This window comes from Streptomyces griseicoloratus, assembly GCF_014534645.1.
GTDB classification, from domain to species: Bacteria; Actinomycetota; Actinomycetes; order Streptomycetales; family Streptomycetaceae; genus Streptomyces; species Streptomyces griseicoloratus.
On record NZ_JACVQF010000055.1, the window covers coordinates 1 to 49,846 of the forward strand.

Here is a 49,846-nt window from a genome sequence, read left to right on the forward strand (position 1 = left end):
CCGCGCCGGGCCGGACACGGCGCTGCCCGCTCGACGGGGCGGGTGCCGTGCCGGGTGCCCTGGAAGCCCGGGCGGGGTTGGCCGTGGGTGTGCGTTGTGCGCCATGTCCGGCGATGAAGTCCCGTGCCTGCCGTTGCTCGACGGTGCCGCAAGGTGCCGTGAGCGGGCGGCGGCACGGCGGCTCCCGACCCTGCCCGCCCGGCCTGCCTGCGCCGCCCGCCGCCCGCGTGGCGCTCTTGGGCCACCGCCACCGCCACCGCCGATGCCGGCGGCCGTGGACTTGCGTTGCGGCCCCGCGTCGGCCCGCCGGCCGGGCGTCGGCGGCCGCGTGCCGGGTTCGTTCGGCGGCCGGGTCAGGTGCTGTCCGCCGGGGCGGGGCCGGGGTGCCGGTCGCTCGGCCGGTGGGGCGGCCACGCCTCGTGCCAGCGCAGTTCCGCCTCCATCTGGGCGGCCAGCCCGATCAGCAGCGGCTCGCTGCCCGCCGGCCCCAGCAGCTGGGCCCCGACCGGCAGTCCGCCGCTCACGAAGCCGGCCGGGACGTTGACGCCGGGCCAGCCCAGCACGTTCCACGGCCAGGCGTAGGGGCAGGCGGCGATCATCGCCCGGTCGGTGGCCAGGCTGCTCAGCTCCAGCATCGCCCCGACGCGCGGCGGGGGAGCGGCGGTGGTGGGCGCGAGGATCACGTCGTACGTCGTGAAGAACGCGCCGATACGGCGGTGCAGGGCGGCCTCGGCCCGGCGCGCCGCCCGCAGCGGCGCCCCGGCGAGCAGCCGGCCCAGCCGGGCGGCCTCCCGGGTGCGCCGGTCGAGCAGTTCGGGGAACGGTGCCTCACGGACCTGCTCGGCGACACCGGCCGTCGCCCGGGGGACGAAGGCCAGCCCGATCTGCCCGTAGGGGGGATCGGCCTCCTCGACGTCGTGCCCCAGCGCGGCGACGCGGTCGGCGAGTTCGACGACCCGGGCGCGGACCTCTGGTGACAGCCGGGCGGGCAGGGCGGTGAACGGCGGCTTCAGGGAGAGCGCCACGCGCAGCCGGCCCGGGTCCCGGCCCACCGCGGCCAGCGCCTCGACGGCCGGCGGCCGGTGCGGGTCCAGCGCGTGGTTGCCGGCCGCCGAGTCCAGCAGCAGCGCCGCGTCGGCGACCGTGCGGGCCAGGGTGCCGTTGACCGTGATGCCGTTGAAGGACTCGGCTCGCGGCCAGGTGGATATGCGGCCCCGCTGCGGTTTGATGCCGATCAGGTGGGTCCAGGCGGCCGGGATCCGCACCGACCCGGCACCGTCCGAGCCGAGCGCGGCGGGCACGAGACCGGCCGCGACCGCGGCGGCCGAGCCGCCGGACGAGCCACCCGGCGTGTGCTCCGGGTTCCACGGATTGCGCGTCGCCCCGAACGCGGGCCCTTCGGTGAACGGCCACTGCCCCAGCTCGCAGGTGTTGGTCTTGCCGACGATCACGGCCCCGGCCGCGCGCAGCCGCCGTACCGCCTCCCCGTCCTCGGCGACCGGCGGATGCTCCCCGGCACAGCCGAAGGCGGTCGGTTCGCCCGCCACGTCCATGTCGTCCTTCACCGCCACGGGCACCCCGAGCAGCGGCTTCCGTACGCCCGCCGCCAGTTCGAGGTCAGCGGCCTCGGCCTCGGCGAGGGCGGCCTCGGCCCGCACGATCCGGAAAGCGTTGAGCGAGGACGCCGTCGACCCCTGCGTCGCCCCGATCCGGGCCAGGGCCTCCTCCACCAGCGCCCGGGACGTCACCTCACCGGCGGCCAGCGCCCGGGCGGACTCCGCCAGACCTGCGGCACGGTCGAACGACATGCGGGCACCTCCGTCGAGTGCGATGTCTACCGAACAGTAACTCCGAGCGGGCGGAGGCGGAACCGGCGACCAACAGCGGGAGTCACCCCCTGCGGCCCGCGGTGCGCAGACAGTCACGTACACGGACGACGTCGAGGTGGCTGCCGGCCCCCGGGCGCCGGGCGGGGAACAGCGTGGTGAGCGACGGCTCGACAGCCGCCCGCTGCCGCCACCTGCCTCGTCGGCGTCCGGCGGCCAGTTCTCCAAGCCCCCGGACCGGGCGCCCGGGGTATCGGAGTTCCGATCGCAGGGATCGGACGTCCTCTTGGTGTGCCGATGGCAGCCGGTTGGTGTGCCGATGGCAGCCGGGCCTGCCGTCGAGGGCGTCGCCGAGTGGCAACAGCCGACCCGAGCGGCAAGCATGCAGTCAGGAGCACCGAAGGGACGCCCCGCATGACCACGCAGAACGCCGCCGCCCGCCCGAGAAGCGGCTCGACGTGCTGCACGCCTGGCTGGTGGAGGACCTGCCCGGCGGCCGGGTCCGCGTCCTCACCCAGGAGTCCCGGCTCGGGCAGCCGGCGGCCGAGCCGGCGCGGCAGACGCCGAACCGCATGCCGGGCGGCCACCAGGGGTGGCTGGACGGGCTGGTCCGGGGCCGCCCGCGGTGAAGTGGCAGGCTGATACACCGTCACCCGCCCCACGAGCGCAGAAAGCCGACGTCATGACCGACAAGCTCACCGTGAGCGTCCTGGGCACCGGCATCATGGGTGCCGCGATGGCCCGCAACCTCGCCCGCGCCGGGCACACCGTCCGCGCCTGGAACCGCAGCCGGGACAAGGCGGAGCCGCTGGCCGCCGACGGAGCGCACATCGCAGGCACCCACGAGGAGGCGGTGCGCGGCGCCGACGTCATCCTCACCATGCTCTACGACGGCCCGGCCGCCCTCGACGTCATGCGGCAGGCCGCCCCCGGCCTGCGCCCCGGTGCCGCCTGGGTGCAGTCGACCACCGCGGGCATCGACGCCGTCGGCGAGCTGGCCGCCTTCGCCCACCGGCACGACCTCGTCTTCTTCGACGCCCCCGTCCTCGGCACCCGCCAGCCCGCCGAGGCCGGCCAGCTGCTGGTCCTGGCCGCCGGTCCGGCAAAGGCGCGGGACGCCGTGACGCCCGTGTTCGACGCCGTCGGCTCCCGCACGGTGTGGACCGGCGAGGACGGCGCGGCCGGCACCGCCACCCGGCTGAAGCTGGTGGCCAACAGCTGGGTCATCGCCGCGACCAACGCGGCCGGCGAGGTGCTGGCACTGGCCGAGGCGCTGGGCGTGGACCCCGACGGCTTCTTCGACGCCATCGCCGGCGGCCCCCTCGACATGGGGTACCTCCGGACCAAGACCGGCCTGATCCGCGACGGCGGCCTGACCCCGCCCCAGTTCGCCGTCACCACCGCCGCCAAGGACGCCCGGCTGATCGTCGAGGCCGGCGAGCGCAGCGGCGTCCGCCTCGACGTCGCCGCCGCGGGCGCCGAACGCCTGGAACGTGCCGCGGCGCAAGGGCACGGCGACGAGGACATGGCCGCGGCCTACTACGCCAGCTTCGACGGGAAGCCGTCCGACTGAGCACGGCCGGGGTACCGGATGGCCGGAGAAACGTGGCCGGACAAGCCACGAACGCCGAACCGGCTTCGGCAACACCGAGATCAGAGGAGTCCGCATGTCCAAGCCACCGCTGCCGGCCGAGGCCGTCGACCTGCTGCGCCGACCCAACCCGTGCGTCATGGCCACCCTCCGCTCCGACGACGCCCCCGTCTCCACGCCCACCTGGTACCTGTGGGAGGACGACGGCCGGGTCCTGATCAGCCTCGACGAGGGCCGGGTCCGCCTGAAGCACCTGCGCCGCGACCCGCGCGTCACCCTCACCGTCCTCGACGGCGACGACTGGTACACGCACGTGACCCTCATCGGCCGGGTCGTCGAGACCCGCGACGACGAGGGCCTGGCCGACATCGACCGCCTCTCCGCGCAGTACACGGGCAAGCCCTATCCCGACCGGGTCCGCGCCCGCGTCAGCGCCTGGATCGAAGTCGAGCGCTGGCACGGCTGGGGCGCGCTGAAGGACAGCGACCAGGCGTCCACCTGAGGAACCCGCAACCCCTGTCCGCCGACGGGTTCGCTCAGTCCTTGCGCCCGGTCACGGCCACGGTGACACCGAGGCCGATCATGGCCAGACCGCCCGCCCCGCCGACCGCGGACAGCCGCCGCGGCGAGCTCGCGAACCAGTCACGAGCGGTGGCCGCGACCAGCCCCCACACGCTGTCGCAGGCCACCGCGATGACGTTGAACACCAGACCGAGCAGCAGCATCTGGACGACGGCATGGCCGTGGCCGCGATCGACGAACTGCGGCAGCACGGCGGCGAAGAAGACGATCGTCTTGGGGTTGGTCACACCGACCGCGAACCCCTCCCAGAAGGTCCGCCGGCCGCCCTGCCGCTCCGCGTCACCGGTGAACGCGGCCCGCAGCGAACCGCGTTCGCGCCACGCCCTGACCCCGAGATGCACCAGGTAGGCGGCGCCCGCCAGTTTCAGCACGGTGAAGACGACCACCGAGCGTTCCACCACGGAGCCGACCCCCAGGGCGACGCCGACGACGAGGACGTACGCGCCGAGCGTGTTCCCCACGACCGTGGTGAGCGCGGCGCGGCGCCCCTGGGCCAGCGCCCGGCCGACCACGAACAGCACACTGGGGCCGGGTACGACGATCAGCAGGAACGACAGCGCCGCGAAGGCGAGCAGACGGTCGGTGGACACCATGCCGCCATGCAAGCACGCGGCGGGTGCCGCGCTCCACGGCATTTCCGCGGCCGTGTCCCGCCGTCGATCGACACGGCCCTTCGGTTCGCCTAGGATCCCCGGCGCGGCATCGCGTGCCGGTCACCGACCGGGTGAGGCATGGAGGCGCCGCGGAGATGCCCGTGGAGGCATTGACCGTGTCAGTCGAGTTCAACCACACCATCGTTCTCTCCCGCGACCGGGAGAAGTCCGCCCGTTTCCTCGCCGGGATCCTGGGACTGGAGGTCGGAGAGCCGGCCGGGATGTTCCTGCCCGTGACGACCGCCAACGGCGTCACCCTGGATTTCGCCACCGTCGACACCGACATCCCCGTGCAGCACTACGCGTTCCTCGTCTCCGAGGACGAGTTCGACGGCATCCTCGCCCGGCTCGTCGAGGCCCGGGTTCCCATCCAGGCCGACCCGCACGGCCGGCACCCGCGCCGGATCAACCGCAACGACGGCGGACGCGGCGTGTACTTCAGCGACCCCTCCGGCCACGGCCTGGAGGCGTTCACCCGCCCGTACGGCAGCGACCCGTCCTCACCTCTGAACGGCGTCACCGAGGACGTACCCGGCGCCCGCTGAGCCGGGCCCGCGGCGCGCCGCGCGGAACCGCCGTTGTCAGTGCCCCTCCGCATACTGGGTGGCGCCAGGGCCCGGACACGAGGGAGGGACGGCCGTGCGTACGGTGTACAGCGGTGAACTGCACGTCCATTACGGGCAGTTCTACGTGGACAGTCGCCGAGACGACGGATGCGACCCGGCAGGGTGGGACGTCCGCGCCGGGCAGGCCAACGGTCTGTGCGGCGCGGCCGTCCCCGGCCACCTCTTCCTGACGACCGGCCTGCACACCGGCAGAGTCGGCCTGACCGTCGAGGTGCACGGGACGCGCCCGCCGCTCGACGACGCATGGGAGGAGGTCGTGGAGGTGTCCTTCCGGCCGGCCTCCCCGTCCACGGTCGTCCTGCCCTGGGGTGACGGCCCCCTGTGCACGCTGGAGCTGCCGCCGGCCGACCACCGGGTGCGCTACTGCGGACGCGGAATGGACCGGGGCCGGGAGGAGGAGCGTGCCGTTCTGGAAGGCGGCGCGCCGGTCGACCACTACCTGCTGCAGTTCTGGCCGGCCCCACCGGGCCCCGACCTGGTGGTCCGGCAGACCTCCCGGAGCGCCGCCTACTGGCACCGGCACGCCCGCAGCCTGCCACCGCCTCCTTCGCCGCGGGAGCGGGCCGAGGCCGAGCGCCGCCGGCGGGCGGAGCAGCGCGAGGCCGAGCGGACCGCGCGGGAGCGCGCCGAGACCCTCGCCTGGGGCGGACGGCTCCCCAGCCGCCGCCTGCGCGAAGTCGGAGGCAACGCACGGGGACTCGTACCGCTGGACCGCGACCTGCTCGACGCCGTCGACGCGGCGGACCCGGCGGTCCAGCGGACCATCGCCCGCTGGGCCGCCCGCCGTGCCTTCGACGTGGCGGGACTGACCGACGTCGACTGGATCGCTCCCGCCCTGGCCGCGCTGGAGGGCGGGGACGGGCTGCCGGCACCGTTCGACGATCCGCAGCGGGTCTGGGACCGCTTCTTCGCCGACGACCGCATCACCCACACCTCGGTCGACTCGCTCGACGGCCGTCACGACAACCTGCTGCAGCAGGCCATGGCCGTGCCCGCGCTGCTCGCCGCGGCCGAACCGGACCCGCTGCGCGCCGCCCTCGACGCCCTCTTCGCCGCGGCGGTCACCCACGGCACCGACTACCCGGACCTGTTCGCCCGGGCACGCCGGGAGTTCCCCGCCCTCCGCCGGGCGCACCCGCGCCCGCGCCCCGCCGAAGCGACCGGTCACCTCGGGGCCGGGGGAGCGGAGCCGGCGTGACGAGCACGCCGGCGGCAACCGCCCGTTGCCCCCTTACCGGGCCAGCAGGTCCCGCAGGGCCCCGGAGACCTCTTCGGGCGCCTCCTCCGCCATGAAGTGGCCGCAGCCGACCGTGACGTGCCGCAGATCCGGGGCCCAGGCCCGCCACAGCGCGGTCGCGTCGTAGCCGAGGGCCGCGCCCCAGTCCTGCTGGAGCACGGTCACCGGCATCCCGAGCCGGTTGCCGCGCTCCCGGTCCGCCCGGTCGTGCTCGACGTCGATGCCGGCCGAGGCCCGGTAGTCGGCCACGATGGACGGCACCGCCTCACGGGACGCCTTCAGGTAGGCCGCGCGGACATCGGCGGGCAGCGCCTGCGGGTTCCGGGTCCAGATGTCGAGGAAGTGCCCGAAGAACGCGTCCGGCGCCGCCCCGATCAGCTGCTCCGGCAGCCCCGGCTCCTGGGCCATCAGGTACAGGTGGAAGCCCACGGCCGCCGTGGTGCCGTGCAGGACGTCCCACATGTCCAGGGTCGGCAGGACGTCCAGCGCGGCCAGGTGCGTCACCGTCTCCGGGTGGTCGAGCCCGGCCCGGATCGCGACCAGGGCGCCCCGGTCGTGCCCGGCCAGGGCGAACCGCTCGTGCCCCAGCTCCCGGGCCAGGGCGACGACGTCGGCGGCCATGGTCCGCTTCGCGTACGCGGTACCGTCGGCGTCGGCGGGCTTGTCACTGTCGCCGTAACCGCGCAGGTCGGGGCAGATGACCGTGTGGTCGGCCGCGAGGTCGGCGGCGACGTGCCGCCACATCAGGTGGGTCTGCGGGAAGCCGTGCAGCAGCACGACGGGGCTGCCGGAGCCGCCGACGGCCACGTTCAGCGCGACGCCGTCGGCGACGGTGACGCGGTCGTAGGTGAAGTCGGGAATGGTCGGTGCCATGACTGATCGGTGCCTCTCGGTTCTTGTGCCGTGCCCAGGTCCTGGACACCTTCGAGACTGCCGGGCGCGAATCAGCAACCGATCAGCGCGCGTACCGTGTGATCAAGGAACACGGGCGGAACCCCACGGAACAGCACGGACAACACGGACAGCACGGCACAGAACAGAGCGGAACAGAGCGGACGGAACATGGAAGCGGTCACCTTCGGGGTGCTCGGGCCCGTCACGGCCGAGCGCGACGGCGACGCGCTCGACCTGAAGGGGCCGCGACACCGGGCCCTGCTGGCCCGGCTGGTCCTGGCCCGGCGGCGGGTCGTCCCGGTCGCCCGGCTGGTCGAGGACCTGTGGGACGTGCCGCCCGCGCGGGCCGTCGGAACGGTGCGCACCTTCGTCGGCGATCTGCGCCGGGCCCTGGAACCGGAACGTCCGCGCCGCGCCCCCGCCCGGCTGCTGATCACCGAAGGCCCCGGGTACGCCCTGCGCGCGGCGCCGGACGCGGTGGACGCGTGGCGTTTCGAGGAGGCCGTCGCACAGGCCGGCCGCCTGCCCGCCGCGCAGGCCCCGGCCCGGCTCGCGGCGGCACTGGGGGAGTGGCGCGGGTCCGCGTACGCCGAGTTCGCCGCCGAGGAGTGGGCCCGCGGCGAGCGCTCCCGGCTGACGGAACTGCGGCTGCGCGCGGTCGAGCGGCGGGCGGAACTCCTCGTGGACCTCGGCCGGGCGGCCGAGGCCGTCCCCGACCTCGACGCCCACCTGGCCGAACACCCCTGGCGCGAGGACGCCTGGCGGCTGCTCGCCCTGGCCCTGTACCGGACGGGACGGCAGGCGGACGCCCTCGCGGTGCTGCGCCGGGCCCGCGCCCTGCTCGCCGCCGAGCTGGGCATCGACCCCGGCCCCCGGCTGCGCCGGCTGGAGGCCGGCATCCTCGCCCAGGACCCCTCCCTCGATCCGCCCGCCGAACCCGCGGAGGCGGCGGCCCGCCTGTGGTCCCGGGCGACCGAGGCGTACGACCGCACGGTCGCCGCCGGTGCCCGCGCCCGCCTGGAGTCGGCCGTCGGTCTGCTGCGCAACCTCGCGGTCACCGGCGGCGGCGGTCTGGCGGAGGCCCGGGAGCACCGCACGGCCGCGGTCGCGGCGGCGGAGGAGACCGGCGACGCGGAGCTGACGGCCCGGGTGATCGGCGCCTACGACGTCCCCGCCGTCTGGACCCGCAGCGACGATCCCGAGGCGGCCCGGCGGATCGTCGCGGCGGCCGAACGCACCCTCGCCGCCCTGCCGGACGACGCCTCGGCCGCCCCGGCGCGCTGCCGGCTCCTCGCCACCGTCGCCCTGGAGTCCCGCGGCGTACGCTCCCCGCGCGGCCCCCGGGCGGCGGAGGAGGCCGAGCGGATCGCCCGCGGCCTGGACGACCCCGCGCTGCTGGCGTTCGCCCTCAACGGCGCCTTCATGCAGTCCTGCACCGCGGCCGGCCTGGCCCGGCGCCGCGACGCGATCGGCGCCGAACTCGTCACGCTCGCCGCCCGCCACGGCCTGGCCACCCACGAAGTGCTCGGCCACCTGATCCGCCTCCAGGCCCGCTGCGCCCTCGCCGACTTCCCCACCGCCGACGAGCACGCCGACGCCGCGGACCGCCTGGCCGAACGGCACGAACGGCCGCTGGTGGCCGTCTTCACCACCTGGTACCGGGCCCTGCGCCGGGCCGCCACCGGCAGCCCGTACGACCGCGCCGAGGCCGCCTACCGGACCGCCGCCGGGACTCTCGACGGCGCGGGAATGCCGGGCATGGAACGGGGTCTGCTGCCCCTCGCCCTGCTCGGCCTGCGCCTGGCGCGCGGCCTGCCGGCCCAGATGGACCGTCGAGCGGACTGGGGCCCCTACCGCCCCTGGGCCGAGCCGTTCGCCCTCCTGGCGGAGGGCCGGGACGCCGAGGCCCGCGCGGCCCTGCGGGCCCTGCCGGAACCGCCGCCCGACCTTCTGTACGAGGCCCTGTGCTGTGCCGAGGCCGCGATCGCGCTGGCACTCGGCGACCGGACGGCGATGCGGCGGACGTACGACCGACTCCTGCCCGCCGCCGGTGAACTCGCGGGCGCGGGCAGCGGGGCGGTCACGTTCGGGCCCGTCGACGACTGGCTCACCGCCCTCACCCGGGCCCTGTGACCGGCACCCGGCGCGCCGGTTGCCCCGGAACCCGCCGGGTTACCCGTCCGCGCATGAAGTGGCGACAGGTGCAGGACGGTCCGCTAGGTGATGTCCATGATCAGGGACATCGCCGTCGCCGACGGCACCACCCGCGGCGGCAATCGACCTCGACCGGCCCGGGGCCGGGTGACCAGGGCGGCGGACGGCGGTTTACCCGCCGGGGTGCGGGCTACGCGGCCCTCACGAACCCCGCCCCACGCAGCGTCGGGAGGCGCCCATGACCCAGCGGATACGAGACGTGATGTCACCCGCCGCGGTGTCCGTCGAGCCCATGACCACGGTGACCCGCGCGGCCCGGCTCATGCGCGAGCAGGACATCGGCGACGTCCTGGTGGCCTACGACTGCGACCTGTTCGGTGTGCTCACCGACCGCGACATCGTGCTGCGGACCGTCGCCGACGGCCGCGACCCCGACGACACCACGGTCGGCTCGGTGTGCACGCCCCCGCCCGTGGTGACCCTGGCACCCGAGGACACCACCGAGCGGGCGGTGGAGCTGATGCGGCAGTACGCCGTCCGGCGCCTCCCGGTCGTCGAGCACGGCGGCTGCCCGGTCGGTGTCGTCAGCCTCGGCGACCTGGCCGCCCTGGAGGACTGCCGCTCCGCCCTGGCGGACATCAGCGCCGCCGCGCCCGACCACTGAAGGAGGGACCGCATGAGCGACCGACGCCCACGCGGAGCGACGGATCCGGTTCCTCGCGAGCGGTCCGGCGCGATCGGCCGCCGCTACCCGCGTACCGGCACCGAACCGGCCACCGCCCAGAGTCCGCTGCGGCTGCGCCTGCTGCTGTCGGCCGTCTTCCTGCCGCTCTTCGCCGCCGGGGCGGCCTTCTTCGGCGTGTGGGCCGCGGACACCGGGCCCGGCGACAGCCCCGGCCGCGACACCCTGGTCGCGCTCGCCGCCGTCTGCGCCGCACTCGCCCTGCTGGCGGCGGCGGACCTCATCGCCGTGAGACGCCGACTCCGGCGGGAACGGGGCAGCACACCGCCCGGCCGGTGACCCGGGCCGACGGAGCGTTCCGACGTTCGGGCCCGGGCATCCCGGGGTACCCGACTCGTCCGGCACGAGCAGGGGACGGAGGAACGCACCATGTCTCCCCCGGCAGAAACGTCCGCGGCAGACACCCGGCGGGAGGACCGCCGAGCCTCCGCCCGCACCGCGCGGCTGCGCACCCGGATCCCCGAACCCGACGAGGAGCCGGATCTGCTCGGCCAGTACCTGGCCCAGATCGGCGCCACCCCGCTGCTGACCGCCGAGGACGAGGTACGGCTGGCCCAGCGCATCGAGTCCGGCGTACGGGCCATGGAGGAACTGGAGGAGGCCGACACCGGCGAGCCCGCACCGACGCCCGGCCGGCGCAGGCAACTGGAGGACGCCGTCCGCGACGGACAGGCCGCCAAGGACCACATGGTGCGGGCCAACCTCCGGCTGGTGGTGTCGATGGCCAAGCGCCACGCCCACCGCGGGCTGCCCATGCTGGACGTCATCCAGGAGGGCAACCTGGGGCTGATCCGGGCCGTGGAGAAGTTCGACCACACCAAGGGCTTCAAGTTCTCCACCTACGCCACCTGGTGGATCCGCCAGGCCATAGAACGGGGCCTGGCCACCCACGCCCGGACGGTGCGGCTGCCCATGCACGTCGTGGAACAGCTGCAGAAACTCGCCAAGGTCGAGCGCAAACTCCGGCTGAACCTCGACCGGGAGCCGACCGTCGAGGAGGTCGCCGCCGAGAGCGGCCTCGACGCCGGCAAGGTCGCCTGGCTGCGCCGCGTCGGAAGGGACGCGGTCAGCCTCGACACGCCCGTGGACGAGACCGGCGAGACCGTCGTCGGCGACCTCATCGCCGACACCGAGGTGCTCCAGGCCCCCGAGGTCGCCGAGTACCAGGCGCTCGCGGAGGAACTGCGCGAGGCCATCGGCACGCTGGCACCCCGCGAGGCGCTGATCCTGAGCCTGCGCTACGGACTGCACGACGGCCATGCCCGCACCCTGCAGCAGGTGGCGGAGCACGTGGGCCTGACCCGGGAGCGCGTCCGCCAGCTGGAGAAGGCGTCCCTCGCGCACCTGAGGGCGCCCGAGACCCGGGACCGTCTGCTGGAGTGGGCGAGCTGACATCACAGCCGCCCGGCCTCACAGTCCCCCGACCTCACGGCCGCCCGAGGCCGGCCGCCTCCGGTCTCAGCCGTGCCTGACCTCCGCCGCCCCGACCCGCAGCCGCGCGCCCTGCCGCAGCAGCTCGCGCTGGACCAGCCGGTAGGGCAGGCCGCGCGGTCCCCTCCCGTGCCGGACGGTCAGGGCCGCGCACACGCCGGCCGCCTGGCCGGTCGCCATGGCGATGGGCATGACCCGGTACGACGAGTGCGCCACGTGCGTCCCGGAGATGCAGCGTCCGGCCACCAGCAGCCGATCGGTGCCCCGGGGCACCAGACAGCGCAGCGGGATGTCGTAGAAGCTGCCCCGCGGCACCCGTTTGAGGATGGTGCCGGAACCGCGCGGGTTGTGGATGTCGACCGGATAGGCGCCGTGCGCGACGACGTCCGCGAACGTGCGCGCGGCCAGGATGTCGTGGCCCGTCAGCTGGTAGTCGCCGAGGACCCGCCGGGACTCCCGTACGCCGATGTGCGTGCCGCTCTGCACGACGTACGACTCCTCGAAACCCGGCACCCGGGTGCGCAGGAAGCGGTCGATCTGGGCGAGCTGGCGCCGGGCGGTGTACTCCGCGCGGGTGAGGTCCCACACGCTGGTGCCGAGCACGCGGTTCACCCGGGTGCTGTTGATGGCGACCTCGCGCGGATGCGGGGTGGCGAAGAAGAGGATGTCCTCGCGCGGCAGCCGCAGCTCACCGGCCGCCCTGGCCTCCTCGATCAGGTCCCACAGTCCGTGCACACCGCGCCACTGGTCCGGGTGCGCGCGCACGTAGTCGGCGAAGTCCGGGCGCGAGAAGTCCGCGACGCGGAACATCAGCGTCATCGGCTGCACCAGCCCGTCCTCCGGCCGGCCGATCTCGTACGGGGCCCCGCAGGCGGTCGCGACGTCACCGTCGCCCGTGGCGTCCACGACCACCCCGGCGTCGATCACCACCGGCCCCGACTTCGTCTCGAACACCACCCGCCAGCCGGAGCCGTCCTCGAGGGGCAGCGCGCCCGACGCGAAGGCGTGGAACAGCATCCGCACCCCCGAGGCGTCCATCATCTCGAGCAGGACCAGCTTGAACAGCTCCGGGTCGAAGGGGACCGTGTACCCGGTCTTCGGCGACGGCGGAAGGCAGCCGCCCCGCCCCATCAGCTGGTCGAGCAGTTGCCACAACACGCCCGCGACCACCGGCTCGCCCTCGCCGTGGTCGGTGGGCAGCAGCCGGGAGGCGTCCCCGGACTCGGTGAACGCGGCCTGCTTGTGCTCGTTGTGGAACGACATCAGCGGCATCACCAGCGCCACGGTCGCGTTGCCGCCGAGGAACCCGTAGCGCTCGGCCAGCACGACATCGGCCCCGGTGTCGGCCGCGCCGACCGCGGCGGCGAACCCGGCGGGGCCGCCCCCCACCACCAGGACGTCACAGCTGCCACCGTGCCGGGCGGGCCGCGGCGGCAGCGTGACCGTGCGGGAATCGCGGGGCTCTTCGACGATCGGCATCGGCTTCCTCCGGCGCGGGCGCGGGCGGGCGGCGGTGTCAGGCGTGCAGCGGGCGCGGCTCGGCCGGGTACGGCCGGTGCTGCTCCTCCTGCGGCCGGGCCGCGCCCGAGATCTCGTCGAGCAGCGAGCCGCAGCGCACACAGGTCTCCCGGGCCGCCGTGGACAGCTCCCGGATACGGGACCGCAGGTCGTCGTGGCGCTGCGGATACTCGTCCCAGAGCCGGTCCACCTCCGCCAGCAGCAGCCCGGCCTGCTCCCGGGCCACGCCCACCAGGGCCGGGGCGCCGAGCCGGCGGGCGAAGTCGAAGACCTTGCCCGAGTAGGGCAGCGGCAGCACCGGCACACCGGAGAGCGCCGCGAAGATCACGAAGTGCAGGCGCATGCCGACGGCCATGTCCAGATGGCGCATGAAGCCGAGGACCTGCCCCGGACTGTAGGCGCCGTGCAGGATCCGCCCCTTGTCCGGCGCGGTCATGTGGGACAGCACGGCGTGCGCGTGCCGTACGTCGTGCCGCTCCATCGGCAGGAACACCACGTGCGCGTCCAGGCGCTGCACGAGGAAGTCCGCGACGTCGGCGAGCAGCGCGTGGTAGTCGCCCTCGTCGAGCTTCTCGGCCGCCCGGCCCGGCTCCCGTACGGACATCCCCACGAGACGGGACTCGGTGGGCACGCCCTCGTCGCGCATCATGGCGTCGGTGAACGGCTCCGGCCGCAGCAGCAGGGCGGGGTCGGCGGTGACGGTGACCTCGCGTTCCAGCCCGACCTCCTCCAGGACGAGCCGGGACTCCTCGTCCCGCACCACGACGTCGTCCATGTCCTGGAGGACGGTGCGCACCGCTTCCCGGTCCTCGCCGTCCCGCAGCGGGCCCGCGCCGACGGCGTACGCGAAGGTGGGCACGTCCCGGTCCTGCGCGGCCCGCACCAGCCGCAGATAGCGGCGCGCCTCCCCGTCGTAGAGGACACCTCCGCCGCCCAGCACCAGCAGGTCGAGGCCGGGCAGCACGTCCAGGACGTTGTTCCGGCTGACGCCCTCCCAGGCCACCACGGCGTCGGCGTCGGGATGGTGGGTGCGGGTGTGCTCCGCGTTCCGGCTGAACACGACGAGGTGCGCGTCGGGCCGCTGGGCCCGCAGACAGCCGAGGACGCAGGTCAGGATCGCCTCGTCACCGGTGTTGAAGCCGCCGTACGAACCGAGCACGCCGATGCGCGGGCCCGACCGGGCGGGGTGCGGATGCGAGGGGGCAGTGGTCATCCGGGGCTCCTGTCGTGTCGGAGTCGGCCGGCCCGCCGGCCCTGGCACGCGGGCGGTGGCGGCCCGCGCACGGTCCCGGGTTGCCTCCGCCGCCCCCTGGAAACCCCCCACCTCTTCCCCGGCCGGCGCACAGGGACGGTTCACCCGCCTACGGTGCGTGACCGGCCGGCGCCCGGCGGGGACCGTGCCGGCCGGGCGGGTGGCGCTACCCCACGGGTGTCCGGGTGCCGCACGCCGTCAGGAGTGCGAGCCGTTCGGCGTCGGGGTGGCCGACTCGACCGTGCAGACCATGATCCGCAGGTCGCCGCCCGCCACGCCGAGTATGGCGCAGTCCGGGGTGACGGGACCGACCTGCGGATGGTCGCTGGTCTTGCGGGCCTCCGCGTGCCCGCCCGCCTGTCCAGCAGCCGGTGGACGCTCGGTGGGATGTACGCATGCCCGGTGGGATGTCCCGCCGGTGCCCGGGCTCCCCGGTACCCGCGGTCCCAGGACGACGGGACGGCCCTCAGAGGGCGGCGGGCCCCGAGCGGGCCGGCGAGGGGCCGCTGCGGGAGACGACGCGCGAGCCCCGGTCGTCGACGACGCGGACCTGGAGCGAACCGCAGGCGCACCGGGTCCACACCGTGCCGCCCGCCGCGGTGGTGTGCGTGGACATCACCTGGAAGGGCTCGGCACCGTCCGGCCACCCGCAGTGCGGGCAGACGGTACCGGTCGTGCTGGTCATGGCGACTCCTCGTGCGTCGGGTGTACGTCGGCTCGGCGCCGGGTGATCCACCGTCGCGCCACAGACAGGGTGCGTCGCCGGGTCCGTACACGTCCAGGTTGACTTTGCGGACCTCACCGTGAAGCGTGGACTGCATGATTGACCTGCGCCGGCTGCACGTCCTGAGGGCGGTCGCCCACTACGGCACGGTCACCGCGGCGGCCCGTGCCCTGCACTTCACGCCGTCCGCCGCCTCGCAGCAGATCCGGCAGCTCGCCCGGGACCTGGGCGTCGACCTCCTGGAGCCGCAGGGCCGCGGGGTACGGCTCACCCCGGCCGCCGAGAGCCTGCTCGCGCACGCCGACGCCATCCAGGCCCGGTGGGAAGAGGCGGAGCTCGATCTGCGCGCGGCGGAGGACATGCCGGCCGGGCCGCTGCGGGTGACCGGGTTCCCGGTGGCCGTGTCGGTGCTGCTGGCCCCGATGGCGGCCCGCCTGCGCGAGCGGCATCCGCGGTTGTCCGTCCGGATCCGGGAGACGGGCGTGGCGGAGAGCTTCGACCTGCTCTTCGAGGGCGAGTCCGATCTGGCAGTGGTGGAGGCGACCCCGCGCAACCCGCCGCCGTCCGACGCCCGCTTCGACCAACGGCCGCTGCTGGACGACCCGTTCGACCTGGTCGTCCCCGACGGGCACCCCCTGGCGGGGCGGGAGCGGGTCGACCTCGCGGACGCGGCGCACGAGCCCTGGATCGCCCCCGTGCCCGACAGTCCCTGCCGTCCCCACGTCATGTCGGCGTGCGGAGCGGCCGGGTTCACCCCCGACGTGGTCCATCACGCCCTGGACTGGAACGCCACCGCCCACCTCGTCGCCCACGGACTCGGCGTCGCGCTGATCCCGCGGCTCGCCGGGCTGACCCCGCAGCTGCCGGTCACCCGGGTGGCGTGCACGGGCCGGCCCCACCGCAAGCTGCTGACCTGCACGCGCCGTGGGGGCCACCGGCGCGCGGCGGTCGCGGCGGCGCTGGAGGAGCTGCGGGCGCTGGTCCCGACGGCGGTGGCCTGACAGGCCGAGGGGCCGGAACCCGTCCGGGCTCCGGCCCCTGGTGCGCGCGGCCCCGTCCGCACAGGGCTTGGCGTACCGGTCAGGCGGCGGCGGCCTCGCCGGCGTGGCCGTGCAGGCGGGCGACGACCTCGGTCAGCTGGGCGGCGACCTCGGCGTCGTCCACCGGGTGGGTCTCCGCGAAGCGGGTCACCGAGCCGGGGATGGACAGCTTGAGGTCCTCGATCACCTTGCCGCCGGCGATGCCCACGGCCTTGCGGGTGTCGTCCTGCGCCCACACGCCGCCGTACTGGCCGAAGGCGGTGCCGACCACGGCGACGGGCTTGCCGCCGAAGGCGCCGGCGCCGAACGGGCGGGACAGCCAGTCGATGGCGTTCTTCAGAACGGCGGGGATGGTGCCGTTGTACTCGGGCGAGAAGAGCAGGAAGGCGTCGGAGGCCTGGGCGGCCTCGCGCAGGCGGGCCGCGGCGGCCGGGACGCTGCCCTCGACGTCGATGTCCTCGTTGTAGAACGGGATCTGGGCCAGCTCCTCGAACAGCACCACCTCGGCGCCCTCGGGGGCGAGCTTGACGGCCGCCTCGGCGAGCTGGCGGTTGTGCGAACCGGCGCGAAGGCTGCCGACGAGCGCAAGGATGCGGACAGACATGAGAACTCCCAGATGGTGCTGAAACAGATGTGCTGAAACAGGCGGTGCCGCAGCGGAGGGTGCGGCGACGCTGCCGCAACGATCCGGACCGAGGTCCGTTTAAACTTGTACCACCTTAAACGGACCGCGGTCCAGTTTTCTTCCCGGTGCTTTACGCTGTGTTCATGTCCGCCGCCTTGCCGCCCGTCCCCCGGCCCCAGGAGACCGTCGATCCGCCCGAGTTGCTGCAGCTCGGCACGGGAACCGACGCGGACGAACCCTGCCTGCGCGCCGACGCGGCCCGCAACCGCGCCCGGCTGCTGGAGGCGGCCGCGCGGCTGGTGGCCGAGCACGGCGCGGCCGGCCTCACGATGGAGGCGGTGGCCGCGGCGGCCTCGGTGGGCAAGGGCACCGTCTTCCGCCGCTTCGGCGACCGCACCGGGCTGCTCACGGCACTGCTGGACCACTCCGAGAAGAAGTTCCAGGCCGCGCTGCTCCGCGGCCCGGCACCGCTGGGACCCGGAGCGCCGCCCGTGGAGCGGCTGCGCGCCTTCGGCTGCGCGATGCTGCGCCGCTGCGTCGACGAGATGGAACTCCAGCTGGCCGCCGAGCCGAGCCCGGACCGCCGCTACACCGTCCCGCCGCGCCGGTTCCTGCGTGGCCACGTCGCCCTGCTGTTGCGGCAGACGCTCCCGGACGCGGACGCCGAACTCCTCTCGCACACGCTCATGGCGTACCTGGACCCCGCCCTGATCCACCACCTCACCGAGCAGTGCGGGGTGCCCCTGTCGCGGCTGGAGACCGGCTGGCTGGACCTGGTCGCGCGCGTGACCCGTACCGATCCGCCCCGGTGAGCTCAGCCTCCCGGCCCCGGTGAGCCCCGGTCCGCGCGGGTCCCTCCCCCGGTTCATACCGGTCCACAGGGGCCGCCCTCCGGTCCGCACGGGTGCGCCAATCGTCCGGTCCGGACGACCTTCCCCCGCCCCCTGACCGGCCGCGGGCTTCTGCCAAGATGCCGTACGTCATGGTGCAGATACCGAAAACGCCCGCCCCCGCGTCCTCCGCACCGCGCTCCGTCCCCACGAGCGCCGATGTGGCCCGCCTGGCCGGCGTCTCGCGCGCGACCGTCTCCTACGTGCTGAACAACACCGGCGCCGTCCGGATCAGCGAACCCACCCGCCGCCGTGTCCACGAGGCCGCCAGGGAACTCGGATACGTCCCGCACGCCGCAGCCCGCAGCCTGCGTGCCGGACACAGCCGCACCGTCCTGATGCCCGCGCCCGCCTTCCCCGTCGGGCCGCTCTACAGCCGGTTCATCGGCGAACTCCAGTGGGCCCTCGGCCGCCTCGACTACACCGTCGTGCAGTACGGCACCACCGGCCCGCACGGTGACGAGGCCGCCCGTGCCTGGGCAGAACTCCGGCCCGTCGCCGTCCTGGTCCCGGGATCCCTCGGACCCCGGGGAGTGGAGATCCTCAGACGTTCCGGCGCCCGGGCGGTCGTCACCTTCGGGCCCGAGCCCGTCGAGGGCGCGCACGCCCTGCTCATGGACCACGAGACCGTCGGCCACCGCGCGGCCCGCCACCTCCACGACCGGGGGCGCCGCCGCATCGGCGTCGTCATGCCCGAGGAGGACGGGCTGGAGGTCTTCTCCGCACCCCGGCTCGAAGGCGCCCGCCGCGCCGTCGACGGCACGGACGCCACCGTCACCGGACTGCCCCTCGCCTACGAGGAGCGGTCCGCCGCACGGCTCGCCGCCCGCTGGCGCTCACTCGGCCTGGACGCGGTGTTCGCCTACAACGACGAGTACGCGATGCTGCTGATGCGCGCCCTGCAGGACGAGGGCGTGGCCGTACCCGCCGAGACCGCCCTGATCGGCGCCGACGACCTCATGCTGGGCCGGCTGCTCCGCCCGCGGCTGAGCACCGTCCGCCTGGAGCTGCCCTCCGGCCGCGACCTGGCCGCCCTGGTCGACCGGGCGGTGCACGACCCCGGCGCCACGCCCGAACGGCACGAGGTACTGGGCGCGACGGTGGTGCACCGCGAGTCCAGCTGACCCGCGGCGCGCCCCGCCCGCTTCGCCGGTTACTGCCCGCCCTGCTTCTGCTGCTCGGCGATCGCCTTGCGGACCTCGTCCATGTCCAGCTTGCGGGCCTGTCCGATGACGTCGGCCAGGGCGGCCTCGGGCAGCGCACCCGGCTGCGCGAACACGGCGACCTGGTCCCGGACGATCATCAGCGTCGGGATCGACTGGATCCCGAAGGCCGCGGCCAGCTCCGGCTGCGCCTCCGTGTCCACCTTGCCGAACACCAGGTCGGGGTTGTCCTCCGCCGCCTTCTCGTAGACGGGGGCGAACTGACGGCACGGACCGCACCAGGAGGCCCAGAAGTCGATCAGGACGAACTCGTTGTCGGTGACCGTCTGGTCGAAGTTCTCCTTGGTGAGCTCCACGGTGCTGCTCATGCGCGATCCCTCTTCCTGGTGTCGGGGCGAAAGCCGTCGGCACAACAAGGCCGACCGGGCGGGTATTCCGCGCGCTTACCCGTGTGGCCACGCCGCACACCACCCACCAGACTGACCCCATGACGGAAACGGAAACCATCGCGTACGACGTCGTGGTGCTCGGCGCGGGCCCCGTGGGGGAGAACGTCGCCGACCGCACCCGCGCGGCCGGACTGTCCACCGCGATCGTGGAGAGCGAGCTGGTCGGCGGCGAGTGCTCCTACTGGGCCTGCATGCCCAGCAAGGCCCTGCTGCGCCCGGTGATCGCCCGCGCCGACGCACGCCGCCTGCCCGGAGTGAGCGAGGCGGTGCGGGCACCCCTGGACGCACCGGCGGTCCTCGGCCGCCGCGACGAGTACACCTCCCACTGGAAGGACGACGGCCAGGTCCAGTGGGTCGAGGGCATCGGGGCCGACCTGTACCGGGGCCAGGGGCGCCTGGCCGGTCCGCGGGCGGTCGAGGTCACCGGCCCCGACGGCGGCCGGCGCCTGCTGACCGCACGCCACGCCGTGGCGATCGCCACCGGCAGCGACGCCGCCCTGCCCGACCTGCCGGGGCTCGCCGACGTGCGCCCCTGGACCAGCCGTGAGGCCACCAGCGCCAAGGACGTACCCGGCCGGCTGATCGTGGTCGGCGGCGGCGTGGTCGCCGTCGAGATGGCCACGGCCTGGCAGGCCCTCGGCGCGCAGGTCACCGTCCTGGTCCGCGGCAAGGGTCTGCTCGCCCGGATGGAGCCCTTCGCCGGCGAACTGGTCGCCGAGGCCCTCACCGAGGCCGGCGCCGACGTCCGCACCGGCACCTCCGTCGAGTCCGTCACCCGGGAGAACGGCACCGTCGTCGCCGTCACCGACACCGGCGACCGCTTCGAGGCCGACGAGATCCTCTTCGCCACCGGCCGGGTCCCGCGCACCGGCGACATCGGGCTGGAGACCGTCGGCCTGGAGCCGGGCTCCTGGCTGCCGGTCGACGACAGCCTGCGCGTCACCGGTCACGACTGGCTCTACGCCGTCGGCGACGTCAACCACCGGGCCCTGCTCACCCACCAGGGCAAGTACCAGGCGCGGATCGCGGGCGCCGCCATCGCCGCCCGCGCCTCCGGGGTACCGGTCCCCGAGTCCGACCCGTGGGGCGCGCACGCCGCGACCGCCGACCACGCCGCCGTCCCCCAGGTCGTCTTCACCGACCCGGAGGCGGCGTCCGTGGGGCTGTCCCTGGCCGAGGCGGAACAGGCCGGCCACCGCGTCCGCGCCGTCGACGTCGACCTGTCGACGGTGGCCGGCGCGAGCCTGTACGGCGACGGCTACAAGGGGCGTGCCCGTATGGTCGTCGACCTGGAGGACGAGATCGTCCGCGGCGTGACCTTCGTCGGTCCCGGCGTCGGCGAGCTGATCCACTCCGCGACGATCGCCGTCGCCGGGCAGGTCCCGGTCAGCCGCCTGTGGCACGCGGTGCCGTCGTACCCGACGATCAGTGAGGCGTGGCTGCGGCTGCTGGAGGCGTACCGGGACAGCTGACGGCTGCCTGCAGCAGCGCACTGCCCCGACGCCGGGCACACGGGACCGCCGCGGCGGCACCGAGGCAGGGAAAGCCGGCCGGGTCCGGGCTGTTGCCGGCGTGCGGCCCGTCCGGGAGCCGCACGCCGGCACCGCGGCGGACGAGTCCCGCCGTGCGGCGAGAGCGGGCGGGGCGGCACACCAACCGTCCACCCGTTTCCGCCAGTTCCTTCATCTGCTGCCGGTTGCTGCCGGTTTCCGTCAGGGCAGGTCGAAGCCCAGCTCCGCCGCGGCCTCGGCCGGCGTGGGCTGGGTCCAGCGCTCCGCCATGGCCCGGCCCGACGCCAGCGAGCGCAGCTCGGCCCGGTCCAGATACAGCGTGCCGTCGAGATGATCGGTCTCGTGCTGCACGATCCGGGCGGGCCAGCCGGTGAAGACCTCGTCCAGGGGACGGCCGTGCTCGTCCAGGCCGGTCAGCCGTACCGTCTCGGGCCGCGCCACGACCGCCTGCCAGCCCGGCACGCTCAGGCACCCCTCGAAGAAGGCGGCCCGGGCGGCCCCGACCGGCTCGTACGACGGGTTGACCAGCACCCGGAACGGCTGCGGCACCCGTCCGCGCGCCACCCGCACCTCGTCCGGCACCGTCGCCGGGTCCTCGATCACCGCGATCCTCAGTCCCACGCCGACCTGCGGCGCGGCCAGGCCGACACCCGGCGCCGCGTGCATGGTGACGCGCAGCGCCTCGACGAACCGCGCCAGCAGCGCGGGTTCCAGCTGTCCGTCGAAGGGCTCGGCGCGGCGCCGCAGGACCGGTTCGCCGGCCGCGACGATCGGCAGAGGCCCGCCACCGGCGAGCAGTTCCTCGACGCGGTCGGCAAGCGGCGTGCGCTCACTCGGAGTTCCCATCGCGCCAGCATGCCACGGCCCCGCGACCGCCCACCGGCGGGGGACGCACGAGTGCCCGGCTCCCACCGGGAACCGGGCACTGGCCGACGGACGGACCGCTCAGATCTCCGCTCAGATCTCCGCGAAGTCGCCCGCGAGCGCGGAGGCGATGCGCAGGTGCGACTCGGCCTCCTCGCCGCGCCCCTGCCGTTCCAGGGTGCGGCCCAGCATCAGCCGGGCGTAGTGCTCCACCGGGTCACGCTCCACGATGACGCGCAGCTCGGCCTCCGCCCGCCGCAACTGGGCCGAGTGGTAGTAGGCGCGAGCCAGCAGCAGCCGCGGTCCGGTCTGCTCGGGCACCTCCTCGACCAGCCCGCCCAGGACGCGCGCCGCGGCGGCGTAGTCCTTGGCGTCGAAGAACATCCGGGCCCGCTCCCAGCGCTCCGCCGGAGTTCCGTGGTCGTAGTACGTCGTCTCCACTTCCGACCTCCTTCACCGCACTGCAACCACGACAGCTGGTTGAACATTCCACGACCTGGCCGGGCGGTCCTCAGCCCTTGAGCATCGCCAGCTCGGCGTCGGCCCGCTCGGTCACCCGGGCCAGCACGCGGCCGGCCGCTTCCAGGTCCGCCGCGGGGATGCCGGCGTAGATGCGGGCGGATATCTCGCCCGTCTCGGCCGTGACCCGGGAGTAGAGCTCACGCCCGGCGTCGGTGATGCGCAGGCGGGAACCGTCGCCGGCGACCAGGCCGTCCGCGATCAGTTCGCCGATGGTGCGCCGTGCGTCGGCCTCGTCGTTCTTGAGGGCGCCGACGACCTGCTCGACGACCTGGTCACGCTCGACGGGCCCGTCCGCGAGGGCGACGACCCTGAGGGCGACGGACTGCTGGAACGTGGCGCCGTGGCGGCTCAGCACGGTCTCCAGGACGGCGCGCCCGGCGTAGTGGGCGAGGGCGATGGCGCGGCCGCCGACGGTGGGTGCGGTGGTGGTCATGACTGCTCCTTCACGTGCGTGGCTGCTGCGTGGACGGATCGAGGGGCGCGTCGAGCAGGGACATCAGGTCGCGGGTGAACTCGCGGGTCCGCGGGCCGTCGAGCCCGCCGAGCGGTTCCAGCAGCTGTTCCAGCAGCCCGTGGATGACCTCGATCGCCCGCCGGGTGACGTCCTCGCCCTGCTCGGTGAGCGCCAGCTGCACGGCGCGCGGGTCGCGGGGATCCCGTGTGCGCTGCAGGAGACCCGCGGCCTCCAGGGCCCGGGCCAGCTTCGAGACGTAGAGCGGTTCGAGTCCGGTGTGGTCGGCGAGGCGGCGCTGGCTGGGCCGCTCGCCGGAGCGCCGCATCCCGTACAGGGAGGCGACCAGCGAGTACTGGGCATGGGTCAGCCCCAGCGGGGCGACCGCGCGGTCGACGGCCACACGCCACTTCATCGACAGACGCCAGACCAGGAAACCGGGGGTGGGACCGAGGTGTGCCGGACTCATGCAAATAGAGTACATGGCTACTATATCCATGGCTACTATTCCGGACGCGAGGTGAACGCCGGGCCGACGGACTGACGGAAGGGTCCGTCCGGGGCTAGGTTGGGCCGCATGAGCAATCTCGATCGCGAGGCCGTCCCCGCCGTGTGCGGCGGCCGCGGCTTCGTGGTGGCCGAGCCCGTACGCGAACTCCTCAGCCCCCGCCAGGTCAGGCTCGGCGAGTCCACCGAGGTGCGCCGGCTCCTGCCCAACCTGGGCCGGCGCATGGTGGGCGCCTGGTGCTTCGTCGATCACTACGGCCCCGACGACATCGCCGACGAGCCCGGCATGCAGGTGCCTCCGCACCCGCACATGGGCCTGCAGACGGTGAGCTGGCTGCACGAGGGGGAGGTGCTGCACCGCGACTCGACCGGCAGCCTGCAGACCATCCGGCCGCGCCAGCTGGGCCTGATGACCTCCGGCCACGCGATCAGCCACTCCGAGGAGAGCCCGAGACCGCACGCCCGCTTCCTGCACGGTGCCCAGCTGTGGGTCGCCCTCCCGGACTCCCACCGGCACACCAGCCCGCACTTCGAGTTCCACGCCGAGCTGCCGACGGTCACGGCCCCGGGCCTGACCGCCACCCTGCTCCTCGGTGCCCTCGACGGCACGGCCTCGCCCGGCACGACGTACACCCCGATCGTCGGCGCCGACCTGTCCCTCGCCGACGGCACGGACGTACGCCTGCCCCTGGAGCGGGACTTCGAGTACGCCGTGCTGTCCATGTCCGGCGAGGCCCACGTGGACGGCGTGCCCCTGGTGCCGGGCTCGATGCTCTACCTCGGCTGCGGCCGCGACGAACTCCCCCTGCGCGCCGACTCGGACGCGGGCCTGATGCTCCTGGGCGGCGAGCCGTTCGAGGAGGAGCTGATCATGTTCTGGAACTGGATCGGACGGTCGCAGGAGGAGATCGAGCAGGCTCGCCGGGACTGGATGGAAGGGTCGAGATTCGGCGAGGTGAAGGGGTACGACGGCGCCCCGCTGCCGGCCCCCGAACTGCCGGTGACGCCGCTGAAGCCGCGTGGGAGACTCCGTTGACCTGCGCGGATGCCTGAGACCTGGCGGTCGGTGAGCGGGAGGCGGCCAGGTGCCGGCTCCCGATGGCGATCGCTGGCGGGAGGGCGGCTCAGCGGATTGCGGGGCTGAATCCGCGTGGCGGACGATTCCAAAGTGTGGCCGTCTGTGGCCGTCTGTGGCAGGACTCTTGCTGACCTCATGCTGACTTCGCTGACAGCTAGTCAGCTACTGCGAAGGGGCTCTTGCCGCTCTGTCGGCTGCCGTGGTCTCTGCAAGGTTACGGTGGGTAGGTGGAGTTACGTCGCGATGACCAACCTCATGGCCCGCAGACGCAACGCCGGATCCACACCGACACGGCGTTGCTGATCGAGGTGACCGCCCTGACCGCCATCGAGGCGATCGGCCGCTCCGGGACGTTCTTCGTCTATGCGCTGATGAACGTCGCCTGCATCGTGTTCGTGGCGGCGAAGGTGCCCGAGACCAGGGGGCGATCCCTGGAGAGCATCGAACACGCGCTGAAGCGCGGGGGCTCCTTCCGGAAGACGCTGGAACACTCCTGACCGGACAGCTCCACCCGTCCGAAGGGCCGGCCCCGTCCGCCGTGATCCGTTTCACGGCGGACGGGGCCGGTGCGCGTTCACGAGCCGGCCGTTGCTGATGGCATGTCAATCATGAGACAACCAGGACGATCAACTGCAGCCGTCAGCCAGTGGCATCAGGTCCCCGGCTCTCGCAGCCGGGACCGGACCAGAGGAGTTCCGAGCGGAGCGCGCAACAGACGGATCGTCACCCGCATGGGGACTGCGACACTGGCCGGAGCCGTCGGGCTCGTGCCCCTGTCACCCGCCCAAGCCAACCGGATCCCCCACCGGTCTGCGGCCACCGTGGCGTGTCCCGCAGCCGTGGCGGGGGCCTGACTTCCGACCTGTGTGACCTCGGGCAGGACACCGGCCGGTGGTGCCAGGGTCGAGCCGCCGGCAACGTCGACGAAGAGGTCGGCGGGCTGTACCTCGGGACATCGAAGTCACCTACCGCCCTGGCCCCGCCTTGCCGACAGGCCGTACCGTCGACCGCACTCTGGCCAACGCGCGTAGACCCCGGGCATCATCTCAGTGCACGCCATGCACCACCTGCACAGTCACCTCACAGAGACGCGACGTTCCGCAGGAGGTACCACGTGAAACTTCTCAAAACGCTCATCGGTGTTCGGATCAGATCGATCGTGACCGCGCTCGCGCTCGTCATCGCTCCCGGCGCCGTCGTGATCGGCACTGCCGGCGACGCCTTCGCCGTCACCAAGATCAGTCATGCCACCGCCACCTCGATGTTCCGCGAGGTCGGCATCACCTGGTCGTCCTCGGGTGGCTGCTCCGACCGCAACAACCCGACGTGTACGTCCTTCGACCAGCTCAACCTGGCCACCGCTCAGGGCGCCCAGACCCTGAAACGGGCCAGCGGATGCGCCCTGAACATCACCGGTGGCACGGAGACCGGCCACGCTTCCGGCACGTACTCGCACTGGAACGGTTACAAGCTGGACTTCAGCAAGTACACCTGTGTCGGGAACTACATCAAGAGCGCGTTCACCTACATCGGTGTGCGCGGTGACGGCGCTCCGCAGTGGCGGTCGGGCTCCGGCAACATCTATGCCGATGAGGGCAACCACTGGGACGTCCTGTACTACAACTGCGGCGGCTGCTGAGCACGAACGGCCGTCGAGCGTGCGTGGACCCCGGCTGCAGAAAGCCGGGGTCCACGCAGGCGCGCGTTACGGCGAGACCGCCGCCCCCGTCCCGACATGGCGAGCCCGGACCGCCTGCTGCGTGAAGCCGCCGCTGTGGCGCCGGCGTCACCCGGAGGACCAGCCGGCATGGAGTGGCTCATCGACCTGCAGGACGCCGCCTGGGAGCGTGGGCCGCTGATGGCCCAGCCGACGAGCGGTTGTGGATCGGCTGAAGGCCGGTCGCGGCCGTTCGTTCGGGCATGGTGCCGCAGTGGTGGGCTCGGTGGGCCGTCGTCCAGGGGCTCCGTCCGGGCCGTCAGGCTCGGGCGGCGACCGGCCCGGCGGTTCCGGCGTGCCGGAAGATCTTGCGGAGATTGTGCAGGCCGCCAGGAACTTCGCGCCGTAGAGCTGAGCGAACGTCTTGATCGCCGGTGCCGCGTGGTCGCGGTTCTCGGCGTTGTATAGGCCACGTGGTACCTCCAGCCCAGTCGTCGGCCGACGTCGCACACCTTCACAGGCCGGCACACCGGACCGCCCCAGCCCCACCGCAGCGGCAACGCCCCGGAGCGCCGGGTAATTGGCCACGAATCCAACGGCGACCGGTGCGGTGCCTGGGCGGCATCTTGATCCACGCACTGCCCTCGCGACTGAAAAGCCCCGGCCGGCCCGGCCTCGTGGCGGCCGGATGGGCCGCGGAGGGGGCAGTTCGACGGCGTGCTCCGGACGCGCTCTTCCTGTCCGAGGCGCCGCCGGTCACCCCAGCAGTAGGAGGGGTAATGCGAGGGCTGCCGGCGCGGCCGTCCTGCCCGGCAGCGCCTTCAGGCCACCACGCCTCCCGGCCCCATCGGAGGATCGTTACTCCGTCTGCGGCAGGGGGCGCCGGGCCCGGGGACCGTTCGGTGTGAGAGTGGGTGAAGGGAGTGGAGGTGATGTTCATGGCCGACGGAGACGACCGTATGACCGCCCTGGGGCTGGACGAGCAACTGCTGGAAGCACTGCTCGCCGATGTCCACGCGATCATCCCCTACCAGCTGCCCGGCCTGCTGGACCGCTGTGCCCGGGCGATGGGACTGGGGGGCGCCACCATCTACCTGGTCGACCTGCAGCAACGCGTCCTGGTCCCCCTCGAGGACCAGGACGCCTGGCTGCCGGTGGACGGCAGTACGGCCGGATGGGCCTACCGCACCACGTCGGTGCGCATCGAGGACGCCCAGGACGAGCTGGTGGTGTGGGTCCCCCTGGTCGACGGCGCCGAACGCCTGGGCGTGCTGGGCGTACGAGCCGCCACGATGGACGCCGTGCGGCTGCGCCGATGCCGGCTGCTGGCTCACACACTCGCGATGGTGGTCACCTCCAAGCGCACCTACAGCGACTGGTTCGTGGCCCGTATCCGCACCCAGACCATGCACGCGCACACCGAGATGCTGCGGGCCTTCCTGCCACCACGCAGCGTCGGCTCCACTTCGGTGATCTCGACCGGGGTGCTGGAACCGGCCTACGACCTCGGGGGTGACGCCTTCGACCACTCACTCACCCGCAACATCCTGCACGCGGCCATCTTCGACTCCATGGGTCACAATCTCGCTTCCGGGCTGACCACCGCGGTGGCCATGGCCTGCTGCCGCAACGCCCGTCGTTCCAGCGCCGACCTGCCCCACATGATCGACACGGTTGACCAGGCGCTCAGCCAGTGGCTGCCCGACCAGTTCTGCACCGGCGTGGTGTGCCAGCTGGACGTCGACACGGGCGTGCTGCGCTGGTGCAACTGCGGCCACCCCGCACCCCTGCTGATCCGGAACCAGCGCGTTCTCGACAGGGCACTGGAAGGCCCTGTGCAGCCGCCCATGGGGCTGCCGTCCCTGCTCGGCCCGGGCACCGAACGGGAAGTGCACGAGACGACCCTGGAACCCGGCGACCGGGTCCTGCTCTACACAGACGGCGTCACGGAGGCCCGGCGGGGCGGTGACGAGTTCGGCCTCGACCGATTCACCGACTTCATCATCCGCTCCGCCGCGGCCGGACAGCAGCCCGCCGAGATCCTCCGGCTGCTCATCCACGACATCCTCGACCACCACGGCAACAAGCTGAACGACGACGCCACCATTCTCCTGTTCGAATGGCGCCCCCAGGGCCGGACGCCGGCCTGAGGCTGACGCCTGCAGCGCGGCCGGAGGCAGCCCGGCAACGCATCTCCCGGGGGTTCCGACCGATGTGGATAGTGCCGTCGACGAGCCGACGGCAGTTGCTCTTGCCGAGGGTCCGAATCTGGCCGCTGTCGTCTCCGACTTGCAAGCCCATTCCCTACGGGGAATTGTCGGTCTCCACCGCGCCCCGCAGGATCTGGTCCGAATGGACCTGCCCGGGCAAGGAGAAGAAGATGATCGAGATCGACCCGCAGCAGCTGGCCGACCGCTACATGGCTCAATGGAATGTGCGCGACGCCGCAGAGCGCCGCGCGGTCATCGAGCGACTGTGGGCCGAGGACGGCACCCACATCCTTCACCCGCCTGCGGAGATACGGGAGACGGCCGCGCAACTCGGCTTCGACCATCCGACCCTGGAGGCTCAGGGATACGACGCCATCGAGACCCGAGTGGCGCGAAGCTACGAGCGGTTCGTCGAGAAACAGGGATTCGTCTTCCGGGCGCGCCCCGGTGCGATACGTCTCAATGGCGTGGTCAGGATCGGCTGGGAGGCGGTGTCCACCGCAACCGGCGACGTGGTGGGTGGTGGTTCGGACATCCTCGTACTCGACGACAACGGCCGCATCAAGACCGATTACATGTTCCCGGGCTCCTGAGCGGCGGCAGCACGCGCCATTGCCCCGGCGGCTGCTGAGAGAGCCTCGGCCGTCGCCGGGTCGGCCGGCAGGAACGCCTCCAGCTTCAGCTCGGCAAGCGTCACGTCGACGGCGGTGGCGAAGGTCGTCACAGTCGTCATCAGGCGGAGCTCACCGTACGAGGAGCGAAGGCGCAGCGGCACCGCGAAACCGAGTTGCCCGGCGGACGGCTCCAGCTCGGGGACGTACCCGGTGAGCTCGGCGCGCAACTCCTCCAGATGGCCAAGGCGCACCAGGATGTGGCGCGCCCACTCGGCGAGGTTGAGAATACGGGGAGCCAGTCCGTCGGGATGCAGCGCCAGGCGGTAAAGGTTCGTGCCCGGACCCACCAGCTCGTCAGCCGCCCCCTCGGTGATCAAGTCGAATGCGGTATTCGCGGCGACCAGGTCACCGCCCCGGTCCACAACCAGCGCCGGATACGGCAGATGCCCGCGGAGGATGTGGTCGATCGCCGTGCGCACGGGGGCCAGCACCGGATCGTCCAGTGAGCTCTCCGAGTAGGCGGGCGCGTACCCGGCGGCCAGCAGCAACTCGTTGCGCTCCCGCAGCGGCAGCTCCAGCGACTCGGCCAGGCGCACGACCATGTTCCGACCCGGGACTGACCTGCCGGATTCAATGAAGCTGAGGTAGCGCTGGGTCGTGCCCGCTCGCAGCGCCAGATCGAGCTGGCTGACACGACGGCGGGTACGGCGTTCACGAAGCGCACGAGGGAAGTCCACGAGCCTGTTGTAACGGCGGCGGAGGGTCCCAGGCCATTCCCCGCAGGGAATTGTCGCCACTCGTACCGGTCGTGAACATTGCCGCCATGGACATCGGTGTACTGCTTCCGACCGGAACCGCCCAGTGGGGCCCTGCCGACGACCCTCGCGAGCTGGTTGCCTTCGGCCGCTACGCCGAACGCTCGGGCTTCTCCTCGCTCTTCGTCAACGATTCTCTGATCAGCCCGCGCGTCGAGGCGCTCACGATGCTGGCCGCACTCGCTCCGGTGACCGAGGCCGTGACGCTGGGCACAGCTGCACTGATGCCGTTCCTGCGTCGGCCGGTCCAGGCCGCGCAGGCACTCGCGTCGGTCGACCTGCTGTCCGGTGGCAGGCTCACCGTGACCGTCGGCGCCGGCTTCCCCGGCCGCTTCGGGCGGCCCCTCTACACACTGTCCGAGCTGCCGTGGGAAAGGCGCTTCGCCCGCCTGGACGAGACTGTCGCGCTGTGGCGGGCCCTGTGGGACGGCGCCGACGCCTTCCACGGCGAGATCCTCCGGTTCGACGACATCCCGCCCACGACCAGGCCGTCCCGAGCCGGCGGCCCGCCCATCTGGCTCGGCGGTGCGACCCCCGCAGCGCTGGCCCGCACTGGCCGACTGTACGACGGATGGCTGCCCTACCCGCCCGACCCCGCCGACTACGCGTCCGGCCTCCGCAACGTCCACAAAGCGGCAGCCGACGCAGGACGCGAGACCGAGGACATCACCCCCGCACTATTCGTCTCGGTACGGATCGACAACGACATCGAGAGCGGCCGTCGGGCACTGGACGACTACGCGCGGGCCACATACGGCATGCCACTGGAGGAGCTGGAAAAGATCCAGGCAGTTGTCACCGGCTCCGCGGACCAGGTGCTGGAACACCTGGGACGGTACGTCGCCGCCGGTGCTCGGCACATCGTCGCCCGCCTCGGTGCCCCGGACCTGCACTCCCAGCGCGACCAACTCGAACGGATCGCAGACCTGATCCCCGCCGTCCAAGTGGCAGCGGATCACGCCTCCACCTCGGAAAGCTTCTGAGTCCGGCCCAGCCGACACGAAGCGACGATTACTTGCATGCCCATGTCTGGCCGCGGTGCGCCCGACCGCGCCACCGCCCCTGCGCAGCGACGCAGAGCGCCCGCCGATCAGTCCCAAGGAACCTGCGACCACCAAGATCTGCCGGGGCAGCGGCACCCGGCCCTGTGCTCACGGTGGATCGGGCCCGGCCTGGTTCGGCGGCGTCTGCCATGCGCTCGTTGGTGGGTTTGGCTGACCCCGGGTACGGAGAGCCGTCACGCGTGTTCGCCATCTCTGTGCAGAGCTGACGTTTCCGACGGAGGAGCACCCATGCGCGGAACGACTGGCCAAGCCCGGCTCGTGGCGTGACGGCTTACAGTTGGTCGCCCCTGCCGGCTGGTTCCGGAGGGTGCGGCCCGCCGCCGTCCTTGATGTCCTGCTCGCAGGTTCGTCCGTCGTAGGACTGGTCGTTGGGGATCAACAGCACTGCGGCAACCTGCTCAGGGTGCTCGACGGCGAGCCAGTCGTCGCCCGTGAGGTCACCGTCCGGCCCGAACGCCTGGGACGAATGGACCGTCTCACACCCCAACGCCACGCGCTCCTTGTCGACCGCGCAGGCGTCCACCGCAGGGCGGGAGCTCTCGCCGGCGCCGTCGAAGCGGTAGTGGAAGTGGACCTGGTCACCTTCGTGGGGCACCTGCGGGTGGGGCCCAAGGCGCCAGTCGACGACCTCGGCGGTGACGCCGAGAGGCTGCCCAGCCGCGTCCTCGACCTGAACCCTGACACCGGCCTCACCGCGCTCCGCAGTCGTGTCGGTGCAGCCCCAGTGGGAGGAGCAGCCGGTCAGGGCGAGAACCACCAGAGCCGACGGAGCACCGGCACGTAGCCGTGCGGGGAACACTCGGGTGACCTCCAGTCAGGGTGGAGCGGAGCAGCGTAGCCCGGGGCACGGGAGCCGCGGGTGACGGCGACGAGCGTCTGCTGCGTCTCCTGCAGAAACTACTCGGTTCCCGCCTGTTCAAGAACCCGTGCCCCGGCCGCCCCCGGCCGCGAGCGCGCCGGAGCACCGGCCGGTGGTTCCGCGGCGGCACGTCCGGTCCGGCGCGAACACCGCGGACACGTTCCGAACAGGAGCTCCCACCAGCCCGGCGTTCGGAACGCGTTCGGAACGCGTCCGGAACGCCGTCCCGGCGTTGAACCGGTGCTCACCCCACCCCAGACTCGTCACCGTTCACCCCGCCCGGCTCACCGGGTCGGGTCCGGACCCCCCTCGCCTCCCCACCGGACGTCTCCCTTCGGGGCGCGAGGGGCTGTCGAAATGAGGACTGGTCATGCTGAACAAGCTCGGAAACCTCGGCTCTTCCCTGCTGGAACGGTTCCTCCCCACCGCCGACGCGGACGCGCTCAGGTGCATCACGCGTTGCAACGCGGAGGGCTTCTGGCAGGACTGGTGCTGCGACGACAACGGCAGGAACTGCCGCTGGTACGGCGAGCCGTCGATCAGCCCCTGCTGACGGCGGAGCACCGGTGACCGGGGAGGGCGTACCGCTCGGTGTGCCCTCCCTCCTGTGCACGACGGGGCTCCGGCCGGCCGGCGGGCCCCGAAGCCCCGGGAGAGGCGGCAATGAACTACTTCACGTACGGCGTGCGCGGGCTGCTGACCGTCATGTTCCTCATCGCCGTGGTCGGCAAGGCCGGCAGGGCCGGGGCGTTCTCCGCCTTCGCCGACTCGCTGCGGCCGCTCGCCGTGGTGCCGGGGCCGGCCGTGCGGGCCGTGGCCCTCGCCGTGGTCGCGGGGGAAGGCGCCGTCTGCCTCGCTCTGGTCCTGCCGTACACCCCGGTGACCCTGGTGGGTCTGCTGGCGGCCACGCTGCTCCTCGCGGTGTTCGCCGTGGTCATCGCCAGGTCGGTGGGCAGGGGGACGACCGTGCACTGCCGGTGTTTCGGCCGGTCGGCCGATCCGCTGGGCCGGGTGCACGTCGTACGGAACGGGCTGCTGGCGTCCGTCGCCGGGGTGGGCGCGGCGGTGGTGGCGGCCGGCCCGGCCGGTGGATCGAACCCCGCCATGGCCGCGGTGGCGTGGTGCGCGGGCGCGGTTGCCGGCGGCCTGGTCACCGTACTGGAGGACCTGGTGAGTCTGTTCCGGCCCGTCGCCCCTTCCGTGACTGAGTGACTGAGAGGTACTGAATGGCTGCTCTGACCGCGGCAGTGGTGCTCGTCGGCATCCTGTGCGTACTGGACCTGCTGCTCACCATCGGAGTGATCAAGAAGCTGCGCGAGTACGGCCCGGGCGGGCCCATGGGCGCGCCGGGCAAGGGGATGACACCGCTGCGCCCCGGAGAGGAACTGCCCGCCTTCACCGCCGTGGCGGAGGACGGCGCACGGGTCAGCCCGTCCTCGCTGCCGGACGGGTGGTCATTGATCGCCTTCCTCTCCCCGAACTGCGCGCCGTGCCGCACGAAGCTGCCCGAACTCGTCGCGTACGCGGCCGCCGAGCCCGGTGGCCGGGACCGGACGCTCGCCGTCGTGGTCGGCGAACCGGGGGAGTGCGAGCGCTTCGTCCGGGAGCTGAGCCCGGTGGCCCGGGTCGTCGTGGAGCCGAAGGGCGGGCCGGTGTGCGCCGCCCTGCGCGTGGACGCGTTCCCCACGACGCTGCGCGTCCACTCGGACCAGGGCCGCACAGTCGTCACCGGTCATGTGGTGGACCTGGCGCGGGAGGCGTCCCCGCGATGAGTCCGTCCGCGCCCGCCCGCCGGGGCGGGCTGCTGCTGGCCGCCACCCTGGCGGCCGGGGCCGCTCCGGTCGCGTGCGTGCTGTACGGCGTGCTGAGTCTGGCCGCGGGCCTGCTCACGGTCGCCGCGGCGTGGCTGACCAAGTCGGTGCTGGACAACCTGGGATCGGACGCGGGGATGAGCGCGCTGCTCGTTCCGGCGCTCGGTCTCACGCTCGTCGGCGTCGTCGCCGCCCTGCTGCCGCACGTGTGCCGCTACCTGTCCGCGGAGGTGGACCGGCGTACCGCACTGCGCGCCGACGCCCGGCTCTTCACGAAGGCGGCGGCCTTCCCCGGTCTCAGCCGCTTCGAGGACCCGGACTTCCTCGACCGGCTGCAACTGGCCCGGCAGGGCGGCGGCCGCGTCCCCGCGCAGGTGATGAACGCGGCACTCGGCCTGGTCCGGTCCGCGATCACGATCACCGGCTTCCTGGGCTCCCTGCTGGTGCTGAACCCGGTACTGACACTGCTGGTGGCCGCCGCCGGGGTGCCGACGCTCTGCGCGGAGATCGCCCTTGCCCGTGGGCGGGCCGGCGTGGCCTGGCGAGTGGGGGCGACGGAGCGACGGGAGTGGTTCTATGCCGGTCTCCTGGCGGATGCCGAGGCGGCCAAGGAGGTGCGCCTCTTCGCCATCGGCGGCTTCCTGCGCGACCGGATGCTGGCCGAGCGGCGGACGGCCGACGCGGCCCGCCGGGCCGTGGACCGCCGGGAGGTCGCCGTGCAGTCGGGCCTCGGGCTGCTCGCCGCGCTGATGACGGGCGGGAGTCTGCTGTGGGCGGTGCGCGAGACGTACCGGGGTGAGCTGTCGGCGGGTGACGTCACGCTCCTCGTCGCCGCCATCGCCGGTACGCAGTCCGCGTTCGCCGCGCTGGCGCACGAGGCGGCCCGGGCCGGCGAGTCGCTGATGATCTTCGGCCACTACCGGTACGTCATCGAGGCCCCGCCGGACCTGGTGCTCGCGCCGGACCCCCGGCCGTTGCCCGCCCTGCGCCGGGGCATCGAGCTGCGCGACGTGTGGTTCAGGTACTCGGACCGGCACCCGTGGGTCCTCAGAGGCGTCAACCTGACCATTCCGCACGGCAGTTCCACGGCCTTGGTCGGTCTCAACGGGTCGGGCAAGACGACGCTGGTCAAACTGCTCTGCCGCTTCTACGATCCGACCCGGGGCGCCATCCTGTGGGACGGCGTCGACCTGCGCGAGGTCGATCCGGCGGCGCTGCGCGACCGGATCACCGCGGTCTTCCAGGACTTCGTGCAGTACGACCTGACGGCGGCCGAGAACATCGCGCTGGGCGACCTGGGCGCGCTCGACGACGAGGAGCAGATCGTGTCGGCCGCGCGGCGAGCCGGGGCGCACGACACCCTCGAAGAACTCCCGAAGGGCTATCGGACACCGCTCACCAGGACGTTCTTCATGGAGGGAGACAAGGACGACCCCGAGTCGGGCGTGCTGCTGTCCGGCGGCCAGAGCCAGCGTCTGGCCCTGGCGCGGGCCTTTCTGCGGGGCACCCGGGACCTGATGATCCTCGACGAACCCTCGGCGCGACTGGACGCCGAGGCCGAGTACGAGATCCACGCCGCGATCGCGCGACACCGCCGGGGCCGGACCAGCCTCCTGATCTCCCACCGGATGGGCTCGCTCCGCAACGCCGACGTCATCGTCGTCCTCTCCGGCGGGCGCATCGTCGAGCGCGGCGACCACGCGCGGCTGCTGGCGGACGGTGGCGAGTACGCGCGGCTCTTCGCCCTCCAGGCCACGGGCTACCTGCCCGACGCCGCCGGGCCGTCCGAAGGGGCAGCGCTGACGGAGATGTCACCGTGACCGGCGGACGGGACGTCTGGCTGCCGGTGGTGGCGCTGGCCCTCGCGGCCTGCTGGGCGACCGCCGTCCGCCGTCTGCTCGTCGTCACCGTGCGCGGACCGAGCATGACCCCCACGCACCACCACGGGGACCGGTTGCTGGTGCGCCGTACGCGCACGGTGCGCCGGGGACAGGTCGTGGTGGCGCTGCGGCCCCGGTCGCCGGCGGTCTGGCGGGAGGACCGGCACAGTCCGCTGATCGTGAAGAGGGTGGCGGCGGTGCCGGGGGAGCCGGTGCCGCCCGGGTCGGTCCCGCCGCTCGCCGAGGGCCGTGACGGGCGGGTGCCGCCGGGCCGCGTGGTGCTCCTCGGCGACAACACCGCCGCCAGCGTGGACTCACGCCAGTTGGGCTTCTTCCCGCTGGGCGACGTCCTCGGGGTGGTGACGCGGTCCCTGCCCCGGCCCGAGGGCGGGCACCGAGGGTGAGCAGCGCTCGTCCGGGGTTGTCGTCCGCGGCCGTGGCCGCGGTCCATGGCGACCGCACGGCCGTACGGACCATGGACGGGGGCTGCTTGCCCGGTGGTCAGCGGGCGCCCCCGTCCGTGGCAGGGCACCGTGTCACCCGACCGACCTGCCCCAGTCAAGAGCACGTGCGGTGGCCCCTGTCGTCGAACGTGTCCGAAACCCGTCCCGGCGCGCTGTGAACGTGCGGACAAGGCCGAATTGCAGGGGTGACTGAGCACTATCCGTGGGGCCATTCTGACGCCATGAGTCAGAAGGGAGTCCGCGCCAAGTCACCGCAGGAGCCATCGCAGCCGGCGTACGCCAGGACCCCAGCCGAATTCACGGAGGCGCTCCGCGCGCTGCGCATCCGGTCCGGCCTGACCTACCGTCAGCTGGAGGACAAGGCCGGCGCACATGGCGACCCCCTTCCGGCCAGCACGATCGCGAGTACGCTCGGCCGCACCAGCCTGCCCCGGGAACGGTTCGTGGAGGCATTCACCCGCGCCTGCGGTCTCGGCGAGGAAGAAGTGGGCCAGTGGCTCGCGGCACGCCACCGTATCGCCACCCAGGTGTCCGCACCGACCGGGGACGAGGCCGGTGACGCAGGCGGCACGCCGGTACCGGCCACTGACGCCCCCGCCCGGGCACGCGCCCCGCGGTGGCGTCGCACGGCCGCTCTGCTCGGTGCCGCGTGCATCGTCGCCGCGGGCACACTCGGTCTCGGCAGCCGACTTGAGGAGTCGGCACCGGATGCCCTGCCCACGATGCCGGTGACCGGGCTGCGCATGCTGGCTGTGGGGAGCTGGGCGCGTATCCACCCCGCTCGCACGCCCGAGCTGTGCCTGACCGAAGGAAGGGACCGCACCAGCCGCTACCGGACCGCTGTCGCCACCCAACGGCCCTGCGAGGAGGCCGGTCTGCCGCAGGTGTACCTCGAACCGGTGGGCAAGAACACGGTGCAGATCCAGTGGCACCACCCGAAGTACGGCATCGGCTGCCTCACCGTCCTGTCGAAGGGGCCGGCGCGCAACCTGCTGGAACCTCGCGACGACTGCGCCGACGACAACCGGGCCCAACAGTTCCGCATCGAGTCCTTCGGCCCGCGCGGCACCGCCCGTTTCCTCATCCGTCCGGCCGTCACCGGTCAGTGCCTGAGCCTGCGCGACCAGGACACCGAGGAGGGCACCGAGATCGTCCAGGGCCGCTGTTCCGGCGCCGCCGACCAGGATTTCCTGATCGAACTGATCCGGCCTCCACTCACCGTCGCCGCACCGAAGAAGCCCGGCACGAACTGAATCCGGCCACCCTGCCCGGCTCTTGGGCCGGTCAGAACGATCCCGGGTCGCCGTGACCACACCGGCCGCCACGAGATGGCCGGGCCGGGCCGGGCAGCAACGCGCCCGCATTCAGTCCCTACAGCGTGCCCGGTGAGGATGGCGGAGAGCCCATTTCAGACCCAGAATGAGTGGATGATCACGCTTGAGACTCCCCGTTTGATACTGCGTCGCTGGCGCGAGGAAGACATTGCGCCCATGGCCGCCGTCAATGCCGACCCCGAGGTCATGCGGTGGATCCGTGACGGCAGCGTCCTTGACGAACAGCAGACTCGCGGCCGGGTCCAGGCATGGGAGAACGAGTGGGAGGCACGGGGCTTCGGCCTGTTCGCCGTGGAGATCCGGTCCACTGGCGAGCTGGCCGGGTTCACCGGCCTTTCGGTGCCCGGCTACTTGCCGGAGGTACTGCCGGCAGTCGAGGTCGGCTGGCGGCTGGGACGTTCCCACTGGGGGCAGGGCCTGGCCACCGAGGCCGCTGCAGCCGCTGTACGGTTCGGGTTCGAAGAGCGAGGGCTGGAGCGGATCGTCAGTATCGCTCAAGTGGGCAACGACGCCTCTGAACGGATCATGACCAAACTGGGAATGCATCCGGTCCGTGAGACCGTGAACCCCACAGGCGGCCGGCGAGTACGGGTGTTCGAGTTGTCGTCGGACCAGTACGTCAGAACCACTCGTTGAGGGCGGCGACGAGGACGGTGGCCTCGTAGCGGACCGCGAGTTCGTCGTACCTCGTGGTCACGGCTCGATGTCTCTTGAGGCGATTGGTGCCGCACTCGACCGCGTGCCGGGCCTTGTGTCCTCCGGGTCGGACTTCGACGGTTGGTGGGTCAGGGCCGCGAGACGGTGAGTGGCAGATCTCGGTGGAAGACGGCCATGGCCCGGCCGGGGCCGTTGTAGTCGTCGACGATCTTCGTGTCGAAGCCGAGGCTGCGATGGAAGGCGATCGAGCCGGTGTTCTCGACGGACGTGATCGCCTTCAACTTCCGTGCACCGTGGCGTTCCGCTGCTTCGGCGAACGCCGTGTACAGACGACGCCCGAGACCGGTGCCACGGGCATCGTCCCGCGTGGCGATCAGATGCACGTACCCGGTGCCGTCTGGGGTGACGAACCCGAAGACGTACCCGCGGATTCCGTCCTCGGCCCGGGCAACCATGCAGGTGGAGCCGAACTCCTGCACCAGGGCCAGAAGGTGCAGCGACCGAAGGTCGCGTTCGCCCCAGTAACGGGAGTGATCATTCAGGACCTGGTGGAAGTCGGCCACCGCGGCCGGTGCGATGTGTATCCCCATGATGACGATCATGGCAGGCAACCCTGGCCGTTACAGGCGAAGGTCCGCACAGGTCGGGCAAGTTGTGCCGTACGGCTGGGGACGTGCCGGCCGAGTCCGGGACTGGACCGGCAGCCCGGGCCCGGTTCTGCCCCCGACGCGTCCTGCTGGTCCTGGCGCTCGTCTTGTCTCAGTCGATCGCTGGGCTGCGGCGCTCGACGAGAACGACGTCGCGCCAGCGGCCGTGGTGGCGGCCGATGCGCTCCCGGGTTCCGATGACGCGGAATCCGGCCCGCTGGTGAACGGCGAGGCTGGCGGCGTTCTCCGGGAAGATCCCGGACTGGATGGTCCAGACACCGGCCTGCTCGGTGGAATCGATGAGCGCCTTGAGCAGGGCGGAGGCGACACCGCGGCCGCGGGCCGCGGGGTGGACGTAGACGGAGTGCTCCACCACACCGGCGTAGGCGCAGCGGTCGGAGACCTTGGTCGCGGCGACCCAGCCGAGTACCGCCCCGTGTTCGTCCAGGGCGACGAAGCGGTGGTCGGGCAGTTTCGCGGCGTCGAACGTCTCCCAGTCCGGGGGAGTGGTCTCGAAGGTGGCGTTGCCCTCGTCGATGCCGGCCCGATAGATCGCCAGGACCTGCTCGGCGTGCTCGGCGGTCAGCGGCACGATCACCGAGCTGGACGAACCGGTGCCTACGGACATGGTGCTGTCTCCCCTTGCTGGGTAGCGGTCAGGCCGCTGCGGCGGTGGTGGTCAGCAGTTTGCCCATCGCGGCGAGCACGGACGGCTCGACGCGGTAGTAGACCCAGGTGCCGCGCCGCTCGGAGGTGAGCAGGCCGGCCTCCTTGAGCTTCTTCAGGTGGTGGGAGACGGTCGGCTGGGAGACGCCGACGTCGGAGATGTCGCAGACGCACGCCTCGCCGCCCTCGTGGGAGGCGACGGCGGAGAACAGCCGCAGGCGCACCGGGTCACCGAGCGCCTTGAACATCCGCGCGGCCGTCTCGGCCTCCCCGGCGGTCATCGGTCGCTCGGTCAGCGGCGGGCAGCACGGCACGACGCCCTGGCCGTCGACGGGCTCGAGCGACGGCAGCACCTTGGCATTCGACATGCGTCTATGTTGACACACATCGAACCAGTCGGTGAGGGCGGTCACGAGCCCGCGAGGTGGGCGGCGAGGCGGCGGGCGACGCGGGCGGCGTCCCGGCCCGCGCCGCGCAGGGAGTTCGACGCCAGGCTGCGCTGCCACTCCAGCCCGACGAACGTCAGACCCGGTGAGGTAGGGCAGGTGGGGGCGGTAGCCGGTGGCCAGCAGGAGGGTGTGCACCTCCTCCCGGGCTCCGTCCGGCCGGAGCAGTGTGGCGCCGTCCGTGCCGGAGGACATGGGGCGCCTGCCCGAGGGCCGGGGAGAACAGCGTGAGGCTGTCGTAGTGCTCGTCCGCGTGCTCCATGAATGACCCTCTGGCTTCGACGAATGTCTATGTTGACGCCCATCGAAACAGGTGCCATGCTGGCAGTGCAAGACATCGACGTTCATCAAAACAGGAGCCCGCCGTGGCCACCGCTCTGCGCACCGCCATCACCGCTTACCGCACTCGCCGGGGCACCCGCAGCCTCACCCAGGTGCGGTTCTGCGACGCCGTGTGCCGAGCCCAGGCCGGCCGAAGGTCCACCGAACTCCTCGCGCTGTCCGCCCGCTGACCCACCGCACGCCTCGCCCCGCGCGCTTCCCCGTCAAGGAGAAAATCCTCATGAGCACCCAGCAGCTTCCCGTCGTCGTCATCGGAGCCGGCCCCGCCGGACTCGCCGCTGCCGCCCACCTCGTCGAGCGCGGCATCGAGCCGCTCGTGCTGGAAGCGGGTGACAGTGCCGGTGCGGCCGTTCGCGAGTGGAGCCACGTGCGCCTGTTCTCCCCCTGGGGCGAAGTCGTCGACCCGGCTGCCGAGAAGCTCCTCGCCCCCACGGGCTGGACGCGCCCCGACCCGGCGACGTATCCGTCCGGCGGGGACTGGGCGGAGCGGTACCTGCAGCCGCTCGCCGACGTCCTCGGCGACCGAGTCCGCATCGGCACCACGGTCACCGGGGTCTCCCGGGCCGGCCGCGACCGGATCGTCGACGCCGACCGTGAGACCCAGCCCTTCGTCGTCCACGTCGAGCACGCCGACGGCCGTGAGGAGCGGGTCCTCGCCCGCGCGGTCATCGACGCCTCCGGCACCTGGACCACCCCGTCCCCGGCCGGCGGCAGCGGCCTGCCCGCGCTCGGCGAGAAGGCGGCGGCCGACCGCATCACGTACCGCGTCCCCGATCTCAAGGACCCCGCCGTCCGCGCCCGCTACGCGGGCAGGCGCACCGCGGTGATCGGCTCCGGCGCCTCCGCCTTCACCGCGCTGGCCCACCTCGCCGAGCTGGCCAAGTCCGAGGACGGCAAGGGGACGCACGCGGTGTGGGTCCTGCGCCGCGGCATCTCCGGCTCCACCTTCGGCGGCGGCGAAGCCGACCAGCTGCCCGCCCGCGGGGCCCTGGGTCTGGCGGCCAAGGCCGCCGTCGACGACGGCTACGCCGACGCCGTCACGGGCTTCCGCACCGAGGCGTTCGAACCCGACGGCGACGGACGCCTGGTACTGGTGGGTGACGACGATCGCCGGCTGGAGCCGGTGGACGAGGTGATCGTGCTGACCGGGTTCCGCCCCGACCTGTCCTTCCTCTCCGAGATCCGCCTGAACCTGGACGAACGTCTCCAGGCCCCGGTGCAGCTCGCTCCGCTGATCGACCCCAACCAGCACTCCTGCGGCACCGTCTACCCGCACGGCCACCGCGAGCTCTCCCACCCCGAACAGGGCATCTACCTGGTCGGCATGAAGTCCTACGGCCGCGCCCCGACGTTCCTTGCCATGACCGGCTACGAGCAGGTCCGCTCCGTCGTCGCCGCGATCGCCGGCGACCTCGACTCCGCCGACCGCGTCGAACTCACCCTCCCCGAGACCGGAGTCTGCGGCGGAGCCGGCCTGTTCGACGCCCCCGACGTCCAGCAGGCCGACGCCGGCGGCTGCTGCGCGCCTGCGCCGCAGCTCGTCCAGCTCGGTGCGCCTGCGGCAGTGGGAAAGGCCGTCGAGGAGGATCCGGCGGGCGGCTGCTGCGGCTGATCCCCAGTCCCTGGTCTTCGCGGAGGGCTACGAGCGCGCCCGGCGCCTGGCGGTACGCCAGGAAGGGAGGCCGCCCGCCGGGAGTCGCCGGTCGCCCTTTACGGAGGGAAGGCCGGCCGGGGCAGCTCAGCTGAGGTCGGTGAACGCCTCGACCGAGTGTGTCTTGCCGGTGACGATGATGACGTCGCCTCGCTCCACGACCGTCTCGGCGGTGGCGTAGGTGAAGTCCTCGCCCGGGCGTTTGATGCCGACGACCGTGACGCCGTACTTGCTGCGGACCTGGCTCCGGCCGAGCGGGATGCCGGTGGCGATGTCCGGGGCGACGGTCTTCACGAGGGCGTAGTCGTCGTCGAACTCGATGAAGTCGAGCATGCGGCCGGTGACCAGGTGGGCGACGCGCTCGCCCATCTCGTGCTCGGGCAGGACGACATGGTGGACGCCGAGGCGTTCGAGGATCTGGCCGTGCTGGCGGCTGACGGCCTTGGCCCAGATGGTGGGCACCCCGGCCTCCAGCAGGTTGGAGCTGACGAGCATGCTGGCCTCGATGTCCGTGCCGATGGCGACGACGGCGCTGGTGAATTCCTGGACGCCGAGCTGGCGGAGCGTCTCGGGGTCGGTGCAGTCGGCGACGGCCGTGTGGGTGAGCGCGTCGCTGTGCTTCTGGACTAGGCGGGCGTCGGTGTCGAGGCCGAGCACGTCCCAGCCGCGGCGCATCAGCTCATTGGCCAGCGAGGTGCCGAAACGGCCCAGCCCGATGACCGCGACCCGCTGGTCGCCGGCACCGCGGGCATGGGTCTCGGCGACGCGCTTGTGCCGTCGCCGGCGCAGGGAGTGAAGGTAGTCAGCCAATGATGGGTCGCTCCTCGGGCAGTTCGTAGCGGCGGGTGCGCTCGCGCAGGGCAAGTGCGGAGACAAGGGTGATGGGGCCGAGGCGGCCGACGAACATCAGACCGGTCAGGAGCAGTTGCCCGGCGCCCGGCAGGTCGGCGGTGATGCCGGTGGACAGGCCGACCGTGGCGAACGCGGAGACGACCTCGAACAGCACCGGTTCCATCCGCTCGTGCACCAGTGTGAGCAGCAGCAGCGTGGAGCCCACGACGAGGGCGACGCCGAGCAGTGCCACGGTCAGGGCCTGGCGCAGCACATGCGCGGCGAGCCGGCGGCCCAGCACCACCGAGTGAGGCTCGCCGCGCACCTCGGCGATGATCGCGACGAGCAGCACCGCGAAGGTGGTGACCTTGATGCCGCCGGCCGTTCCGGCACTGCCGCCGCCGATGAACATCAGCACGCACGTCATCAGCAGCGTCGATGCCTCCATGGCGCCGATGTCGACCGCGTTGAAACCCGCGGTGCGCGTCATGGCGGAGTGGAAGAAGCCGCCCAGGATCTTGTCCGCCGTGCTGTGCGATCCGAGTGTGCCCGGGTTGGTCCACTCCAGGACGCAGGTCAGTACGGTGCCGACGGCCAGTAGGACGACCGTGACGATCAGCGTCAGCTTCGTGTGCAGGGTCCAGGTGCGGCGCCCTGTCGTGCGCTGCCGGTGGCGGTGGCGCAGCAGCTCCAGCAGCACGGGGAAGCCGAGGCCGCCCAGGATCACCGCGGCCGCGACGGGCAGCAGGACCCATCCGTCGCCCGCGTAGCGGGTGATGTTGTCGGCGTGCAGGCCGAACCCCGCGTTGTTGAAGGCCGACACGGCGTGGAAATAGCCGAGGTAGGCGGCGCTGCCGACGCTCTCGCCGTAGCCGTACCGGAAGCGCAGCGCCAGAACGGCCCCGACGGTCAGCTCGACGACCAGCGTGGTGCCGGCGACACCCAGCAGCACCCGTCGTACGTCGCCGATGCCGAGGCTTCTCGTCTCCGCCTGGGCGGTGAGCTGCATCCGCAGTCGCAGTCTGCCGGAGATGAGAAGGGCCAGCATCGAGGCCATCGTCATGATCCCGAAGCCGCCGACCTGGATGAGGGCGAGGATCACTCCCTCTCCGAAGCCGCTCCAGTACGTGCCCGTGTCCACGACGGCGAGACCGGTCACGCACACCGCCGAGGTCGCGGTGAACAGCGCGGTCACCAGGCCGGTCGCCGAGCCGTCCTCGGAGGCGACCGGCAGTGACAGCAGCAGTGTGCCGGCCACCACGGCGAAGGCGAACGCCACGACGACGGAGCGAGCGGGATGGGCGGCCAGCAGGGACGGCCGTGACCGCGTCCGCGTCGTCAGTGCCGCCACCAGCTGCCCCTCGTCCTTGTCACCCTCACTGTCAGTGCCCGCCTTGGTCACAAGCGCGTCAAGGGCCGGCACACCTCACCTATGGGTGTACGCGAGAGATCGTGTCCGTACGGCGCGGACATGCCGGTGTCGTTCCGCCGATCGTCATGCCGGCCCTCCCCAGTCGCTCGGGAAACCGGGCGGAGGCTCGGGAACGTCGAAGAAGAGGCCGTGGAAGCCCCAGGCGATGAAGGCGACGATCGCGGCGATCATGATGTAGGCGATGATGAGGACGGCCTTCGGCACACCCTTGGCGCGTACGGATGCGCCGGTGGTGAGGTTCTCCAGCCGGGCGACGCGCAGGGTGCCGGACTTCATGCGGCCATGGGCGCGCACCCGGTCACCGTCGTTGAGGGAGCCCTCGAAAGTGAGGCCGCGCATCTCGACGGGGACGACGGAGATCCGGTTGCCGAAGGCGTCGTACCGCTCGACGCGGAAGGTCCACACGACCTCGAAGTGGTGCTGGCCCTGGTATTCGGACCGTACCTGCGCGCCTCTCACCTGCCCTTCTACGACCGTCCTGCCGCCCAGGCCGGCATCCGGTCCGGCGGTCTGCAAGAGGGGCCGCTGTCCGCTGCCCGGGACGAGAGGGCCGCCCGGTGCGGCGTCCCACGCCCCGGGCGGTGGCTCGCCCGGCGCGCCTGACCGCGGGGGCTGCCAGGCGCCGCCGTCCGGGCGAGGATGCGGGGCGGAGGCAGGCCAGGCCCGCTGTCCGGGCGGCTCCGACGGCTGGGGCGGAAAGGACGGGGGCATCGTCATGGATCTTCTTCCTTCCGGTACGGGCGCATCGCGGAGAGCGCGGTACGGCGACACGTGCGGTCCGGGTCGCCTCTCCAGTAGGCCCAGCACCGGTGACCCACGTCACGGCACTGCTTTTCGGGGCTTGACAGACGGTGGCCGCGTGGTTGCCGGCCTCGCCCCGGCACGGACTTCGGCATCCTCGGTCCGGAACCGGGCCCGTGGATGCCGGTGGCGGCGCGATTCGGTCAGGTGCTCTCCCGGTAGTTCATGAACCAGTGGGTGTCGAAATAGCGGGCCATGGTGTACGGGTGGTGCGGGTCGGTGAGGATGCGGCAGACGAACTCCGCGGCCTGGTAGTCGAAGAGGAGGTCGTCGCCGTCGAAGGACCGGACCACGACGGGCCAGCGGTCGGGGTCGTCGCCGTCGGTCCTCCAGCAGTACAGCTCCTCGTGCTCCGTGCCCGCCCAGATGAGCAGGCCGTCCCCCCTGAGATGCGTCCACGGCTCCTGCTCCAGGTCCAGCCATCCGTCGAAGGCACCCTCGCCGAACGTCTCGACCATGCGCTTGTAGTCGCTCGGCAGCGCCGTGCCCAGGCGCGACTCCAGCTCCGCCCAGTCCACGTCCGGCCGCTGGGCGGGCCGGGTCCAGCCGGTGATCCGTATGAGCCGTTCCATCCAGTCGACGTCCTCGCCCGGAGCGACCGCCACGGGTTCCGGCACCTCCCGGTGAGCGACCACCAGCACCGGCCGCTCGGTGCCCTCGGGGTCCCGCGCCGTACCCGAACCGACCCACTGGTCCCCGTACGCCCACGCCCGTATCGTCACCGCGCGGTCCTCGAAGGGGACGAGGAGGGCCGCGCCCTGGGACTCGTCGGCCGTCGGATCGGTGAAGCCGTCGAGGACGAGGGTGCGCGGGGCGCCGTACCTGCTGCCGAGCAGGTCTGTCAGGGCCTGCGGGTCCAGGTCGACGGGCAGGTACATGTAGCCGTCCCCCGGGCCCAGTCGGGCCAGCAGGTCGTTGACGGTCGCTTGCGTGAGCTCCATGGCGGACAGTCAAGCGCACCGCACTGACAATGAACCTGCCCGCCGGCGCACGGAAGCAGCCGATGGTCACTACCTGCAGCATGAAATGGATTTCTTGCGCTCCCTCCGGCGCTCCGGCGTGCAGGCCCGTGACCGGCGAAGACGTCGACCGCGGATCGCTGTGCCTCGGCCGCGCAACCGGGCGTAATGACTCAAGTGCCCGCTTTTTGCCCAACAGCCTTGCTCAGCAGCCCTGTTGACGTGCTCCAGTCACCCTAGTACCGTCCGCTGAAATCGATTTCTCCTAGGGCTGGACCGACCGACATCACCGGGAGCACAGTCATGCGCAGAGCCGCCCAACCTCCCCGTCGGAGAGGGGCCGTGGGCCGTGCCCTCACCGCGGCCCTCCTCGCACTCGGCACGGTGCTGACCGCCGTGCCGCAGAGCACGGCCGCGAGCACCGCCGGTACCCCGGCCGACGCGTCTCCGGCGGCGGGGACCCTCGCGGCAGCCGCCGGTTCCCCTCCGGCGAGCGACTTCTTCTCGACCGTCGTCGTGGACCCCGCGGCCACCGTGGGCGCGCCCGCGGCAGGCGACAACCAGAACCACGGCGACCTGTGGCCCAACTGCTGGGCGGACGACGACAACGTCTACACCGCGTACGGCGACGGCGTCGGCTTCAACGGCCCGTACAGCGACATCGGCGTCGCCAAGATCTCCGGCATGCCCGGAGCCCTGACCGGATCCCAGCTGTCCACGGACGTCAGTCAGATATGGAGCGCCGGCCACAACCGCAAGCCCACCGGCATGGCCTGTGTGAACGGCGACCTCTACCTCGCGGTGCAGGACCTGGCCACGGACTTCAACGACGCACCGGCCGCGACGATCGCCAAGTCCACCGACAAGGGGCGCACCTGGACCTGGGACCGCAACCGGCCGATGTTCGGCGGCGGCGTGTTCACCACGGTGATGTTCCTGGACTACGGCAAGAACTACGCCAACGCCCCCGACGACTACGTGTACGCCTACGGCCTTGACCACAACTGGCGGGACTCCTTCGACAACACCGTCCCCGACCCCGTCGACCTGTACCTGGCCCGCGTCCACAAGAGCTCCGTCATGGACGAGAACGCCTGGCAGTACATGTCCGGCACGGACGCCTCGGGCAACCCGCTCTGGTCCACGGACATCGCCGGGCGACAGCCGGTCCTCCACGACGACCGGCACATCTACCAGGACGTCTTCACCGCCGGCCGGGCGCGGGACATGACGGTCCTCAGCCAGGGCGGCGTGGTCTACAACAAGCCGCTGAACCGCTACATCTACACCTCGTGGACCGAGTACACCTTCGAGTTCTACGAGTCCCCGACTCCCTGGGGTCCCTGGAAGCACTTCGCCACCAAGGACTTCGGCGGCTACCCGTGGACCCACACCAAGCACGGCGGCTACGCGACCACGATCCCGTCGAAGTACATCAGCGCCGACGGCAAGTCGATGTGGCTCCAGTCCAACGTCTGTCCCTGCGGCGGCGGTTACCCGCACGGCGACCACTGGGCGTACACCTTCTCCCTGCGGAAGATGAGCCTGGAGCCGCACCGCGACTCCACCCCCGGCAACGCCGCCGACCCGGGCCGCAACCTCGCACGTGAGCCCGGCACCGTGCCCGTTCAGCGTGCCGCGCACTTCGGCAGGGACGCGTTCTACGCCGACGGCAACCGCGACCAGAACGAGGACGACTGGAACGACGAGCGCAAGGGCGCGAGCTGGTGGGGATACACCTGGCCGCGCCAGTACATGATGAACAAGGTCGTCTACACGACCGGCGACATGTTCCCGGACGGCGGCTGGTTCGCCGGCGACCTGCGGGTCCAGGTCCGGCGCGACCACCAGTGGGTCGACGTCTCCGGGCAGCGCATCGGACCCGCGTACCCGAACGACAGCACGGCGGGCGCGCACCGCACCTACACCTTCTCGTTCGACCCGACGGCGGGCGACGGGGTCCGCATCATCGGCCGGCCGGGCGGCGACAAGACGTTCACGTCCATCGCGGAGCTCGAGGTCTACTACGGCAACGCCGGCGGGGTGATGCTGGGCGGCTCGCCCACGGATGTGACGGGGGACGGCAGGGACGACATCGTCACGTTCACCCGGAACGCGGCCGCCGACGTGTACGCATCCCCCTCCAACGGCTCCGCGTTCGCGGGCGGCGGCAAGTGGAACGAGCACTTCGCGCCCGCCGGCGAGACCCCGCTGACCGGCGACTTCACCGGCGACGGGAAGGACGACGCCGTCACCTTCACCCACGGTGCGGCGGCCGACGTCTACGTCGCACCGTCCAGCGGAAGCGCGTTCGGCACCGGACAGAAGTGGCACGACCACTTCGCACCGGGCGGCGAGGTGCCCGCCGTGGGCGACTTCGACGGCGACGGCAGGGACGACATCGTCACCTTCACCCAGGACGACTCGTCGGACGTCCATGTCGCCCTGTCCTCGGGCACGTCCTTCGGCACGGGCGGCAAGTGGCACGACCACTTCGCCCCGGCCGGCGAGTTCCCCGCCGTCGGAGACCTGAACGGCGACGGCAGGGACGACATCATCACCTTCACCAAGAACGCCGAGGCAGCCGTCTTCGTCGCCCTGTCCACCGGTGACTCCTTCGCCGCGGCCCGCAAGGTCCTCACCGGCTTCTCGCCCGGGGCCGAACTGCCCCGTGTCGGCGACTTCGACGGCGACGGCAGGGACGACATCGCCAGCTTCACCGCCGACACGGCGGCCGACGTCCGCGTCGCCCTGTCCGACGGCAGCGGCTTCGCCGTCAAGGGGGTGTGGCACGACGCGGTTTCGGGCCCGGGCGCCTATCCGTACGTCGGCGACTACGACGGTGACGGCAAGGACGACGTCGTCTCCTTCGACCACACGCCCGAGGCGGACGTCCATGTCGCCCTCTCGACCGGCACCGCCTTCGGTGACCGGAAGAAGTGGAACGACTTCTTCGGCCTGCCCGGCGAGACCTCCCTCTGACCCCATGTCTTCCCGGCGGCGCGCAGTGAGAGGCGCGCCGCCGGGAAGCCACGTGCCCGGAACCGACCCATGGCGCACCCGCGCCTTCACGAAAGGAAGACGGCATGCGAAGACGGCACCTCTACGGCGGCCTCGTCGTCGCGTTACTGACCGCCGGCGCCACCCTGATCCCCGTGTCGACGGCCACGGCCGCCGGCACCCGCCCCGACTTCCGCGCGCCCTGGCCCTGCGGACAGGTCCGGGACTACTACCACCACTCGTCCGAGGTCCACAACGCGCTGGACTTCAACATCGCGGGCTCGGCCGACCTCGGCACCCCGGCCCTGGCCTCGGCGCCCGGCACGGTGATCGACGCGGTCCCCGTGCCCAACTCCTCGGGCTACGGCAACTACGTCCGCGTCGACCACGGCGGCGGCTGGACCAGCCTGGTCGCGCACCTCGACCGCATCACCGTGTCGAAGGGCCAGTACGTCCGCACGGGCGACGAACTGGGCAAGGTCGGCACCACCGGCCAGTCCTCCGGGCCGCACCTGCACTACGAGCAGGAGGCGGACGGCCAGAACATGCCGATCGTCATCGACGGCGTCGCCCTCCGCTACAGCACCACCGCCGCCCGCCACACCAGCGGCAACTGCGGAACCCACCGACCGGTGCCGGGCGGCTCGCCGACGGACTTCAACGGCGACGGCAGGGACGACATCGTCACCTTCACCCAGAACGACGAGGCCGACGTCTATGTCGCCGAGTCGACGGGGAGCGAGTTCGGCGGCGCGAGGGTCTGGCACGACTTCTTCGCCCCGGGCGGCGAGACCCCGCTCACCGGTGACTTCAACGGTGACGGCAAGGACGACATCGTCACCTTCACGCACGGCGAGGCGGCCGACGTCCATGTCGCCCTCTCCAGCCGCGGCATCACCTTCGGCGAAGCCCGTGTCTGGCACGGCCACTTCGCGCCGGGCGCGGAGGTCCCCGCCGTCGGGGACGTCAACGGCGACGGCTACGACGACATCATCACCTTCACCCAGGGCACCGAGGCCAAGGTCTATGTGGCGCTGTCCAACGGCAGCGACGGCTTCGGCGAAGCCCGCGTCTGGCACGGCTTCTTCTCGCCGTCGGGTGAGTTCCCGGCACTCGGTGACGTGAACGGTGACGGCAAGGACGACCTGATCACCTTCACTCAGGGCAGCACGGGTGATGTGTACGTGGCGTTGTCCGACGGCAATGCCTTCGGTGCGGGCCGGCTGGTCCACGAGCACTTCGCCCTCGCCGGTGAGCAGCCACGCGTGGGCGATGTGAACGGTGACGGCAAGGACGACATCCTCACGTTCACCCAGGGTGCCGAATCCGATGTGTACGTGGCGCTTTCGGACGGCAACGGCTTCGGCGGCGGGCAG

51 protein-coding genes are annotated in these 49,846 nt (G+C 72.4%); 30 read left to right on the top strand and 21 right to left on the bottom strand.

What is annotated here, in order from left to right; all coding sequences use genetic code 11:
- Window positions 1-353 precede the first annotated feature (353 nt).
- Entirely contained in the window at window positions 354-1,808 is a 1,455-nt protein-coding gene (locus tag H0H10_RS01935; RefSeq protein ID WP_188179024.1) for an amidase, read from the bottom strand.
- 476 nt (window positions 1,809-2,284) lie between these two features.
- Here H0H10_RS01935 and H0H10_RS01940 point away from each other — a divergent pair, with 476 nt between their 5' ends.
- The 3 genes from H0H10_RS01940 to H0H10_RS01950 all read left to right on the top strand — a co-directional run bounded on the left by H0H10_RS01940 (window position 2,285) and on the right by H0H10_RS01950 (window position 3,919).
- A complete protein-coding gene (locus tag H0H10_RS01940; protein ID WP_188179025.1) occupies window positions 2,285-2,455 on the top strand; it encodes an SRPBCC family protein in 171 nt (56 codons plus the stop codon).
- Between the two features lie 53 nt (window positions 2,456-2,508).
- On the top strand, window positions 2,509-3,399 hold the full coding sequence (locus H0H10_RS01945; RefSeq protein WP_188179026.1) for an NAD(P)-dependent oxidoreductase: 891 nt from the start codon (window positions 2,509-2,511) through the stop codon (window positions 3,397-3,399).
- Between the two features lie 94 nt (window positions 3,400-3,493).
- Entirely contained in the window at window positions 3,494-3,919 is a 426-nt protein-coding gene (locus tag H0H10_RS01950; RefSeq protein WP_188179027.1) for a PPOX class F420-dependent oxidoreductase, read from the top strand.
- A gap of 34 nt (window positions 3,920-3,953) precedes the next feature.
- Here the strand turns inward: H0H10_RS01950 and H0H10_RS01955 are convergent, their stop codons facing one another.
- Window positions 3,954-4,592: a LysE family translocator gene (locus H0H10_RS01955; RefSeq protein ID WP_188179028.1), complete on the bottom strand. Its 639-nt coding sequence runs from the start codon at window positions 4,590-4,592 to the stop codon at window positions 3,954-3,956.
- A 176-nt stretch (window positions 4,593-4,768) separates the two neighbouring features.
- Between H0H10_RS01955 and H0H10_RS01960 the strand changes: the two genes are divergently transcribed.
- Together H0H10_RS01960 and H0H10_RS01965 are read left to right on the top strand one after the other, a co-directional pair.
- The gene (locus tag H0H10_RS01960; protein WP_188179029.1) at window positions 4,769-5,197 is read left to right on the top strand and encodes a VOC family protein; all 429 of its coding nucleotides are present in this window, start codon (window positions 4,769-4,771) and stop codon (window positions 5,195-5,197) included.
- Window positions 5,198-5,291: 94 nt separating this feature from the next.
- Window positions 5,292-6,476, top strand: coding sequence for a hypothetical protein (locus H0H10_RS01965; RefSeq protein ID WP_309141708.1), 1,185 nt, complete (start codon window positions 5,292-5,294; stop codon window positions 6,474-6,476).
- 33 nt (window positions 6,477-6,509) lie between these two features.
- Here the strand turns inward: H0H10_RS01965 and H0H10_RS01970 are convergent, their stop codons facing one another.
- Window positions 6,510-7,388 (bottom strand): alpha/beta fold hydrolase, encoded by an 879-nt coding sequence (locus tag H0H10_RS01970; RefSeq protein ID WP_188179030.1) that lies wholly within the window; start codon window positions 7,386-7,388, stop codon window positions 6,510-6,512.
- A gap of 189 nt (window positions 7,389-7,577) precedes the next feature.
- Between H0H10_RS01970 and H0H10_RS01975 the strand changes: the two genes are divergently transcribed.
- The 4 genes from H0H10_RS01975 (at window position 7,578) to H0H10_RS01990 (ending at window position 11,697) form a co-directional block, all read left to right on the top strand.
- Window positions 7,578-9,542 carry an AfsR/SARP family transcriptional regulator gene (locus tag H0H10_RS01975; protein ID WP_188179031.1) on the top strand — a complete coding sequence of 655 codons (1,965 nt, stop codon included), beginning with the start codon at window positions 7,578-7,580 and terminating at the stop codon, window positions 9,540-9,542.
- Window positions 9,543-9,801: 259 nt separating this feature from the next.
- Window positions 9,802-10,227, top strand: a complete 426-nt coding sequence (locus H0H10_RS01980) for a CBS domain-containing protein (RefSeq protein WP_188179032.1) — start codon at window positions 9,802-9,804, stop codon at window positions 10,225-10,227.
- Between the two features lie 12 nt (window positions 10,228-10,239).
- Window positions 10,240-10,584, top strand: a complete 345-nt coding sequence (locus H0H10_RS01985) for a DUF6343 family protein (protein WP_188179033.1) — start codon at window positions 10,240-10,242, stop codon at window positions 10,582-10,584.
- Window positions 10,585-10,674: 90 nt separating this feature from the next.
- The gene (locus tag H0H10_RS01990) at window positions 10,675-11,697 is read left to right on the top strand and encodes a sigma-70 family RNA polymerase sigma factor (RefSeq protein ID WP_188179034.1); all 1,023 of its coding nucleotides are present in this window, start codon (window positions 10,675-10,677) and stop codon (window positions 11,695-11,697) included.
- A gap of 66 nt (window positions 11,698-11,763) precedes the next feature.
- On the opposite strand, the gene H0H10_RS01995 is transcribed toward H0H10_RS01990, so the two are convergent.
- The 3 genes from H0H10_RS01995 to H0H10_RS02005 form a co-directional block, all read right to left on the bottom strand.
- A complete protein-coding gene (locus H0H10_RS01995) occupies window positions 11,764-13,215 on the bottom strand; it encodes an FAD-dependent oxidoreductase (protein ID WP_188179035.1) in 1,452 nt (483 codons plus the stop codon).
- 37 nt (window positions 13,216-13,252) lie between these two features.
- Window positions 13,253-14,467, bottom strand: coding sequence for a polysaccharide pyruvyl transferase family protein (locus tag H0H10_RS02000; RefSeq protein ID WP_188179036.1), 1,215 nt, complete (start codon window positions 14,465-14,467; stop codon window positions 13,253-13,255).
- A gap of 505 nt (window positions 14,468-14,972) precedes the next feature.
- Window positions 14,973-15,191: a hypothetical protein gene (locus H0H10_RS02005; protein WP_188179037.1), complete on the bottom strand. Its 219-nt coding sequence runs from the start codon at window positions 15,189-15,191 to the stop codon at window positions 14,973-14,975.
- Between the two features lie 134 nt (window positions 15,192-15,325).
- Between H0H10_RS02005 and H0H10_RS02010 the strand changes: the two genes are divergently transcribed.
- Entirely contained in the window at window positions 15,326-16,231 is a 906-nt protein-coding gene (locus H0H10_RS02010) for a LysR family transcriptional regulator (RefSeq protein WP_188179038.1), read from the top strand.
- A gap of 79 nt (window positions 16,232-16,310) precedes the next feature.
- Here H0H10_RS02010 and H0H10_RS02015 read toward each other — a convergent pair whose 3' ends face one another.
- Window positions 16,311-16,874 carry an NAD(P)H-dependent oxidoreductase gene (locus H0H10_RS02015; RefSeq protein WP_188179039.1) on the bottom strand — a complete coding sequence of 188 codons (564 nt, stop codon included), beginning with the start codon at window positions 16,872-16,874 and terminating at the stop codon, window positions 16,311-16,313.
- A gap of 164 nt (window positions 16,875-17,038) precedes the next feature.
- Between H0H10_RS02015 and H0H10_RS02020 the strand changes: the two genes are divergently transcribed.
- Together H0H10_RS02020 and H0H10_RS02025 are read left to right on the top strand one after the other, a co-directional pair.
- Complete coding sequence (locus H0H10_RS02020; protein ID WP_188179040.1) at window positions 17,039-17,707, top strand: TetR/AcrR family transcriptional regulator; 669 nt, start codon at window positions 17,039-17,041, stop codon at window positions 17,705-17,707.
- 170 nt (window positions 17,708-17,877) lie between these two features.
- Window positions 17,878-18,909: a LacI family DNA-binding transcriptional regulator gene (locus H0H10_RS02025; protein WP_188179041.1), complete on the top strand. Its 1,032-nt coding sequence runs from the start codon at window positions 17,878-17,880 to the stop codon at window positions 18,907-18,909.
- Window positions 18,910-18,938: 29 nt separating this feature from the next.
- On the opposite strand, the gene trxA is transcribed toward H0H10_RS02025, so the two are convergent.
- Entirely contained in the window at window positions 18,939-19,316 is a 378-nt protein-coding gene (gene trxA / locus H0H10_RS02030; protein ID WP_188179042.1) for a thioredoxin, read from the bottom strand.
- A gap of 119 nt (window positions 19,317-19,435) precedes the next feature.
- Between trxA and H0H10_RS02035 the strand changes: the two genes are divergently transcribed.
- Complete coding sequence (locus tag H0H10_RS02035) at window positions 19,436-20,869, top strand: dihydrolipoyl dehydrogenase family protein (RefSeq protein ID WP_188179043.1); 1,434 nt, start codon at window positions 19,436-19,438, stop codon at window positions 20,867-20,869.
- A 240-nt stretch (window positions 20,870-21,109) separates the two neighbouring features.
- On the opposite strand, the gene H0H10_RS02040 is transcribed toward H0H10_RS02035, so the two are convergent.
- From H0H10_RS02040 to H0H10_RS02055, 4 genes are all read right to left on the bottom strand, one after another.
- Window positions 21,110-21,754, bottom strand: a complete 645-nt coding sequence (locus tag H0H10_RS02040; protein ID WP_188179044.1) for a peptide deformylase — start codon at window positions 21,752-21,754, stop codon at window positions 21,110-21,112.
- 111 nt (window positions 21,755-21,865) lie between these two features.
- The gene (locus tag H0H10_RS02045) at window positions 21,866-22,213 is read right to left on the bottom strand and encodes a tetratricopeptide repeat protein (RefSeq protein ID WP_188179045.1); all 348 of its coding nucleotides are present in this window, start codon (window positions 22,211-22,213) and stop codon (window positions 21,866-21,868) included.
- Window positions 22,214-22,283: 70 nt separating this feature from the next.
- On the bottom strand, window positions 22,284-22,727 hold the full coding sequence (locus tag H0H10_RS02050; RefSeq protein ID WP_188179046.1) for a winged helix DNA-binding protein: 444 nt from the start codon (window positions 22,725-22,727) through the stop codon (window positions 22,284-22,286).
- A 10-nt stretch (window positions 22,728-22,737) separates the two neighbouring features.
- Window positions 22,738-23,214: a MarR family winged helix-turn-helix transcriptional regulator gene (locus tag H0H10_RS02055; RefSeq protein ID WP_188179047.1), complete on the bottom strand. Its 477-nt coding sequence runs from the start codon at window positions 23,212-23,214 to the stop codon at window positions 22,738-22,740.
- A 108-nt stretch (window positions 23,215-23,322) separates the two neighbouring features.
- Between H0H10_RS02055 and H0H10_RS02060 the strand changes: the two genes are divergently transcribed.
- The 5 genes from H0H10_RS02060 to H0H10_RS02080 all read left to right on the top strand — a co-directional run bounded on the left by H0H10_RS02060 (window position 23,323) and on the right by H0H10_RS02080 (window position 28,790).
- Window positions 23,323-24,288, top strand: coding sequence for a pirin family protein (locus H0H10_RS02060; protein ID WP_188179048.1), 966 nt, complete (start codon window positions 23,323-23,325; stop codon window positions 24,286-24,288).
- 269 nt (window positions 24,289-24,557) lie between these two features.
- Window positions 24,558-24,827 carry an MFS transporter gene (locus H0H10_RS02065; RefSeq protein WP_188179049.1) on the top strand — a complete coding sequence of 90 codons (270 nt, stop codon included), beginning with the start codon at window positions 24,558-24,560 and terminating at the stop codon, window positions 24,825-24,827.
- Between the two features lie 617 nt (window positions 24,828-25,444).
- Window positions 25,445-25,969: a hypothetical protein gene (locus tag H0H10_RS02070; RefSeq protein ID WP_188179050.1), complete on the top strand. Its 525-nt coding sequence runs from the start codon at window positions 25,445-25,447 to the stop codon at window positions 25,967-25,969.
- A 956-nt stretch (window positions 25,970-26,925) separates the two neighbouring features.
- Window positions 26,926-28,137 (top strand): PP2C family protein-serine/threonine phosphatase, encoded by a 1,212-nt coding sequence (locus tag H0H10_RS02075; protein WP_188179051.1) that lies wholly within the window; start codon window positions 26,926-26,928, stop codon window positions 28,135-28,137.
- Window positions 28,138-28,367: 230 nt separating this feature from the next.
- Window positions 28,368-28,790, top strand: a complete 423-nt coding sequence (locus tag H0H10_RS02080; RefSeq protein WP_188179052.1) for a hypothetical protein — start codon at window positions 28,368-28,370, stop codon at window positions 28,788-28,790.
- Here H0H10_RS02080 and H0H10_RS02085 read toward each other — a convergent pair.
- Window positions 28,769-29,548 (bottom strand): helix-turn-helix domain-containing protein, encoded by a 780-nt coding sequence (locus tag H0H10_RS02085; protein WP_188179053.1) that lies wholly within the window; start codon window positions 29,546-29,548, stop codon window positions 28,769-28,771. The two genes, H0H10_RS02080 and H0H10_RS02085, sit on opposite strands and share 22 nt — an antisense overlap.
- An 86-nt stretch (window positions 29,549-29,634) precedes the next feature.
- Between H0H10_RS02085 and H0H10_RS02090 the strand changes: the two genes are divergently transcribed.
- Window positions 29,635-30,609 carry an LLM class flavin-dependent oxidoreductase gene (locus H0H10_RS02090; RefSeq protein ID WP_188179054.1) on the top strand — a complete coding sequence of 325 codons (975 nt, stop codon included), beginning with the start codon at window positions 29,635-29,637 and terminating at the stop codon, window positions 30,607-30,609.
- Between the two features lie 352 nt (window positions 30,610-30,961).
- Here H0H10_RS02090 and H0H10_RS02095 read toward each other — a convergent pair whose 3' ends face one another.
- Window positions 30,962-31,489, bottom strand: a complete 528-nt coding sequence (locus H0H10_RS02095) for a hypothetical protein (RefSeq protein ID WP_188179055.1) — start codon at window positions 31,487-31,489, stop codon at window positions 30,962-30,964.
- Window positions 31,490-31,919: 430 nt separating this feature from the next.
- Here H0H10_RS02095 and H0H10_RS02100 point away from each other — a divergent pair, with 430 nt between their 5' ends.
- The 7 genes from H0H10_RS02100 to H0H10_RS02130 all read left to right on the top strand — a co-directional run bounded on the left by H0H10_RS02100 (window position 31,920) and on the right by H0H10_RS02130 (window position 37,674).
- Window positions 31,920-32,102: a hypothetical protein gene (locus H0H10_RS02100; protein ID WP_188179056.1), complete on the top strand. Its 183-nt coding sequence runs from the start codon at window positions 31,920-31,922 to the stop codon at window positions 32,100-32,102.
- A 110-nt stretch (window positions 32,103-32,212) separates the two neighbouring features.
- Entirely contained in the window at window positions 32,213-32,761 is a 549-nt protein-coding gene (locus H0H10_RS02105; protein WP_188179057.1) for a MauE/DoxX family redox-associated membrane protein, read from the top strand.
- Window positions 32,762-32,775: 14 nt separating this feature from the next.
- Entirely contained in the window at window positions 32,776-33,321 is a 546-nt protein-coding gene (locus H0H10_RS02110; protein ID WP_188179058.1) for a TlpA family protein disulfide reductase, read from the top strand.
- Entirely contained in the window at window positions 33,318-35,180 is a 1,863-nt protein-coding gene (locus H0H10_RS02115) for an ABC transporter ATP-binding protein (RefSeq protein WP_223179256.1), read from the top strand. Before H0H10_RS02110 ends, H0H10_RS02115 begins: the two co-directional genes overlap by 4 nt.
- Window positions 35,177-35,644, top strand: a complete 468-nt coding sequence (locus H0H10_RS02120) for a S26 family signal peptidase (protein ID WP_309141709.1) — start codon at window positions 35,177-35,179, stop codon at window positions 35,642-35,644. The genes H0H10_RS02115 and H0H10_RS02120 overlap by 4 nt, the downstream gene beginning before the upstream one ends.
- A 281-nt stretch (window positions 35,645-35,925) precedes the next feature.
- Window positions 35,926-36,957, top strand: coding sequence for an XRE family transcriptional regulator (locus tag H0H10_RS02125; protein ID WP_188179059.1), 1,032 nt, complete (start codon window positions 35,926-35,928; stop codon window positions 36,955-36,957).
- A 174-nt stretch (window positions 36,958-37,131) separates the two neighbouring features.
- On the top strand, window positions 37,132-37,674 hold the full coding sequence (locus tag H0H10_RS02130) for a GNAT family N-acetyltransferase (protein ID WP_188179060.1): 543 nt from the start codon (window positions 37,132-37,134) through the stop codon (window positions 37,672-37,674).
- 149 nt (window positions 37,675-37,823) lie between these two features.
- On the opposite strand, the gene H0H10_RS02135 is transcribed toward H0H10_RS02130, so the two are convergent.
- The 3 genes from H0H10_RS02135 to H0H10_RS02145 form a co-directional block, all read right to left on the bottom strand.
- The gene (locus H0H10_RS02135) at window positions 37,824-38,297 is read right to left on the bottom strand and encodes a GNAT family N-acetyltransferase (protein WP_188179061.1); all 474 of its coding nucleotides are present in this window, start codon (window positions 38,295-38,297) and stop codon (window positions 37,824-37,826) included.
- 157 nt (window positions 38,298-38,454) lie between these two features.
- Window positions 38,455-38,970 carry a GNAT family N-acetyltransferase gene (locus H0H10_RS02140; RefSeq protein WP_188179062.1) on the bottom strand — a complete coding sequence of 172 codons (516 nt, stop codon included), beginning with the start codon at window positions 38,968-38,970 and terminating at the stop codon, window positions 38,455-38,457.
- 28 nt (window positions 38,971-38,998) lie between these two features.
- On the bottom strand, window positions 38,999-39,376 hold the full coding sequence (locus H0H10_RS02145; RefSeq protein ID WP_188179063.1) for an ArsR/SmtB family transcription factor: 378 nt from the start codon (window positions 39,374-39,376) through the stop codon (window positions 38,999-39,001).
- 443 nt (window positions 39,377-39,819) lie between these two features.
- On the opposite strand from H0H10_RS02145, the gene H0H10_RS02150 reads away from it, so the two are divergent.
- Together H0H10_RS02150 and H0H10_RS02155 are read left to right on the top strand one after the other, a co-directional pair.
- Window positions 39,820-39,966: a hypothetical protein gene (locus H0H10_RS02150; protein WP_188179064.1), complete on the top strand. Its 147-nt coding sequence runs from the start codon at window positions 39,820-39,822 to the stop codon at window positions 39,964-39,966.
- A 50-nt stretch (window positions 39,967-40,016) separates the two neighbouring features.
- Window positions 40,017-41,408, top strand: a complete 1,392-nt coding sequence (locus tag H0H10_RS02155; protein ID WP_188179065.1) for an NAD(P)-binding domain-containing protein — start codon at window positions 40,017-40,019, stop codon at window positions 41,406-41,408.
- A 126-nt stretch (window positions 41,409-41,534) separates the two neighbouring features.
- Here the strand turns inward: H0H10_RS02155 and H0H10_RS02160 are convergent, their stop codons facing one another.
- From H0H10_RS02160 to H0H10_RS02175, 4 genes are all read right to left on the bottom strand, one after another.
- The gene (locus H0H10_RS02160) at window positions 41,535-42,257 is read right to left on the bottom strand and encodes a potassium channel family protein (RefSeq protein WP_188179066.1); all 723 of its coding nucleotides are present in this window, start codon (window positions 42,255-42,257) and stop codon (window positions 41,535-41,537) included.
- Entirely contained in the window at window positions 42,250-43,701 is a 1,452-nt protein-coding gene (locus H0H10_RS02165) for a TrkH family potassium uptake protein (protein WP_309141711.1), read from the bottom strand. Before H0H10_RS02165 ends, H0H10_RS02160 begins: the two co-directional genes overlap by 8 nt.
- Before the next feature lie 72 nt (window positions 43,702-43,773).
- Entirely contained in the window at window positions 43,774-44,169 is a 396-nt protein-coding gene (locus H0H10_RS02170) for a hypothetical protein (protein ID WP_188179067.1), read from the bottom strand.
- Window positions 44,170-44,654: 485 nt separating this feature from the next.
- Entirely contained in the window at window positions 44,655-45,452 is a 798-nt protein-coding gene (locus H0H10_RS02175; protein ID WP_188179068.1) for an SMI1/KNR4 family protein, read from the bottom strand.
- A gap of 360 nt (window positions 45,453-45,812) precedes the next feature.
- Between H0H10_RS02175 and H0H10_RS02180 the strand changes: the two genes are divergently transcribed.
- Both H0H10_RS02180 and H0H10_RS02185 read left to right on the top strand, forming a co-directional pair.
- A complete protein-coding gene (locus tag H0H10_RS02180; RefSeq protein WP_309141712.1) occupies window positions 45,813-48,452 on the top strand; it encodes an FG-GAP-like repeat-containing protein in 2,640 nt (879 codons plus the stop codon).
- A gap of 104 nt (window positions 48,453-48,556) precedes the next feature.
- Window positions 48,557-49,846 (top strand): VCBS repeat domain-containing M23 family metallopeptidase (locus H0H10_RS02185; protein WP_188179069.1); only part of this gene is annotated, 1,290 nt, incomplete at its 3' end.

What these genes read in the sequence shown, in the direction of transcription:
- H0H10_RS01935 (WP_188179024.1), bottom strand. Translation starts at nt 1,808, where the DNA reads ATGTCGTTCGACCGTGCCGCAGGTCTGGCGGAGTCCGCCCGGGCGCTG.
- H0H10_RS01945 (WP_188179026.1), top strand. Translation starts at nt 2,509, where the DNA reads ATGACCGACAAGCTCACCGTGAGCGTCCTGGGCACCGGCATCATGGGT.
- H0H10_RS01950 (WP_188179027.1), top strand. Translation starts at nt 3,494, where the DNA reads ATGTCCAAGCCACCGCTGCCGGCCGAGGCCGTCGACCTGCTGCGCCGA.
- H0H10_RS01955 (WP_188179028.1), bottom strand. Translation starts at nt 4,592, where the DNA reads ATGGTGTCCACCGACCGTCTGCTCGCCTTCGCGGCGCTGTCGTTCCTG.
- H0H10_RS01970 (WP_188179030.1), bottom strand. Translation starts at nt 7,388, where the DNA reads ATGGCACCGACCATTCCCGACTTCACCTACGACCGCGTCACCGTCGCC.
- H0H10_RS01975 (WP_188179031.1), top strand. Translation starts at nt 7,578, where the DNA reads ATGGAAGCGGTCACCTTCGGGGTGCTCGGGCCCGTCACGGCCGAGCGC.
- H0H10_RS01980 (WP_188179032.1), top strand. Translation starts at nt 9,802, where the DNA reads ATGACCCAGCGGATACGAGACGTGATGTCACCCGCCGCGGTGTCCGTC.
- H0H10_RS01985 (WP_188179033.1), top strand. Translation starts at nt 10,240, where the DNA reads ATGAGCGACCGACGCCCACGCGGAGCGACGGATCCGGTTCCTCGCGAG.
- H0H10_RS01990 (WP_188179034.1), top strand. Translation starts at nt 10,675, where the DNA reads ATGTCTCCCCCGGCAGAAACGTCCGCGGCAGACACCCGGCGGGAGGAC.
- H0H10_RS01995 (WP_188179035.1), bottom strand. Translation starts at nt 13,215, where the DNA reads ATGCCGATCGTCGAAGAGCCCCGCGATTCCCGCACGGTCACGCTGCCG.
- H0H10_RS02000 (WP_188179036.1), bottom strand. Translation starts at nt 14,467, where the DNA reads ATGACCACTGCCCCCTCGCATCCGCACCCCGCCCGGTCGGGCCCGCGC.
- H0H10_RS02005 (WP_188179037.1), bottom strand. Translation starts at nt 15,191, where the DNA reads ATGACCAGCACGACCGGTACCGTCTGCCCGCACTGCGGGTGGCCGGAC.
- H0H10_RS02010 (WP_188179038.1), top strand. Translation starts at nt 15,326, where the DNA reads ATGATTGACCTGCGCCGGCTGCACGTCCTGAGGGCGGTCGCCCACTAC.
- H0H10_RS02015 (WP_188179039.1), bottom strand. Translation starts at nt 16,874, where the DNA reads ATGTCTGTCCGCATCCTTGCGCTCGTCGGCAGCCTTCGCGCCGGTTCG.
- H0H10_RS02020 (WP_188179040.1), top strand. Translation starts at nt 17,039, where the DNA reads ATGTCCGCCGCCTTGCCGCCCGTCCCCCGGCCCCAGGAGACCGTCGAT.
- H0H10_RS02025 (WP_188179041.1), top strand. Translation starts at nt 17,878, where the DNA reads ATGGTGCAGATACCGAAAACGCCCGCCCCCGCGTCCTCCGCACCGCGC.
- trxA (WP_188179042.1), bottom strand. Translation starts at nt 19,316, where the DNA reads ATGAGCAGCACCGTGGAGCTCACCAAGGAGAACTTCGACCAGACGGTC.
- H0H10_RS02035 (WP_188179043.1), top strand. Translation starts at nt 19,436, where the DNA reads ATGACGGAAACGGAAACCATCGCGTACGACGTCGTGGTGCTCGGCGCG.
- H0H10_RS02040 (WP_188179044.1), bottom strand. Translation starts at nt 21,754, where the DNA reads ATGGGAACTCCGAGTGAGCGCACGCCGCTTGCCGACCGCGTCGAGGAA.
- H0H10_RS02050 (WP_188179046.1), bottom strand. Translation starts at nt 22,727, where the DNA reads ATGACCACCACCGCACCCACCGTCGGCGGCCGCGCCATCGCCCTCGCC.
- H0H10_RS02055 (WP_188179047.1), bottom strand. Translation starts at nt 23,214, where the DNA reads ATGAGTCCGGCACACCTCGGTCCCACCCCCGGTTTCCTGGTCTGGCGT.
- H0H10_RS02060 (WP_188179048.1), top strand. Translation starts at nt 23,323, where the DNA reads ATGAGCAATCTCGATCGCGAGGCCGTCCCCGCCGTGTGCGGCGGCCGC.
- H0H10_RS02075 (WP_188179051.1), top strand. Translation starts at nt 26,926, where the DNA reads ATGGCCGACGGAGACGACCGTATGACCGCCCTGGGGCTGGACGAGCAA.
- H0H10_RS02080 (WP_188179052.1), top strand. Translation starts at nt 28,368, where the DNA reads ATGATCGAGATCGACCCGCAGCAGCTGGCCGACCGCTACATGGCTCAA.
- H0H10_RS02090 (WP_188179054.1), top strand. Translation starts at nt 29,635, where the DNA reads ATGGACATCGGTGTACTGCTTCCGACCGGAACCGCCCAGTGGGGCCCT.
- H0H10_RS02100 (WP_188179056.1), top strand. Translation starts at nt 31,920, where the DNA reads ATGCTGAACAAGCTCGGAAACCTCGGCTCTTCCCTGCTGGAACGGTTC.
- H0H10_RS02105 (WP_188179057.1), top strand. Translation starts at nt 32,213, where the DNA reads ATGAACTACTTCACGTACGGCGTGCGCGGGCTGCTGACCGTCATGTTC.
- H0H10_RS02110 (WP_188179058.1), top strand. Translation starts at nt 32,776, where the DNA reads ATGGCTGCTCTGACCGCGGCAGTGGTGCTCGTCGGCATCCTGTGCGTA.
- H0H10_RS02115 (WP_223179256.1), top strand. Translation starts at nt 33,318, where the DNA reads ATGAGTCCGTCCGCGCCCGCCCGCCGGGGCGGGCTGCTGCTGGCCGCC.
- H0H10_RS02125 (WP_188179059.1), top strand. Translation starts at nt 35,926, where the DNA reads ATGAGTCAGAAGGGAGTCCGCGCCAAGTCACCGCAGGAGCCATCGCAG.
- H0H10_RS02130 (WP_188179060.1), top strand. Translation starts at nt 37,132, where the DNA reads ATGATCACGCTTGAGACTCCCCGTTTGATACTGCGTCGCTGGCGCGAG.
- H0H10_RS02135 (WP_188179061.1), bottom strand. Translation starts at nt 38,297, where the DNA reads ATGATCGTCATCATGGGGATACACATCGCACCGGCCGCGGTGGCCGAC.
- H0H10_RS02140 (WP_188179062.1), bottom strand. Translation starts at nt 38,970, where the DNA reads ATGTCCGTAGGCACCGGTTCGTCCAGCTCGGTGATCGTGCCGCTGACC.
- H0H10_RS02145 (WP_188179063.1), bottom strand. Translation starts at nt 39,376, where the DNA reads ATGTCGAATGCCAAGGTGCTGCCGTCGCTCGAGCCCGTCGACGGCCAG.
- H0H10_RS02155 (WP_188179065.1), top strand. Translation starts at nt 40,017, where the DNA reads ATGAGCACCCAGCAGCTTCCCGTCGTCGTCATCGGAGCCGGCCCCGCC.
- H0H10_RS02175 (WP_188179068.1), bottom strand. Translation starts at nt 45,452, where the DNA reads ATGGAGCTCACGCAAGCGACCGTCAACGACCTGCTGGCCCGACTGGGC.